General features: G+C 60.1%; 51 protein-coding genes (2 of these 51 cut by a window edge). 35 read left to right on the top strand and 16 right to left on the bottom strand.

Features of this window, described 5'->3' with window-relative positions:
- Positions 1 to 1,304 carry the 5' portion of a dolichyl-phosphate-mannose--protein mannosyltransferase gene (locus tag JMV54_RS05845; protein ID WP_201517985.1) on the bottom strand. The gene continues 409 nt to the left of window position 1, outside the view, so the window shows 1,304 of its 1,713 coding nt (coding positions 1–1,304); the start codon lies at positions 1,302 to 1,304; its stop codon lies beyond the left edge, outside the window.
- A 123-nt stretch (positions 1,305 to 1,427) separates the two neighbouring features.
- Between JMV54_RS05845 and JMV54_RS05840 the strand changes: the two genes are divergently transcribed.
- From JMV54_RS05840 to JMV54_RS05820, 4 genes are all read left to right on the top strand, one after another.
- Positions 1,428 to 2,276 (top strand): aldo/keto reductase, encoded by an 849-nt coding sequence (locus tag JMV54_RS05840; protein WP_201517984.1) that lies wholly within the window; start codon positions 1,428 to 1,430, stop codon positions 2,274 to 2,276.
- 169 nt (positions 2,277 to 2,445) lie between these two features.
- The gene (gene hrpA / locus JMV54_RS05830) at positions 2,446 to 6,759 is read left to right on the top strand and encodes an ATP-dependent RNA helicase HrpA (RefSeq protein WP_230972835.1); all 4,314 of its coding nucleotides are present in this window, start codon (positions 2,446 to 2,448) and stop codon (positions 6,757 to 6,759) included.
- On the top strand, positions 6,756 to 7,499 hold the full coding sequence (locus JMV54_RS05825) for an alpha/beta fold hydrolase (protein ID WP_201517983.1): 744 nt from the start codon (positions 6,756 to 6,758) through the stop codon (positions 7,497 to 7,499). The genes hrpA and JMV54_RS05825 overlap by 4 nt, the downstream gene beginning before the upstream one ends.
- 513 nt (positions 7,500 to 8,012) lie before the next feature.
- The gene (locus JMV54_RS05820; protein ID WP_201517982.1) at positions 8,013 to 8,957 is read left to right on the top strand and encodes a zinc-binding dehydrogenase; all 945 of its coding nucleotides are present in this window, start codon (positions 8,013 to 8,015) and stop codon (positions 8,955 to 8,957) included.
- A gap of 526 nt (positions 8,958 to 9,483) precedes the next feature.
- On the opposite strand, the gene JMV54_RS05815 is transcribed toward JMV54_RS05820, so the two are convergent.
- The 4 genes from JMV54_RS05815 to JMV54_RS05800 all read right to left on the bottom strand — a co-directional run bounded on the left by JMV54_RS05815 (position 9,484) and on the right by JMV54_RS05800 (position 15,059).
- Positions 9,484 to 10,305 (bottom strand): amino acid ABC transporter ATP-binding protein, encoded by an 822-nt coding sequence (locus JMV54_RS05815; protein ID WP_201517981.1) that lies wholly within the window; start codon positions 10,303 to 10,305, stop codon positions 9,484 to 9,486.
- A 10-nt stretch (positions 10,306 to 10,315) separates the two neighbouring features.
- On the bottom strand, positions 10,316 to 12,616 hold the full coding sequence (locus JMV54_RS05810) for an ABC transporter permease subunit (protein ID WP_201517980.1): 2,301 nt from the start codon (positions 12,614 to 12,616) through the stop codon (positions 10,316 to 10,318).
- A gap of 299 nt (positions 12,617 to 12,915) precedes the next feature.
- A complete protein-coding gene (locus JMV54_RS05805) occupies positions 12,916 to 14,313 on the bottom strand; it encodes an MBL fold metallo-hydrolase (protein WP_201517979.1) in 1,398 nt (465 codons plus the stop codon).
- Between the two features lie 275 nt (positions 14,314 to 14,588).
- Entirely contained in the window at positions 14,589 to 15,059 is a 471-nt protein-coding gene (locus tag JMV54_RS05800) for a GNAT family N-acetyltransferase (RefSeq protein WP_201517978.1), read from the bottom strand.
- Positions 15,060 to 16,045: 986 nt separating this feature from the next.
- Between JMV54_RS05800 and JMV54_RS05795 the strand changes: the two genes are divergently transcribed.
- Positions 16,046 to 20,041 (top strand): Cna B-type domain-containing protein, encoded by a 3,996-nt coding sequence (locus tag JMV54_RS05795; protein WP_201517977.1) that lies wholly within the window; start codon positions 16,046 to 16,048, stop codon positions 20,039 to 20,041.
- 330 nt (positions 20,042 to 20,371) lie between these two features.
- Here JMV54_RS05795 and JMV54_RS05790 read toward each other — a convergent pair whose 3' ends face one another.
- From JMV54_RS05790 to JMV54_RS05780, 3 genes are read right to left on the bottom strand one after another with little or no spacing between them, the layout of a single operon-like run.
- The gene (locus tag JMV54_RS05790) at positions 20,372 to 20,947 is read right to left on the bottom strand and encodes a PIN domain-containing protein (RefSeq protein WP_201517976.1); all 576 of its coding nucleotides are present in this window, start codon (positions 20,945 to 20,947) and stop codon (positions 20,372 to 20,374) included.
- An 11-nt stretch (positions 20,948 to 20,958) separates the two neighbouring features.
- On the bottom strand, positions 20,959 to 21,477 hold the full coding sequence (locus JMV54_RS05785; RefSeq protein ID WP_201517975.1) for a helix-turn-helix domain-containing protein: 519 nt from the start codon (positions 21,475 to 21,477) through the stop codon (positions 20,959 to 20,961).
- 27 nt (positions 21,478 to 21,504) lie between these two features.
- Positions 21,505 to 23,697: a DEAD/DEAH box helicase gene (locus JMV54_RS05780; RefSeq protein WP_201517974.1), complete on the bottom strand. Its 2,193-nt coding sequence runs from the start codon at positions 23,695 to 23,697 to the stop codon at positions 21,505 to 21,507.
- A 563-nt stretch (positions 23,698 to 24,260) separates the two neighbouring features.
- On the opposite strand from JMV54_RS05780, the gene JMV54_RS05775 reads away from it, so the two are divergent.
- Entirely contained in the window at positions 24,261 to 24,518 is a 258-nt protein-coding gene (locus JMV54_RS05775; RefSeq protein WP_041630930.1) for a helix-turn-helix domain-containing protein, read from the top strand.
- A 1-nt stretch (position 24,519) separates the two neighbouring features.
- Positions 24,520 to 25,728 (top strand): DNA-methyltransferase, encoded by a 1,209-nt coding sequence (locus JMV54_RS05770; protein WP_230972834.1) that lies wholly within the window; start codon positions 24,520 to 24,522, stop codon positions 25,726 to 25,728.
- Here JMV54_RS05770 and JMV54_RS05765 read toward each other — a convergent pair.
- Both JMV54_RS05765 and JMV54_RS05760 read right to left on the bottom strand, forming a co-directional pair.
- Positions 25,709 to 26,881 carry an McrC family protein gene (locus tag JMV54_RS05765; RefSeq protein WP_230972836.1) on the bottom strand — a complete coding sequence of 391 codons (1,173 nt, stop codon included), beginning with the start codon at positions 26,879 to 26,881 and terminating at the stop codon, positions 25,709 to 25,711. The two genes, JMV54_RS05770 and JMV54_RS05765, sit on opposite strands and share 20 nt — an antisense overlap.
- Positions 26,881 to 28,185: an AAA family ATPase gene (locus tag JMV54_RS05760; RefSeq protein ID WP_201517971.1), complete on the bottom strand. Its 1,305-nt coding sequence runs from the start codon at positions 28,183 to 28,185 to the stop codon at positions 26,881 to 26,883. The genes JMV54_RS05765 and JMV54_RS05760 overlap by 1 nt, the downstream gene beginning before the upstream one ends.
- Before the next feature lie 157 nt (positions 28,186 to 28,342).
- Here JMV54_RS05760 and JMV54_RS05755 point away from each other — a divergent pair, with 157 nt between their 5' ends.
- Both JMV54_RS05755 and JMV54_RS05750 read left to right on the top strand, forming a co-directional pair.
- The gene (locus JMV54_RS05755) at positions 28,343 to 29,842 is read left to right on the top strand and encodes an MFS transporter (protein WP_201517970.1); all 1,500 of its coding nucleotides are present in this window, start codon (positions 28,343 to 28,345) and stop codon (positions 29,840 to 29,842) included.
- A 17-nt stretch (positions 29,843 to 29,859) separates the two neighbouring features.
- Positions 29,860 to 30,432, top strand: a complete 573-nt coding sequence (locus JMV54_RS05750; RefSeq protein WP_021353195.1) for a TetR/AcrR family transcriptional regulator — start codon at positions 29,860 to 29,862, stop codon at positions 30,430 to 30,432.
- 530 nt (positions 30,433 to 30,962) lie between these two features.
- Here the strand turns inward: JMV54_RS05750 and JMV54_RS05745 are convergent.
- The 4 genes from JMV54_RS05745 to JMV54_RS05730 are packed head-to-tail and all read right to left on the bottom strand — an operon-like array spanning position 30,963 to position 34,213.
- The gene (locus JMV54_RS05745; protein ID WP_014320331.1) at positions 30,963 to 31,175 is read right to left on the bottom strand and encodes a helix-turn-helix domain-containing protein; all 213 of its coding nucleotides are present in this window, start codon (positions 31,173 to 31,175) and stop codon (positions 30,963 to 30,965) included.
- Positions 31,172 to 32,821, bottom strand: coding sequence for a DUF2326 domain-containing protein (locus JMV54_RS05740; protein WP_201517969.1), 1,650 nt, complete (start codon positions 32,819 to 32,821; stop codon positions 31,172 to 31,174). Before JMV54_RS05740 ends, JMV54_RS05745 begins: the two co-directional genes overlap by 4 nt.
- A complete protein-coding gene (locus tag JMV54_RS05735; protein WP_070454662.1) occupies positions 32,815 to 33,033 on the bottom strand; it encodes an ABC-three component system middle component 7 in 219 nt (72 codons plus the stop codon). The genes JMV54_RS05740 and JMV54_RS05735 overlap by 7 nt, the downstream gene beginning before the upstream one ends.
- Complete coding sequence (locus tag JMV54_RS05730) at positions 33,020 to 34,213, bottom strand: ABC-three component system protein (RefSeq protein WP_201517968.1); 1,194 nt, start codon at positions 34,211 to 34,213, stop codon at positions 33,020 to 33,022. The genes JMV54_RS05735 and JMV54_RS05730 overlap by 14 nt, the downstream gene beginning before the upstream one ends.
- 452 nt (positions 34,214 to 34,665) lie before the next feature.
- Between JMV54_RS05730 and JMV54_RS05725 the strand changes: the two genes are divergently transcribed.
- The 7 genes from JMV54_RS05725 (at position 34,666) to JMV54_RS05695 (ending at position 40,016) form a co-directional block, all read left to right on the top strand.
- Positions 34,666 to 35,310 (top strand): sigma-70 family RNA polymerase sigma factor, encoded by a 645-nt coding sequence (locus JMV54_RS05725; protein ID WP_201517967.1) that lies wholly within the window; start codon positions 34,666 to 34,668, stop codon positions 35,308 to 35,310.
- Between the two features lie 62 nt (positions 35,311 to 35,372).
- The gene (locus JMV54_RS05720; RefSeq protein ID WP_005295507.1) at positions 35,373 to 35,615 is read left to right on the top strand and encodes a hypothetical protein; all 243 of its coding nucleotides are present in this window, start codon (positions 35,373 to 35,375) and stop codon (positions 35,613 to 35,615) included.
- Positions 35,612 to 36,034 carry a hypothetical protein gene (locus JMV54_RS05715; protein WP_201517966.1) on the top strand — a complete coding sequence of 141 codons (423 nt, stop codon included), beginning with the start codon at positions 35,612 to 35,614 and terminating at the stop codon, positions 36,032 to 36,034. The genes JMV54_RS05720 and JMV54_RS05715 overlap by 4 nt, the downstream gene beginning before the upstream one ends.
- Positions 36,027 to 37,160 (top strand): DUF2800 domain-containing protein, encoded by a 1,134-nt coding sequence (locus JMV54_RS05710; protein ID WP_201517965.1) that lies wholly within the window; start codon positions 36,027 to 36,029, stop codon positions 37,158 to 37,160. The genes JMV54_RS05715 and JMV54_RS05710 overlap by 8 nt, the downstream gene beginning before the upstream one ends.
- A gap of 25 nt (positions 37,161 to 37,185) precedes the next feature.
- On the top strand, positions 37,186 to 37,740 hold the full coding sequence (locus JMV54_RS05705) for a DUF2815 family protein (RefSeq protein ID WP_013888887.1): 555 nt from the start codon (positions 37,186 to 37,188) through the stop codon (positions 37,738 to 37,740).
- Between the two features lie 17 nt (positions 37,741 to 37,757).
- Complete coding sequence (locus JMV54_RS05700) at positions 37,758 to 37,967, top strand: DUF1049 domain-containing protein (RefSeq protein ID WP_071345769.1); 210 nt, start codon at positions 37,758 to 37,760, stop codon at positions 37,965 to 37,967.
- Positions 37,968 to 38,054: 87 nt separating this feature from the next.
- Positions 38,055 to 40,016: a DNA polymerase gene (locus JMV54_RS05695; RefSeq protein ID WP_201517964.1), complete on the top strand. Its 1,962-nt coding sequence runs from the start codon at positions 38,055 to 38,057 to the stop codon at positions 40,014 to 40,016.
- Here JMV54_RS05695 and JMV54_RS05690 read toward each other — a convergent pair.
- On the bottom strand, positions 40,001 to 40,822 hold the full coding sequence (locus tag JMV54_RS05690) for a TIGR02391 family protein (protein WP_201518002.1): 822 nt from the start codon (positions 40,820 to 40,822) through the stop codon (positions 40,001 to 40,003). The two genes, JMV54_RS05695 and JMV54_RS05690, sit on opposite strands and share 16 nt — an antisense overlap.
- A 163-nt stretch (positions 40,823 to 40,985) precedes the next feature.
- Between JMV54_RS05690 and JMV54_RS05685 the strand changes: the two genes are divergently transcribed.
- The 8 genes from JMV54_RS05685 (at position 40,986) to JMV54_RS05650 (ending at position 48,009) form a co-directional block, all read left to right on the top strand.
- Positions 40,986 to 41,753: a phage antirepressor gene (locus JMV54_RS05685; RefSeq protein ID WP_201517963.1), complete on the top strand. Its 768-nt coding sequence runs from the start codon at positions 40,986 to 40,988 to the stop codon at positions 41,751 to 41,753.
- Positions 41,750 to 42,193, top strand: coding sequence for a DUF7768 domain-containing protein (locus tag JMV54_RS05680; RefSeq protein ID WP_005295525.1), 444 nt, complete (start codon positions 41,750 to 41,752; stop codon positions 42,191 to 42,193). The genes JMV54_RS05685 and JMV54_RS05680 overlap by 4 nt, the downstream gene beginning before the upstream one ends.
- Positions 42,190 to 44,454, top strand: coding sequence for a phage/plasmid primase, P4 family (locus JMV54_RS05675; RefSeq protein WP_201517962.1), 2,265 nt, complete (start codon positions 42,190 to 42,192; stop codon positions 44,452 to 44,454). Before JMV54_RS05680 ends, JMV54_RS05675 begins: the two co-directional genes overlap by 4 nt.
- Before the next feature lie 136 nt (positions 44,455 to 44,590).
- The gene (locus JMV54_RS05670) at positions 44,591 to 44,869 is read left to right on the top strand and encodes a VRR-NUC domain-containing protein (protein WP_013888891.1); all 279 of its coding nucleotides are present in this window, start codon (positions 44,591 to 44,593) and stop codon (positions 44,867 to 44,869) included.
- Entirely contained in the window at positions 44,850 to 46,211 is a 1,362-nt protein-coding gene (locus JMV54_RS05665; RefSeq protein ID WP_013888892.1) for a DEAD/DEAH box helicase, read from the top strand. Before JMV54_RS05670 ends, JMV54_RS05665 begins: the two co-directional genes overlap by 20 nt.
- Entirely contained in the window at positions 46,208 to 46,672 is a 465-nt protein-coding gene (locus JMV54_RS05660) for a hypothetical protein (RefSeq protein WP_005295537.1), read from the top strand. The genes JMV54_RS05665 and JMV54_RS05660 overlap by 4 nt, the downstream gene beginning before the upstream one ends.
- Positions 46,673 to 46,827: 155 nt before the next feature.
- Entirely contained in the window at positions 46,828 to 47,205 is a 378-nt protein-coding gene (locus JMV54_RS05655) for an HNH endonuclease (RefSeq protein ID WP_005295540.1), read from the top strand.
- A gap of 246 nt (positions 47,206 to 47,451) precedes the next feature.
- The gene (locus JMV54_RS05650) at positions 47,452 to 48,009 is read left to right on the top strand and encodes a P27 family phage terminase small subunit (RefSeq protein WP_042406079.1); all 558 of its coding nucleotides are present in this window, start codon (positions 47,452 to 47,454) and stop codon (positions 48,007 to 48,009) included.
- Here the strand turns inward: JMV54_RS05650 and JMV54_RS05645 are convergent, their stop codons facing one another.
- Positions 48,010 to 49,239 (bottom strand): MFS transporter, encoded by a 1,230-nt coding sequence (locus tag JMV54_RS05645; RefSeq protein WP_201517961.1) that lies wholly within the window; start codon positions 49,237 to 49,239, stop codon positions 48,010 to 48,012.
- A gap of 92 nt (positions 49,240 to 49,331) precedes the next feature.
- On the opposite strand from JMV54_RS05645, the gene JMV54_RS05640 reads away from it, so the two are divergent.
- The 11 genes from JMV54_RS05640 to JMV54_RS05590 all read left to right on the top strand — a co-directional run.
- Positions 49,332 to 50,009, top strand: coding sequence for a TetR/AcrR family transcriptional regulator (locus JMV54_RS05640; RefSeq protein WP_201517960.1), 678 nt, complete (start codon positions 49,332 to 49,334; stop codon positions 50,007 to 50,009).
- Positions 50,010 to 50,109: 100 nt separating this feature from the next.
- Positions 50,110 to 51,291, top strand: coding sequence for a methionine adenosyltransferase (gene metK / locus JMV54_RS05635; RefSeq protein WP_201517959.1), 1,182 nt, complete (start codon positions 50,110 to 50,112; stop codon positions 51,289 to 51,291).
- Positions 51,263 to 52,513 carry a site-specific DNA-methyltransferase gene (locus JMV54_RS05630; protein ID WP_201517958.1) on the top strand — a complete coding sequence of 417 codons (1,251 nt, stop codon included), beginning with the start codon at positions 51,263 to 51,265 and terminating at the stop codon, positions 52,511 to 52,513. The genes metK and JMV54_RS05630 overlap by 29 nt, the downstream gene beginning before the upstream one ends.
- A 147-nt stretch (positions 52,514 to 52,660) precedes the next feature.
- Positions 52,661 to 52,846 (top strand): hypothetical protein, encoded by a 186-nt coding sequence (locus JMV54_RS05625; protein ID WP_034375438.1) that lies wholly within the window; start codon positions 52,661 to 52,663, stop codon positions 52,844 to 52,846.
- The gene (locus JMV54_RS05620; protein WP_201517957.1) at positions 52,843 to 53,493 is read left to right on the top strand and encodes a hypothetical protein; all 651 of its coding nucleotides are present in this window, start codon (positions 52,843 to 52,845) and stop codon (positions 53,491 to 53,493) included. Before JMV54_RS05625 ends, JMV54_RS05620 begins: the two co-directional genes overlap by 4 nt.
- 2 nt (positions 53,494 to 53,495) lie before the next feature.
- Positions 53,496 to 53,693 (top strand): DUF4314 domain-containing protein, encoded by a 198-nt coding sequence (locus tag JMV54_RS05615; protein ID WP_201517956.1) that lies wholly within the window; start codon positions 53,496 to 53,498, stop codon positions 53,691 to 53,693.
- 95 nt (positions 53,694 to 53,788) lie between these two features.
- A complete protein-coding gene (locus JMV54_RS05610; RefSeq protein ID WP_013888257.1) occupies positions 53,789 to 54,094 on the top strand; it encodes an Nmad4 family putative nucleotide modification protein in 306 nt (101 codons plus the stop codon).
- A gap of 5 nt (positions 54,095 to 54,099) precedes the next feature.
- Complete coding sequence (locus JMV54_RS05605; protein ID WP_201517955.1) at positions 54,100 to 54,390, top strand: hypothetical protein; 291 nt, start codon at positions 54,100 to 54,102, stop codon at positions 54,388 to 54,390.
- A 111-nt stretch (positions 54,391 to 54,501) separates the two neighbouring features.
- The gene (locus tag JMV54_RS05600) at positions 54,502 to 56,100 is read left to right on the top strand and encodes a terminase large subunit (protein ID WP_201517954.1); all 1,599 of its coding nucleotides are present in this window, start codon (positions 54,502 to 54,504) and stop codon (positions 56,098 to 56,100) included.
- 28 nt (positions 56,101 to 56,128) lie between these two features.
- The gene (locus tag JMV54_RS05595) at positions 56,129 to 57,433 is read left to right on the top strand and encodes a phage portal protein (RefSeq protein WP_129288966.1); all 1,305 of its coding nucleotides are present in this window, start codon (positions 56,129 to 56,131) and stop codon (positions 57,431 to 57,433) included.
- Between the two features lie 71 nt (positions 57,434 to 57,504).
- Positions 57,505 to 57,671: the start of a head maturation protease, ClpP-related gene (locus JMV54_RS05590; protein ID WP_230972833.1), read on the top strand. It continues 592 nt past the right edge of the window; 167 of the gene's 759 nt are visible here — the first part of the coding sequence; its start codon is at positions 57,505 to 57,507; its stop codon lies beyond the right edge, outside the window.

Raw genomic sequence — 57,671 nt, 5'->3', positions numbered from 1 at the left:
ACGCATTCGTTGGCGCTGCATCCGGACTGGCCCTGACTGTAATAGTCGTAAGCAAAAGCGGTGGGGCGGAGCATGAACGGCCACTCATAGGCGGGCGAAATATACGGGTGATCGCCCTGCAGCCCCTCGTGAAATTTCAGGGCCTCGGAGTGGTAGTGCCACAGGCTCTGCAGCGGCAGCGGCACCCAGCCGAATGCACCGGTCCAGGCCCGATCGGCGGCTTCGCTCGCCCACTGGCGGTAGTAGCCGCCCTCGGTGCTTAACCAGCCCCACCAGGTGCACAGGTAGGTTGCCAGCGCCAACGGAATCGTGAGCACGAAGGCGATCGGTGCCTGTTTGAGCACCGCGCCCGAAAGCCAGAAGGTGACGCCCTCGCGCTTGCGCACCGCCGCATCCAAACCAACGGCAGCGAGGCAGAATGCCGCCAAAAACACCACGCCCGAGATTTTTACGGCGGTGGCGAGGGCGAGCGTTACCGCCATTGCTACGAGCCACGGCCGGTTCCAGACCACGGGGCCATAGTCGGGGCCGGTTGGTGGCTGCTGGCCTCGTTTGCCGACCGTCCAGCTCCATTTGCTGGGCACCGGCTCGAGCGGGATGCGGGGATCTTTGCGGTGCGCCTGCTTGCGCCACTGCGCCATCCGCGCCACCAGTTGCCGCTCGTGGTGCTCGCGGTCGAGCAGCAAAAAATAAAAACCGAGCAGCACAAAAAACATCAGCAACCCGTCGAGAATCGACACTCGGCTGGTGGTGATCGCGTGACCGTCAAGCGCGAGGAACCCAGCGCCGATTGCCGCGAGCCCGATCGACCCCAAAAGTTTCCGGCCCACCAGGTACATCAGCGGCACCGCGAGCGTGCCAAAAAACGCGACGGCAACGCGCCACGCCCAAATGTGCTCGGCACCAAAAATCTGCATGGCCCAGCCGATCAGCAACTTGCCGAACGGCGGATGCACCACATACGAGGGCGAATCAGGATCAAATCCGTTCACATTGCCGGATGCAAACTGATCGCGCGCATCATCGGCGGGATATTCCGACTCGTACCCCGCATTGACGAGCGACCAGCCGTCCATGACGTAGTACACCTCGTCGAACACGAGCCGCTGCGGTGTTCCGAGCCGAACGAATCGAATCAGCGCGGCAACCGCGGTGAGCACTCCGATAATCACCCACTCGGTGCGGCGAGCACGCACGGGATCGGCGGTGAGGCGAGTCCACAGATCGTCTACCCACGAGCCGGTGCGAGCAACCTGGGTCGAACCGGTGCGGTGGGAAGTGCGGGTGGAGCTGGCCAATGTCACCCGGCCATCGTAGGCAATGACGGTGAGTAGCGGGCACAAAATGGCGATATCGGGGCAGGATTCATTCTCGCAGGCGAGAGTTTCGGCACTCGCTGAGCCGCCATTCATCCGCAGCCGCGCACAATGGTGAACATGAACAGCATCCCCACGGTTTCGCTTCTTGACGGCAATTCAATCCCCCAGCTCGGCTACGGCGTGTTTCGTATCGATCCCGAAGACACCGAGCGCTGTGTGAGCGAAGCGCTCGAGGCCGGCTACCGCCACATTGACACCGCCCGCATCTACGGCAATGAAGAGGGTGTGGGTCGCGCAATCGCAGCCAGCGGCATCCCGCGCGATGAAATTTTTGTCACCACCAAACTTTGGACCGACGATCTCGGCGCCGGGAAGGCTGCCGCCGCGCTCGATGCCTCGCTTGAGCGACTGCAATTGGATGCGGTTGATCTGTACCTCATTCACTGGCCGGTGCCCGACACCGACGCCTATCTCGAGTCGTGGACCGAACTCATGCAGCTGCGTGATGCTGGCCGCACCCGCTCGATCGGGGTGTGCAATATGAACATCGAGCACCTTGAACGCCTGATTGATGCCGGCGAAACCCCGGTCGTGAACCAGGTGGAGCTGCATCCACTGATGTCACAGCCACAGCTGCGCCAGTTCTGCCGCGATAACGACATCGCAGTTGAAGCGTGGGGCCCGCTCGCGCAGGGACGCGCCGGACTGCTCGAAATGCCCACCGTCACCGACATTGCCCGCGCGCACGGTAAGACTCCCGCACAGGTGGTGCTGCGCTGGCATCTGCACCTGGGCAATATTGTGTTCCCCAAGACCACCAGCGCCGAGCGGATGCGCGAAAATCTCGATCTGTTCGATTTTGAACTGAACGTGGATGAAATGTCGGCGCTGGCCAATCTCGACCGTGGCGAGCGCGTTTCGGGTGCCGATCCCGAGACTTTTGGCATCAAGCAGTAGCTGCTGTCGCGGGTGTCAGCTGTGCCGCAAGCGGCGGCTGACCCCCGCATCCGGTGCTGAGCGCAAGCTACCGGCGCTGCGCGCATGCGCTCGATGCCGGCGCTGTGCTGGCCAACTAGAGCTGTACTGGCCAACTAGAGCCGTACTGGCCAACTAGACTTGAGTGGTTATGACCGCTGCGCCCATCCCCCACATCTCCTACCCCGATCTGCCGGTGAGCGCTCGCCGCGACGAGATCGCGGCGGCGATTCGCGATCACCAGGTCGTCATTGTCGCGGGCGAAACCGGTTCGGGGAAAACCACGCAGCTGCCAAAAATCTGTCTCGAGCTCGGCCGCACCTCCATTGCGCACACCCAGCCCCGCCGCATCGCCGCGCGCACTATCGCCGAGCGCATCGCCGAAGAACTCGATGTCGAACTCGGCACGCTCGTTGGCTACCAGGTGCGGTTTACCGACGAGTCGAGCGCGCAAACCCGCATCAAACTGATGACCGACGGCATCCTGCTCGCCCAGCTGAGCCACGACCGGATGCTTGAGCGCTACGACACGATCATCATCGATGAGGCGCACGAGCGCAGCCTCAATATTGATTTCATCCTCGGGTATCTCAAGCGGCTGCTGCCGAAACGTCCCGATCTGAAGGTGATTGTCACCTCGGCGACGATTGACCCCGAGTCGTTTGCGAACCATTTTGCGGATGCGGCCGGAGAGCCGGCCCCGATCATTGAGGTTTCGGGCCGCACCTATCCGGTGGAAATTCGCTATCGGCCGCTGCGGGCCGATGAGCTTGCAGCCGAGCTCGAGGATGCGGCCGAGACTGATCTCGACGACGAATACGATCTGGCCGAGCTGGAAGCGCTCACCGCGCCCGATCCTGCGCCCGCTCCTGAACCCGATCCTGCGCCCGCTGCTGATCCCGAGCCGGCCGCCGCTGCGGCGGTGCAGCTGCCGGCACCACCCAATACCGAGGGCATGACGCTTTCGGAGCGGGCGCGGGCGATGGCGAAATACCGCCGCGAGCGCACCGAAGCCGAAAAGGCGATGTTTGCGGCCGAGCGAGCGGCGCATCTTGCCGAACTGCGGGGCGAGAAGCCGCCGGCATCGTCAGCGGGATCTGCGGCGGCCCCTTCCGCTGCGCCGTCGGCCGCGGCGCCTGCTGCTGCAGCTGCCTCGGAGCCGGCTGCTGCGAAACAGCCGACCGCCACCAAACGGTCGTCAAAACCCCTGCCCGCCGAAGCGCCGCGCGAAGACCGCGATGTCAACGAGGCGATCATCGCGGCGCTGCGTGAACTTGAGGCAGAGTCACCCGGCGATGTGCTGGTGTTTTTGCCCGGTGAGCGCGAGATTCGCGACGCCGAAGAAGCCATCCAGGGTGCCTATAGCAGCGGCCGAAACGACACCGAGGTGTTACCGCTTTACGGCCGGCTCAGCGCGCGCGACCAGCACCGGGTGTTTGAAACCAAACGCGCCCCCGGCATCCGCCGCCGCGTGGTGCTCGCCACCAACGTGGCTGAAACCTCACTGACTGTGCCCGGTATCGCCTATGTGATCGACACCGGCACGGCACGCATCTCGCGCTATTCAACCCGCGCGAAGGTGCAGCGGCTGCCAACCGAGCCCGTCAGCCAAGCATCCGCCAATCAGCGCTCGGGCCGCAGTGGCCGTACCCGGCCGGGTGTGTGCATCCGCCTGTATTCGCGCGAAGATTTTCAATCGCGACCCGAATACACCGATCCCGAAATTCTGCGCACCAATCTCGCGAGCGTGCTGCTACAGATGCTCGGGCTGCGGCTCGGCGCGATCGAGGACTTTCCTTTTCTCACCCCGCCCGATCCGCGAGCCGTGCGCGACGGCACCGAGCTGCTGCGCGAACTCGGGGCACTTCGCGCCCGACCCGACCGGCGCGGACTGCCGCAGCTGACCAAAGTGGGCCGCGAGCTTGCTCGACTGCCGATTGAGCCGCGCTATGCCCGCATGGTGCTCGCCGCCCGCGACGCCGGTGTTGCCCGCGAGGTGATGATTATTGTCGCCGGGCTCACGGTGCAGGATCTGCGCGAGCGTCCCCTTGAACAGCGCCAGCGCGCGGATGAACTGCACTCGCGGTTCCGCGATCCGTCGAGCGATTTTCTCAGCCTGCTGAAGCTGTGGGACTACCTGTTCGAGCTGCGCGACGAGCTCTCGTCAAGCGCGCTGAAACGCCGCATGAAAGACGAATTTCTCAACTTCGTGCGGTGGCGCGAGTGGCAAGACCTGGTGCGGCAGCTGCGCGAAATTGCGCGGCCGCTGGGCATCGAGGTGCAATTGCGCCGCGAGGGCAATGCCGCCGACCCCGACCGCGTACACCAGGCACTATTGGCGGGGCTGCTCAGCCATATCGGGGTGCGGGATGAACTCAAACGCGACTACCGCGGTGCCCGGTCGACGCGATTCCGCATTTTCCCGGGTTCGGGGCTCGCAAAATCGCAACCGGATGCGGTGATGGCCGCCGAGCTTGTCGAAACCTCGCAGCTTTTTGCCCGCACGGTCGCCAAAATCGATCCGGCCTGGGCCGAAGAGCTCGGCGGGCCGCTCGTAAAAAAGCAGCTCGCCGACCCGCACTGGGAACGGAAGCAGGGCCAGGCGGTGGCGCTCGAATCGGTGACGCTCTACGGGGTGCCGCTCGTGCGCGGCCGCCGCGTATCGCTCGCGACAAGCGACCCCGTACACGCCCACGAACTATTTATTGAACACGCGCTGGTGCGGGGCGATTGGACCGGCCGCTACCCCTTCGAGCGGCGCAATAAGCAGCTGCTTGCCGAACTCGAACAGCTCGAACACCGCACCCGCCAGTATGGGCTTGTCAGTGAGCAGCAGCTGATTGATTTTTTTGCCGAACGTGTGCCCGAACGGGTGGTGTCGCAGGCGAGTTTTGACCGCTGGTGGCGCCAGGTGCGGCAGGAGCATCCAAACCTGCTCACGCTGCGCAAAAACGACCTGATTGATGCCGAAGTCGAAACCGATAGGGAAGATGATTTTCCGCGCGAGTGGAAGCAGGGCGACCAGCGGCTGAAACTCGGGTATCGATTTGATCCGGCATCGGGCGATGACGGTGTCACCGCCACCGTGCCGCTGGCGCTACTGGCCCGGTTGCGAGATGAGGGTTTTGATTGGGGCGTGCCGGGGATGCGTGCCGAACTCATCACCGCGCTATTGCGTTCGCTACCCAAGGCCACCCGCCGCAACTTTGTGCCCGCAAACGATTGGGCGCAGCGGATGCTCGCCACAATTGGCGAGGTGCGTCCCGACCGTGACGAACCGGTTCCGGGAACGCTAGTTGAGGTGCTGCACGAGCACCTGCAGCGCGCCGGCGGCATCCGGTTTTCGGTGTCAGAGTTTGACCTCGACCGGGTGCCCGAACACCTCCAGTTGCGATTCCGGGTGCTGAACGAGCACGGCCGCGAACTCGCCACCGGGCACGACCTCACCGCGCTCCAGCAGCGCCTCAAACGCGAGAGCGAAAAGGCGCTGGCAAGTATCACCGCCACCGCTGCCGCGATGCACGACGCCAAACGCGCCACCGAGCCGGTAACGCCAGCAGCCATCGGTAACACCGCGCCGGTAACCGAGCAGCAGGGGCTCACCGAATGGCCAGCCACGCCCATCCCCGAACATTTTGATCTCGGCCGTAAACACGGCGTGGTGCGCGCCTACCCGACCCTGCGGCTCGCCGACCCCGAGCATCCCGCTGCCTCACGGATCGATCTGGCGCTAGCGACCACCCCGCAAGATCAAGCCCGCGAGCATCCGCTGGCGGTGGCGGCGCTGCTGGCGCGCAGCGTGCCGTCGCCCGCGAGCTATGTGCAGGCGCATCTCACCTCGGCCGAAAAACTCTCGTTGGCGGCGAGCCCGTACCGCAGTGTGGATGCGCTGCTGGATGACACGCTGTTTGCGCTCGCCTATGCGGCGCTGCCCGAATCTCCCGTGCGGTCTGTCGAGTCGTTTGCGAAGCTGCGCGAGACGTTCAATGCGGGACTCGTCGACAGCATGTTTGCCGCCGCGAAACTCGTGGCCGAAGTGCTGCAGGCCCACCGCGAAGCCACGCTGGCGGTAAAAAACACGAACGCGCTCGCCCATTTGGCGTCGCTGCAGGATGTTCGTGAGCAGCTGGCGGCGCTGGTATTCGACGGTTTTGTGTCACGCACCGGTATGCAGCAGCTACGCCATCTGCCGCGGTATTTGCGCGCCGCCACGCACCGCGTGGAGCGGCTTGGCACCAGCGCCGCTATCGAGCGGGTGGGCATGACCGAATATTTGCAGGCCGCCGAACTGTATCGCCAGGCCGGCGGTGCCCTACCGGCGCCGCTGACCGCATCCCCGGGGCTGCTGCGGGTGCGCTGGCTGCTCGAAGAGCTGCGGGTGAGCCTTTTTGCCCAGCAGCTCGGCACCGCCGAGACCGTGTCGCTCAAACGCATCCGCAAAGCTCTAGCCGAGGTAGAACAATGACCGAAATGCAGTGGTTTCGCCATGATGAGCGGGCGATGGCGTATTGGCGGATGGGTGAGCCCGCCGAGGTGACATTTGTGCTCGTGCACGGCATCGGCATGGGACACCTCGTGTTTGCCGAGACCGCCGAGTTTTTGGCTCGCCACGGCGAGGTGGTGATGGTTGACATGCCGGGATTTGGTGAGTCGCCAGAGCCGGAAAAAGCGACCTCGATCAGTGAAACCGGCGAGTTGTTGGCGGCGTTTCTGGCCGAGCTGCAGCTGCCGGGCGTGGTGTTGGTGGGGCATTCGATGGGCACCCAGGTGGTGGCTGAGACGATGCGGCGCCGGCCCGATCTTGTGGCTGCGGGGGTGTTGATCTCGCCGACCGTGAATCCGAAGCGGCGCAGTGCCTGGCAGCAGGCGGGGCTGCTAATGGTTGATCTCGCGGATGAGTCGCCGCGCGTGCTGTGGATGGGGCTGCGGTATTACCTGCAGGCGGGGCCGCGGTGGATGATTGGCAAAATGCGGATGATGCTGCAACACCGGATGGCGGGGCTGCTGCCGCATGTGCCGCAGCCGACGCTGGTGATTCGCGGGCGACGCGACCGCGTGTGCTCACAGCGCTGGTGCCGGCTCGTTGCAGACCTGCTGCCGCAGGGGCGGTTCAGCGAGGTGCACGGCTGCGGCCACGAGGCGATGCTGCGCCGCCCCGAGGCGATCGCGCGGCTCATCCTCGTGCACGCGGGGGCGAATGCCTGATCGCCGGGTGCGTGCTGCGCGGCCCTGCTGCCCTGCTGCCCTGCGCGCCGCTTGCCTGCCGCCGCTGCAGCGTGCTGATTTTTGTTTCCTGACTGCATCCCCCGTGCGGAAATTTGTTTCCTGACTGCATCCCCGTGCGGAAATTTGTTTCCTGAAATCAGAAATCTGTTTTTTGGCTGCAAAACAGGTCATATCGCCGCAAAACAGCCCGAATCCTCCGATTTTGCAGCCAAAATTCTGAAGCCAGGAAACAAAAATCTGAGACCAGGAAACAAAAATCTGCAGGGCTAGGGCTAGGGCAGCAGGGCTGGGGATGCAGGGCTACGGATGCGGGGATGCGGGGATGCGAGGATGCGAGGATGCAGCGGCGCGCCGGCGCGCATCCAGGCAGGTGGTAGGCCAGGCGCCGAGGCCACTCAGCGGGCCAGCGCAATCGGCCGATAGACTGGTCTAACCGCAGCAAGTGCCCTCGGGGGTGACGCTCCGAGGCGTAAGCAAGAAGGAGTCCCCCTCATGAAAGCTTGGCACTTCCACGGCACCGGTAAACCGTTCGAACGCGTCGACATTGAAGAGCCCACCGCCGGACCCGGCGAAGTCGTTATCGATGTGAAGGCCGCTGGCCTGTGCCACTCGGATGTCGGCATCCTCGAAGACGAGGGCTGGATGGGCCTGTTCCCCAGCCTGCCGGTTGTGCCGGGCCACGAAACCGCCGGTGTGATCACCGAGATTGGCGAAGGCGTGACCGAGTGGAAGGTCGGCGACGCAGTTGCCGTCTACCCCATGGTTGGCCCGTTCGGCTACGGCAAAAACGGTGGCTGGGAAGAGCGCGTGGCAGCCTCGGCTGAGCAGCTCATCCGCATGCCCGAGGGCCTCGACTTCACCCTCGCCGCTGCCGCCACCGACGCCGGAATGACCTCCGCTGGCGCCGTGCTCGGCAAGGGTCAGGTGAAAGCCGGCATGAAGGTCGGCATCATCGGTTACGGTGGCCTCGGCCAGATCGGTGCCCGCCTCGCCCATCTCGAAGGCGCCGAGGTGTACGTCGCCGAGATCAAGGAAGATATCTGGGAGCACGCCAAGGCCGCTGGTGCAGTCAAGGTCGCCAAGGACATCAGCGAGTTCAAGGATGACCAGCTCGACGTCATCGTCGATTTCGCCGGTTTCGGCACCACCACCGCCGCCGCGGTCGAGACCGTGAAATTCCAGGGCCGCGTGGTGATCGTCGGTATGGGTCGACTTGAGGCCACCCTGAACACCAACACCATGATCCTCAACCAAGTTGAGGTTGTGGGATCGAACGGTGGTTCGATGGACGACATCGCTTCGGTTATGAAGTGGATGGCCTCGGGCGACCTCGCCCCCACTATCGAAACCATCGACTTCGAGCAGATCGCCGAGGGCATCGAGCGTCTCAAAGCACACCAGGTGAACGGGCGCCTGGTCGCCAAAATCGGCGAATAATTCGCAGGCGCGGGTTGAGCGCGGCTGCTGATTGCTGCGCGTCCCACACGGGCCGGTTGCGCTGCATCCATTCGGATGCGTGCAGCCGGCCCGCCGTCATTTCAGTCCAGTTTCCCTCGCGCATCCCTGTTGGTGTGCCGCATCCCGGTGCTGCGGTGCATCCGGTAGTGGTGCTGTTCTCCCGGGACACGGCATCCTCCTGTGCTGCTCCCCCCGGCGCTAGTTTTTGTTTCCTGACTGCATCCCCCGTGCGGAAATTTGTTTCCTGACTGCATCCCAGTGCGAAATTTTGTTTCCTGAAATCAGAAATCTGTTTTTTGACTGCAAAACAGGTCTTATCGCCGCAAAACAGCCCGAATCCTCCGATTTTGCAGCCAAAATTCTGAAGCCAGGAAACAAAAATCTGAGACCAGGAAACAAAATTCTGAGGTCAGGAAACAAAAATCTGCAGGGCCGGGGCTAGGTAGACAGGAAAGCAGCAAGGGGCCTCGCGTGGCGAGACCCCTGCTGGCGAAACCGGATGCGGTTAGAGCACCTTTGAGAGGAAGTCTTGGGTGCGCTCCTCTCGCGGCGAGTCGAAGATAACGTCGGGCGCATCCGTTTCAACGACGACGCCATCGGCCATAAACACGACCCGGTCGGCGACCTCGCGGGCAAAGCCCATCTCGTGTGTCACGAGCACCATGGTCATCCCCGAGTCGGCGAGGTCACGGATCACCTGCAGCACCTCACCCACCATTTCGGGGTCGAGGGCGCTGGTGGCCTCGTCGAAGAGCATGATGTCGGGCGCCATCGCCAGGGCACGCGCGATCGCCACGCGCTGTTTTTGGCCACCTGAAAGCTGTGCCGGGCGCGCATCCGCCTTATCGGCCAGCCCCACGCGGTCGAGCAGTCGCTTGGCGCGATCAACCGCTTCGGAGCGCGACATCTTTTTCAGTTCGCTCGGCGCCATGGCGACGTTTTCGAGCACGGTCATGTTCGGGAACAGGTTAAAGTGCTGGAACACCATGCCAACCTGCTGGCGAATTTTGTCGAGGTCTTTGCCCTTGGCTGCGGCAATGTTGTTGCCTTCGATGAGCACTTCGCCGCTGGTGACGTCCTCGAGCCGGTTCAGGCAGCGCAGCAGCGTCGATTTGCCCGATCCCGAGGGGCCGATGATGGCCACCACTTCGCCGTCGGCGACCTCCATGTTGATGCCCTTGAGCACCTCATTGCGACCGAAGCTTTTGTGCAGGTCGCGCACCACGATCGGCGGGGTGCCTTCGGGCACGGTGCGGACGGGGCGGGTGTAGAGCGCGTGTTTGGCTTCTGCGCTGCGCTCACTATTGGTGTCGTTGTGCGTGGTCATGTGTGCGCTCCTACTTGTTGAACTTCCGGTCGAACCAGTTCGACAGCATGGTCAGCAGCCAGATGACGATGAAGTACATCAGGCCAACGAGCAACCAGATCTCAAGCGATCGGAAGGTGCTCGCGATGACGATGCGGCCCTGGTAGGTGAGCTCGGCGAATCCGAGCACCGACAGCAGCGAGGTGTCTTTCAGGGTGATGATGAGCTGGTTGATGAGGTTGGGCGTCATAATCTTCAGCGCCTGCGGCATCACGACCTTCTGCATCGATTTGCCCCAGCCCAGGCCCAGCGAGCGTGCCGCCTCCATCTGCCCGGGATCGACCGATTGCACGGCACCGCGCACGATTTCGGTGATGTAGGCACCGGCGTTGAGCGCCAGGGTGATCACACCCGCGGTGAGCACGTCGATGTTGGTGCCGAGCGCGGTTGGCACACCGAAGTAGAAGAAGAATGCCTGCACGATCACCGGGGTGCCGCGGAAGATGTTCACGTATGCCGATGACAGCCCGCGCAGGAAAATATTCGACGAGAGCTTCAGCACACCGAAGATCGTTCCGACGATCAGTGCGAAAAAGATCGACAGCGCGGTGGCCAGCAGTGTGTAACCAAGACCCTTCATCAGGCCCGGCATTGCGCTTTGCAGCAGCCCGAGAAGGCCGCCGTCATCGGCGCCTTCGGCCTTGAGGTAGCGGTCGAGGATGAGCTGGTAGACGCCGGTGTCTTTGGCGTTCTGCAGCCCCTCGTTGAACATTTCGATCAGTTCTTGGTTTTTACCTTTGAGCACGGCGAAGCCATAGTCGCTGCCGGGTTCGGGGTCGTTGGCGATTTCGAGCGGCACGTTACCGCTGGCGATGCCGTACTGCAGCACCGGCGAGTCTTCGAAAGTGGCTGCCGAGTTGCCGGTGGCGACATCGTTGTACATGTCGGCCGAGTCTTGGAAGGCGTTGACCTTGAAGTTGTGTTTTTTCGACAGCTCGGTGGCGAATTCGTAACCGGTGGTGCCGGTTTTTACGGCCACCGATTTACCTTCGAGGTCTTCATAGGATTTGATGTCGCTGTCTTTGGCGACACCCATTTGGATGCCCGACTCGTAGTAGGGGTCGGAGTAGTCGAAGGTTTTTTGACGTTCTTCGGTGATACCCATCCCGGCCATCACCGCGTCTGCTTGCCCTGATTGCACGGCGCTGAGCGCACCGTCGAACCCGAGCTGACGGATTTCGACCTCAAAGCCTTGGTTGGCCGCGATGGCGCGCAGCAGGTCCATGTCAATACCGACAAGTTCGCCGTTTTCTACGAATTCAAACGGGGCGAAAGTGGTGTCGGTGGCGACCACGAACTTGCCGTTGGTTTTCGGTGTGTCGATGGCGAAATTGGGATGCTCGGGCAGGGTTCCGGGACCGTTGTCGACGATCTGCTGGTTACCGAGCGTGGTGGCACCGCCAGCGAGCTTGGTGGCATCGGGCGCGTTATCGCCGAGATATTCTTCGAGAATGGCCTGGTATTCACCCGATTCGGTGACATTTTTGAGGCCGAGGTTAAATGCCGCGATGAGCTCGGGATTCTGCCCCTTGAGCACTGCGAAACCGTAGTGGTCACCCGATTCGGGTTCGCTGGCAATTTTCAGCGGCACATTGCCCGATTCGATACCAAATTGCAGCACCGGCGAGTCTTCGAATGCCGCTGCCGAGTTGCCGGCGGCGACATCGTTATACATGTCGGCCGAGTCTTGGAACGAGTTGAGTTTGAAGTTGTATTTTTCGCTCAGTTTTTCGGCGAAGGCGTATCCGGTGGTGCCGGTTTTCACGGCTACCGATTTGCCTTCGAGGTCTTCATACGAGCTGATATCGCTGTTGGTTGCGACAGCCATTTGGATGCCCGACTCGTAGTAGGCATTTGAGAAGTCGAAGGTTTTTTGGCGTTCATCGGTGATGCCCATGCCGGCCATCACGGCATCGGCCTGGCCCGACTGCACGGCTTGCAGGGCACCGTCGAAGCCGAGCTGCTGAATTTCAACTTCAAAGCCCTGGTCTTCGGCGATTGCGCGCAGCAGGTCCATGTCGATACCGACAAACTTGCCGTCCTTCTGGAATTCGAAGGGCGCGAAAGTGGTGTCGGTGGCAACGGTGAAGGTTTTACCTTCGGCCGGTCGGTCACCAAAGTCCTGTTGCTGAGATTGGTGACCGGTGGCTGCTTGCGCGAGGCTTGCCGCACCTCCTACTGTGAGTAACAATACGAGTGCGACCGCAATATACGACAGCAGCGTGTTGCGATGCTGCCGCAGATTTTGCAACCGAGAGATAAAGGACGACATACGGGGCGTTCCTCTCCGGATCGGTGGCGCCGGAGCCTACTTTGGCTCCAGCCGAACATGCACACCGTAGCGAACATTGGTGCACACCGCTATTTATCTGGATGCATCCTAAGTATTTTGTGATTTAACTTGCGGTTGGCAAGATCAGCCGACATAATTCGCGCGCGCGTGGATTATCCGGTATCGATATTGTGTGCGGTCGCGATATTGCTCTGCAATAAAACCGCTCCGTGTGCATCCGATCAATTTGGATGCACCGGAGCGGTACCAGAATTCAATGCCAGCGGGCTGCCGGCTGGTTATTTTTCAATCGGCAGGTCGGCGGCAACCCAGGCGTTGTAGCTGCCGTCGACCTGCGCGACGTCGTAGCCGCGGGATCGCAGCGCGTTTGCGGCGACCGTGGCGCGCATCCCCGACTGGCAGTACAGCAGCACTTTGCCGTTTTGCGGCAGCTGGTTTTGGTTCCACAGCAGTCGGCCGGCGTGAAGCTGCACGGCCCCGGGCAGGTGCCCGGCGGCATATTCACTCTTGGCGCGCACGTCGAGCAGTTCGGCGCGTTCGAAGCCGTCGACTTTGGCCACGGGCACGATTTCTGGGGTGAAGGTGTCGAGGCCGTCGATCGAGCTGAGATAGCCGCGCACATCGTCGATGCCGACGCGCACGAGGTGATCGGCAATTAGCTGTGCAGCGTCGGAGTCAGCGGCGTACACCACGAGGCCGCGTTTGTCGGTTTCGGGGTCGAATGCCCATCCGCCCCAGGTGGCGATTTTGCCGGGGTTTGGTACGGCGACCGAGCCGCGCACGGTGCACGCGTTGACTTGGTCGGCGGCGCGGGTGTCAAAAAAGACGAGTTCGCCGGCGTCGATGCCCTGCTGCACCACGGTGGGGTCGAGTTCGGTGAGCGCGGGGCGCTGCCCCATTACCGCGGGGCCCTGGCGGTTTTGACGTTTCATGCGGCCGAAGTAGGCGGGCGCGTCGGGCTGGCCGGCGAGCAATTCGTCGACGAAGCCCTGTTCGTCGTTGGCGTCGAGGTATTTTGCCCACCAGGCGAAGCGGCGTTCGTAACCGACAGTGGTTGAGGGCAGCGCACCGAGTGCCTTGCCGCAGGCCGAGCCGGCACCGTGCCCCGGGTAGACCATGACATGGTCGGGCAGGGTGAGGAACTTTTCTTTGAGGCTTTGGAACTGCTGCTTGGCGCCCACGAATCGAGTGTCGACGCCGCCGGCTGCCTCATCGAGCAGGTCGGGACGGCCGAGGTCACCCGAGAAGACGAAGTCACCAGTGAGGAAGTATCCGGGCTCATCGGCGAAGGCGCCATCGGTGACGAGATATGAGAGGTGCTCGGGGGTGTGACCTGGAGTGTGGACGGCCTCGATGGTGATGTTGCCGATTTTGATGGTGTCGCCGTCGTGGAGACGTTCGGCGTCGAAGTCGTACTGCCAGTCGGTGCCACCCTCACCCGAGACATATGCGGTGGCGCCGGTGGCGGCGGCGATTTCGCGGGTGCCCGAGAGATAGTCGGCGTGGATGTGGGTTTCGGCGGCGGCGACCACCTTCATACCGTGGGATGCGGCGAGGTCGAGCAGTGGCGCGAGGTCGCGGCGACCGTCGATGATGATCGCCTCACCGGTTGTCTGACAGCCGATGAGGTAGGCGGCCTGGGCCAGGTCTTCGTCGTAGATCCGCTCGATCAGCATGACTGTCTCCGTTCGTTCTGCCGTGAACTGTTAGGGGCATTGTGGCCGGCCCCGTTAAACAAAATCTCAATATACCCTAGGGGGTATCAGGTGGGCAATGGCACTCACGCATCCGGCATTCGCCGATCCCCCGCGGCAGCAGCGCGGACCGGCGGGCGCCCCGAGCCCGCCAATCCGCTACTGCGCCAGCTCGGGCCGGCGGGCACCCCCAAGCTCCACCGATCCCCTACCGCGCCGGCTCAGGCCGGCGAATTTGCTGGATACTTGCCGCGGTATTACTCCCCGAGGTATTTGACGAGCACCTGACACGGGTTCCATTCATCCCACAGCGTGGGGAACACTTCTAGTTCCTTATAGCCCACTGATTTATAGAACTTGTTCGTGATGTCGTACTCTTCGTAGTGCCCCGACTGCACGGTCTTGACTTGCGAATATGAGTAGCCGAGACTTTTCGCCAGCTTTTCGTACTCTGTGTTCAGCTGCGTCGCCGCGCCTTTGCGGTGGAACTTCTTTTTTACACCCATGACAAATATGTCGGCACAGTCTGGGCTGGTTTCGTTGAGCACGATGAACCCGACCACTTCATCCTGATGGAAGCACGCCAGGAAGGGCTTGTCTTGCGAGTCGGTTATATATTCTGCGGTGCTATCAGGCAAACCGAACCACTCCGGCAGATCGTTCAGCACCTCACTAGAGATGCGTTCTTTTTCTGTTTTATCGTTTATTTCTTTTATGACAAAGTTCATGTTGTGCTCCTGCTATCAGGGTTTGTTTTCTAAGTCCGAAAGGAAGCGGGCGCCGTCACACCGCTTGTCACTGTCGCAACGCTTGCCGCTGTCACGTGCACGGCAGGCGGGGGCCGCAAACACGCTTTCCGTGAGCGACAGGGTCGCGTGCTGCGAGAACGAAGCGGAATGAGCATCCGCCCGCCATTTTTGCGCGCTGTTCAGAGATGCAGGCGAGCCGGGCTATCTACGGCGATAGTGACTGTTTGAAAGCGAGCTCCCGCACAGTGACAGCTCTGGCTGGCGTGCGCAAGTGGCTAGAGATTTTGCATACGTTCACCCTACCAGCAGTGTTCGACCCAGCGCTCGACCCAGCGCCCGGCCGGGAGCTCGGCCGAAGCCTCGGCAAATGACCCTGTAAGTGTCAAATGGCCCTCCTATAACAGGGTCATTTGACACTTACAGGGTCACTTGTGCGCGGAGTCGCGCCCGGAGGTGCATCTAGGCCCGGATTCAGGGGCATCTGTGCCCGGGGTCAGGGAGCCGCTAGGCGTACTCCTCGTCGCCGCGATGCACGCCACTCGAAACAGTTCGGACAGCAAGATGAAAAACATTTTCATCTACTGTGTTTTCGCGGATCGTTTTTGCCAGCTCATCTGACAGGCCTGCGCAGGAGAAGTTTGCGTCTTCGCCGTGCTCAATTAGTCAGCGAGTGACTCGAGGATGAACTGGTAGAACAGCATCCCTCAACCGTCGACTTTGACCTGCCGCCCGTCGACAGAAACGAGCAGATCGTTTGCCACTTTCCAGATCGCCTGATGCAGATTTGCACCACGCGAAGTTTATTCCCGTGATCCCTCAGCTACGACCTCGGCATGCAAAAAGGGCGCACTGTGGTGCGCACCTAAGCCGGTAGCTACAATTTGAGTATCCGTATCAAATCGCCGGCTGCCTTTTTTCTCCGGGCGCCTGCGTACCCTGAGAAAAAAAGAAAAGTGGCAAGCAAAATGCGTTCCAGATTTTTCTCGACCATGCTGGCAGCGTGTCTGTCCACGCTGCTGGTAGCAGCGGGAGGGATTGGCCTTCCTTCTGTTGCTCAGGCCGAACCGCAACCACCCGACCGGCAAGTTCTGAAGTGCTACGAAGAAGGACGCATCCTCTTCTGCGAACAGGATCATCTGCAGGATCTCATCAACCAAGCGGGCACAACACCCACGCGGATCGAGATCGGCAACGACCTTGAAACGCTCGTGACAAAGACTCTGGTTATTCCAGCAGGAGCCGACATCGAGCTGGTGGATACGGAAGTCTCCCCCTGGGGTTCCACCACCAACATCATTCGCGATGATGGCAACTTCACCGGAAGCCTCCTCCACGTTAAAAAGGGTGGCAAGCTCACCCTTTCTGACGGAACTGGTAAAGGTGAGGGTCTGATCATTGACTCGCGTGCCCAATACGACAATGTGGTGAAGGGAAGCTCGTTCGCTCCGACCATCACCGTGGAAGGCGAACTCGTCATGAATGCCGGCACCATCACAGGTGCCAGAAAGATGAGTGCCGGTGGCGAAGGTGCAGTCACCGTCAAGGGTAAGGACGCGAAGTTCACCCTCAACGACGGCAAAATCACCGACAACCAGCGCAAGGGCGGTCAGTTCGGTGCCGCGAACGTTGCATTGACCGACGGCGCGACCATGGTGATGAACGGCGGCGAAATCTCCAAGGGTATGTCCGACAACAGCCCTTACGCCTACGGCGAAGCAGGCGGCATCGGCGTTTTCAGCGGTGCGCACCTGACAGTCAACGGCGGCAAAATCACCGAAAACACGGGCTGGGCCGGAAATATCAACGTCAGCCACTGGCTGAACGAAAGCAATGTGAAGCCCGGCGACGACACCTCGGATACGCGTTCAACGCTCGTCTTCAATGATGGTGAAATCACGAAGGGTAGTGCAGCCTTCGCTGGCGGCGGTATCAACATCTTCGGCAACGCAGACGTCACCATGAACGGCGGGCTCCTTGACAGCAACCGTGCGCCTAACGGCGGCGGCGTGAACGCCATGGATATGTATATCAATGGCGATCCCCGCACGTACCGGGAAATCGATTCCGACGGCTCTCGCTGGACCAAGCAGCACTTCGGTGAGGGGAAGCCTGAGGAGTGGACCAAGATCTCCCCAGCCGGATTCACCATGAACGGCGGCAGCATCACTCGCAACAGCGCCACCCGCACCGGCGGTGGTGTCAATGTGATCTCCAACGCCGTGAAATTCAACGCTGGGCTGATCGAATCAAACAGCGCCGATGATCAGGGTGGCGGTATCTACGTTGCAACGAAGTCGTACACGGCGAACTTCATGGACACGCTCATCGCTGACAACAACGCGATCCGCGGCGACTATGTTGCCTACGGCGGCGGCATTTGGCTGTGCCCCACAGGCAGCATGATCACGCACGTCACGAACGGTGTGGCAGTGTTCGACAACTACAGCCCCAACAGTTCGTGGCGCTCGCACTGGGGCGACGACATCGCACACGACAACTACGGCTCTGTCAGCGAAGCGGGGCTCGTGATCGATTCGCGAATGCTCGGCGGCGGTGAACCGAGCTACTACAAGGACGGCTCGAAGTCCTCGAACGGTTCCCGTTTCAATCCAGAGAATCCTGGCAAAAAGCAGATCTTCGACGGTGAGGCACGGGAATCGGATGACGAGGCCGACTATCGCTCCGCAATTCAGGATGAGGGTCTGAAGACCATCGTCGATCCTGAAGCGAAAGAAACCGCGAAGTCGTGGGCAAAGCTGAAGATCCAGAAAAACACGGCGCCGCGTGGTGCCGGCATCGGTTCAAACGGTGGGCTCACTTTCGGAACCGAAGGGACCACCGAGGTGAAAGTCACCAAGGCGTGGAAGGACGCCGATGGTAACGACCTTGATGCTGACGCCACTGTTCCGGTCAAGGTTCAACTGGTTGGAAAAGCTGGCGACGACACGTCGTACATCGGTCAGCCGGTAGAGCTCAATGCAGACAACGATTGGACGCACACCTTCGAAAATCTTCCGAAGACAAGGACCGTCGACGGCAAGCAGGTCGAGGTCAAGTACACGGTTGAAGAACAGGGTGTTGAAGGTACCAAGGCCGTCAAGATGGAAGGCAACGCGAAAGAAGGCCTGACACTCAGCGCTCCAACGGCGACATCGCCCGTGACCGTGCAGCTGCTGGAATCGGCTGAAGGGCTCAAGAAGTCGCCCGTCGGTGAACCTGTTGTTCTGAACGCCGAGAACGACTGGACACACACCTTCGAGGGTCTCCCAGAGACGAAGGACGTTTACGGCAACGGCTACATGGCTCCGCTCATCTACTCCTTTAAGGAACTGGGTGTAGCTGGATTCAAAATCACCGTTGAGGGTGACACGAAGGATGGCATCACCGTTACGAACACGGAGCAGCCGGTCACTACTGAAGTTCCTGTTGAGAAGGTATGGAAGGACGCTGACGGTTCTGCACTTGATCCGACAGAGGCCACACCTGTAAAGGTGCAGCTGATCCGAACCATTGGTGAAGAACCCTCCAAGGTTGGCGATCCTGTTGAGCTGAACGCCGAGAACGAGTGGAAGCACACGTTCAAGGATCTTCCGCAGTACAACGTCAGTGACGGTAAGCGCACAAAGATCGAGTACTCGGTTGAAGAGCTGAGTGTTGACGGCTTCACCAGCAAGGTGACCGGTGACGCCGAAAAGGGCTTCACCATCACCAACACGGAAAACCCGCCGGCGACCACTGAAATACCCGTTGAAAAAGTCTGGAAGGACGCGGACGGTTCTGCATTGGATGCGTCTGAAACCCAGCCGGTGAAGGTGCAACTCACAAAGACAGTCGGCGGAACAACCACCAAGGTCGGCGACCCTGTCGAACTGAACACCGACAACAACTGGAAACACACCTTCACCAACCTGCCCGTCACCGAAACAGTCGACGGCACGAAGGTAGACATCCAGTACTCCGTCGAAGAGCTGAATGTTGACGGCTTCACCAGCGAAGTCACCGGTGACGCCGAAAAGGGCTTCACCATCACCAACACGGAAAACCCACCGGCCACGACCGAGGTTGACGTGACCAAGGTCTGGAAGAACGCCGACGGCGAACAGCTGGATGCTGCATCGACCACACCCGTGAAGGTGCAGCTCGTGAAGACGGTTGGTGACACAACCACCAAGGTCGGAGACCCAGTCGAATTGAACACCGACAACGGCTGGAAGCACACGTTCACGAACCTGCCAGTCACGGAAAAGATCGACGGCAAGAACGTTGACATCCAGTACTCGGTCGAAGAAATCGCAGTCACCGGATTCAAATCCGAACTGACCGGCGACCCTGGAAACGGTTTCGTGCTCACGAACACCCAGATTCCACCGGTTTCTGAAGTGCCCGTTGAAAAGGTCTGGAAGGCTGCCGACGGCACCGACCTGGATGCGTCAGAAACCCAGCCGGTGTATGTGCAGCTCGTGAAGACTGTCGGCGAGACAACCACCAAGGTCGGCGACCCAGTCGAACTGAACGCCAACAACGGTTGGCAGCACACCTTCACAAACCTGCCGGTCACCGAAACAGTCGACGGCACGAAGCTTGAGATTCAGTACTCGGTTGAAGAGCTGAGTGTTGAGGGCTTCAACTCGACGTTGGCGGGCAATGCGAAGGATGGATTCACCATCACGAACATGCAGGTCCCACCACCAACGCCGGAACCCACACCCACTCCGGAGCCCACGCCAACTCCGGAGCCCACGCCGGAACCGACGCCGACACCGGAACCGACTCCGGAACCGACCCCGGAGCCGACCCCAACACCCGGTGACGAACCAACTCCGGCGCCCACGCCGAAGCAACCGGAATCGCAGGGTCCTGGTTTGGTTCGAACCGGTGCTGAGGTTGCAGGGTTGCTCGCGATTGCTGCCGCTGTGCTGGCAGCCGGTTTGCTGCTCATCAGGCGGCCACGCAAACAGTAAGTCGCTGCGCTGACGCCGGGTAAATCCCCTGCGGCTAGCAACACGAAGGGGGGCTGGGTCTGGACCGTGAAATCGTCCAGACCCAGCCCCCCTTCGGTATAGACACAGACGCACCAGGCATTTCACACCAGTGACCCGCGTCGGCGGTGACAAGCAGGACCGGCAGATCAAGATTTACCCCACTGCGGCCGCGCACATCAGCGAGTGCATCGGATGCATGATTCAGTGTTCTACGGCCGATTCAAAGGACATCGACCGCATCGAAACTCTCGTCGCTGTCTGTGGCACCGCAGCAGCTCCTTGCAGCAACAACGAACCCGATCAGCACACTTAGTCACGCATCTGGCGCCGCGTCTCGAAAAGCTGCTCGCAAGCTTCGTCATGGCCGTAGCGCCGGCGCAGCTCCATAAGACATGCATCAAAGCTGAGTACAGGGCGCCGATACCTGGCAAGCATTCTCTCGATTGCTTGGACTGCTATTTCCGGGCCGAAGTCTACGGTGTCGGCAAAGAAGTCGATTGGATGCTTCACTTCAATATCAAGAGGCATTAGGGAAGCCGGAAAGTCCCGAAGGTTGTTCGTAACAATGACGCCGGCTCCACCAGACTCAGCTGCCGCCACTACGTGTTCGTCGTTAGGATCTGGCAATCCATAGACGTTCGAAACGTCACTATCCGCTGAGACGAGTGCATCGCTGAACATCTCGCGCATGGCGAGCACGAGCCGCGAAGTGCGTGCTCGAGCTTCGGCACTAGGCACACCTCGATCTTGCAGTTTAAGTTGCTCGCCGAAGCGCAGCTCTTCGAGAATCTGCTCGCTCCACAGCGGTCGATAGAGCCGAGCCACGGCAAAAGATAACAAAACGTCGCGTTGCAGACTCGGCCACAACACACACGTATCGAGCACTGCCCGAAACACTATGCCCCGTTTGCCCGTTCGGCTGCGACTTCGGCACGCACGCTCTTGAAAAACTCTGCAGGGGGAATTTCAGCGTCAAGGTCGCTCGTGGCTGCGATCGCATCGAATTGCCGAGTTTCGTGGCGCTTTTGATACTCGAGCACGTCGACCAGCAGGATTCGGCGATGTCTCCCGATCTTTGTGGCGGGCAGTTCACCGTTCTCGACCAGTCTGACAACGGTTGGCCGCGAGACTCCCAGTAGGTCGGCAGCCTGCTGCGTCGTTACTCGTTCGTGGTTGGGGCGAATGGTTACCGCCATACCCTGCTGCATCGCATCAACGACTGCGACAAGCAGCTCGTAGACGTCTTTCGGCAGCACCACCTGCTGGCCTGGCTCCGGCCCTGAAAGAAAGCATTCTGCTTCGGGAACCTGACCACGCTTTGTCTGAAGTGCCTCGTTAAAATCATGCAGCTTCGCATACTTCTCGAGGTTTTCAGAGGACGGTACGTACGTCTTAGATTCATGCAGCGCAGACACCGACACACCCACTTTCGTTTTGTTCGTTTAGCTCATTGTATGTGGGCCACCGACATTGTCGAGCACTTCGAAAGTGGGCAGTTCGCTGACGAGCCGCTGCGTTTCGAGCGAGAGCGTCACGAGTGAGCCCATGAGATCGGCAACGTAGCGCGGGTTGTGCTGTTCGCGCAGCCAGTCGTTGGGGTCGTTGACGATGCCCGAGGCTTTGTCGGTTTTGATGTAGTAGCGATCGATGATCCATTCGAGCGGGCTACGGCCACCGATTTGGTAATCGTTGGCTTCGGCGGGGATGCCGCTGATGGTGAGGTATTCGTTGTATTTCAGCGCGGTTTTCGCGGTGCGCTTGGTCCACGACATTTTTTTGTTGCCGATGCGGTAGCGCTCGTAGGCGTCATCGGGAGCGTCGGCGGTGAAGTCGTATTGCAGCGCCTCGTGCGCGGGCAGGTTTTCGTAGTGGATGTGCAGGTCGGCAAGCGCCCGCCCGATACGCGCGTAGTCAGCAAAACCGGCGCAGTGCGGGATGCGCGGCAGCATCTTTTTGAGGTCGGCCGCGTAGCACTCGCGATATTCGGGGTGGTGGAGCAGGGCGTAGACGTAGTAGAAAATGTCGTCTTTGCTGATGCTGTCGTCGACGTAGACGCGACGATAGCCGGCGAGGGTTTCGTCGGTGATGTTGTCGAGACGGCGGTAGCCATCGACGATTACATCGTTCTCGAATGCGGCGAGCGCGTCAAGATTAAACGCGCCGTCGGCCGATTCCAGCGGCTCCCATGTGTAGCGGGGGAACCACTGTGCCTTGGACACCGATTCGAGATCGGGCGGGAGCGTTGTTATGAAGACGCTGTAGTCGCGCCGGGTTTCTCGCTGAGAGCCGATCGCCAAGTTATCGTGCGAAGCCGTCGGCCACAGCTTTGGCAGCTGATACGTACAGTTATTCAATCGCTGCGACGGGTCGAAGTAAACCGACTGTTTCAGGAACGGGCGGTAGATGCCCAAACGAAAACCCTCTTGATACAGCTCGGTCGGGCGGTTTCGTTTCACGTCACTGATATTGATTCGGTCCCACGAAACACGCGTGCTATCGCGGCGAATAAGTTGTTCAGCAGACTTATCTGCACCGTTACTTATCGCGCGGTACACGCGTTCACGCTCAGCGTTGAGGTAGTCAACGTGGGCATGAATATTACGTCGAAGCTCGTCCTCGTCGAAGTTGTAGCACCAGGCATCGCGGTTGGTTTTCAATCCGTTCGAGCTGAGCCCGAACACTGCCTGCTCATGGGGGTCTTTACTCGCAATAGCTTGATAGGTGCCGAAGCGCTGATCACGCTGATTGATCCAGTCGCCCGCCTCGTTCGGCGTGATCTCGGTGAACTCAGTACCGGCAACACTCACATCGCGCTCAAGAATCTCGAATTTTTCTTCCCGAGTGAGATAGTCACCAATATCGCAATAGTGGATCTTCGCCGGCCCGTCACCTCCCTCGCCCGTTTTGACAAGGAATGTGATCGCGACACCGGTCATGATGTCGAATACGTTTTGCCCCTCTTTTTTCGCAGCGTCGCCCTGCTTACCACGAATCGCCCCACGGAGATCAAATACGAAGATCTCATCAAATTCATCCTGCCAGGTGAGCCGCACTCCGTCGGCGGTGTTCCCGTCAATGAAGGCGCTGTTCGAAATAAATCCGATAACACCGCGCTCACCAATGCGATCAGTCGCCCAGCGCAGTGCTCGATAGTACGAGTCGTAGAGACCGTTCTTAAGCGTGGCGGTAGAGCGCTTTGCATAAGTGTCAGCAATGCGCCCATCCACCAGCGGGTATTTCGCATTCTGGTTATTGTCGTTCGCGCTTTTCTGCCCCACCGAATACGGCGGGTTCATCAAAATCACGCTGATCGCCGCGGTTCGCTGCTGCTCAACGCGCGCCGTGTTTTCGGCAAACACGCCACCGCCAAGGTGGTTCTGGCGCTCATCCATCGCGAAAGTATCGGTGAGCGAGATCCCCGGAAAACCGGTGTCGCCCGCATCCAGCCCCGCCTCTTCGCAGAGCTCGCGGTACATTGCCTCGATATTCACCGCCGCAATGTAGTAGCTCAGCAGCACAATCTCGTTTGCGAAAATCTCGCGGTGGAACTTGCGCGACAGATCCTCGGGCTTGATGACCCCCGAGTGCAGCAGCCTCGTAATGAACGTTCCGGTACCCGCAAACGGGTCGCACAACTGGTCACGTTGGATACAAGACCCCAGTGCGGAGCAGGCCATCGAACAGCTTCGATACCGGCTATGAACTGGGATTTCCGGCTGCCGCGGACGTTTGGAGATTAGCCTGCTGAACCGCTGAGTATCTGGCACGTCGCTACCCGGCTGGCGTCCGGAGAGAGGTGAACCAGTCGGGATTTCGCGCGCAAGAATAGACGCGGGGTCTTGACAAATGATGTGGGTAGCACCTCTACCTGTAGGCGATACCGCTTGCTATTCGTTCTTGCAGGTGGTCCGACGACCATCTGCACTCCTAGTCAACTACAAAGCTTTTAGCTAGTTGGGGCCCTTGAGCTAGACGTTGTGCCTACGCAGAGACGCAGCTCGAGGAGTTTCTCGCGTTTTGAAAGGACGCAAAGTGACCGCTGAGGGTCGTCGGGCAGATCTGATCCGGGCTTCCGAGTCACCGCAGCACCCGAGGGTGTAAAAAATATCGGTAGGGCGTCATGCGATGCCCAAATGTACACCTTGATCAAAGCTGACTGTATCGCACGAATAATCATGCGATATGGTATTCTGGTCTCATGGTTGACACATCGAACGCGCCTCGCGAGGACTATAGAAACCTCTGGAAGTTGCTTATCGACAGAGGAATTCGGAAGGGCGAGCTTAGAGACCTTGCCGGTCTGAGCTCATCAACCATCACGAAGCTGGGTCGAAATCAGACGGTTACCACCGCGACACTTGGGCGGATTTGTAAAGCGTTGGATTGTTCACCCAACGACATTCTGGCTTTTGAAGACTGTTATGAGGAAGGAACCGGCGACGGGCGTAATGAGTGAGATGAAGCAGGCATATACCATCAAGCCTCAAACGGCGGTCGCCTCCCCCGACAGCAGTACTACCGACTTAGTGTTCCCCATTGAGCTTGTTGCCCCCGTTGTGGGCATGACTCACAGCTTCATTAGGCGTGCCCTTGGCAGGAAGTCAATCTTGTCCGAGGCCGACGTTCGGCAACTTCTAGATCAAGATGCATTCTCCGAGACGTTCGTTCCTCGCAGCAAAGTTCTTGAATATCTCCGTCGAGCCGTCACCGGAGCCGTGCTCGTTGCCGAGAGTCAAGAGGTCATTCAAAAGGACTCCTTCGTTGTCGGAGACGCTCTCCAGCTGATTGGAAGACTGAAAGATGGTTCGGTGAATACTGTTGTCACCTCAACGCCGTACTGGGCTATGCGGGTCTATGACGAGCCTGGTGAGCGCCTTTGGGCGGATGGCGAGAACTGCTCGTTTGGTCTCGAGCAGACACCTGAAGGGTTTATTCGCCATTCGGTCGAGGTCTTGCATGCATTGCTTCCGAAAATTGCTGCAGATGGCTCCGTGTGGTGGAACATCATGGATTCGTACAACACTCGCACTCAAATCCGTGGTAGTGCAGTTGAGACACTGCATGCGATGCAAGGCAAGGATGGTCGATCGTGGAAAGATCACGAGTACTTGCGGTATTCCGCCGGACACTCGTATCTGAAAGATGGTGAGCAGTGTTTGATCCCGCAACGGATTGCTCAGCGTGCTGCCCAAATCGGCTACTACGTAAAGAGCACGATCTCGTGGTGCAAGCAGGCCACAACTCCTGAACCCCAGCAGTCGCGAGTCAGCAGAAATGTTGAGTACATTCTGCATCTCACTCGGGAACGAACCCCCAAGTTCAACAAGGCCGCATACTTGGAGCTACCTTCAGACCTTGGTGGGCGACAGCTGCTTGAGTCGGACAAGCTTAGTGACTTCTGGTACTTGCCAACCTCTTCTGGCCGAGATGGGCATGGGGCTCAGTTCCCGGTTCAGCGTCCTGGGCGCTGCATCGCGATCTCAACGGACCCTGGTGATGTGGTTCTTGATCCATTCATGGGTGCTGGAACTACCGCCGTTGCAGCGAAGAAGCTCGAGAGGAGCTATATCGGTTTTGATGTAAGCGCAGAATACCTCGCCACTGCTGAGCGAGTGTTGGCTTCAACCACCGTGCAGCAACCCCTCTTTACCGCAGAGCTTCGATAACCCTCGAAGCAAGTGCGTCGACGTCTATCGCATAACTGCTATCCAAACCAAGACATTTGATTCGGTGACCGTCGAACGTCTCGACCACGTCTCCAGTTCGAACGGAAGGTGAGATGATATAAGCCTCGTTGAGACGCGCAAACTGCATGTATGTATAGATCTGATACAGATCCTTCGCATCGGGTACCTTATACTTTACGTCGAGGACAGCTTCTATAGATCCGCCGCGATAGATAGTCAGGTCTGGAATTAGCTCGATTTCGCCATTCGTAAGCAGAAAGCTACTGGAGGCAAAACCCTTTTGAACGCTTAGAGCAGTGGGCTCTGCAGCTCTCATAAGACTTGTTCGCACAAAGTCTTCGTAAAGTCCAGGCATATTGAACAAGTATCCGTCAGACTCCCAGCTTTCACCGTGGTCAATTCCGGATGCTTGGAGGATGACGAGGCTGAGACCGAGCGCATTGCTGTAGTAGGAATGCGAACCGCCAACATTCTTCGTTCGCATCATCTGGCTGACCTTGCGGATATCGTCATAACCAGCAAAGGTAGATGCCTGCCAGTTTGCCCAATCGTGAGTTACACGCGCCCCAGGAGCGTCACTAGACAAGAGTCCCAATACTCGTTTGGCAGCCGACTTGATAATTCTGTTCTCGGGGATATCAAATGTCGGCCTGTGTCGTCTCGTTACGATTGGAGCGGCATCTCCTCGCCGCGCTCGGAGGTTTGTCACAGGCCAGTTTATCTGTCCAACGGCAGATGACGTGGCCTCAAGCGTAGGCTTGCGGCGAAATAACTTTGGTTTTGCTGCAAAGGATAAGAGCTCCCGGGACAACATCTCTGCCAACGAACTCAAGCCGAAATCGTGCGACCCGCTTGAGTATCCGAACGGAGCATCGTTCACCAGTCGAGCCGACTGAGAATCGTGAAGATACAGCAGCATCGAAACTGGATTGAGCGATGCATGCTTCGGAGAAATGACAAGCTTATTTCCATTAAGAAGCGGGATATTCCCGGCAACATTTGACGCCAGAATCTGCAGAACTCCACCTTGAAGGAGAACGCGAATGTTGTCTGGCAAGCCAGTGGGGACATCAGCTGGGGTTAGGCCGGGTAACGCCGAAATCTCGTTCTCGACGGCATGCCAAGTCTGCATCACGCTGTTCCTGTGAAGAGTTCATCTACGCGGTTGTCGATTTGCGCTACCACTTCAGGCTCATAGGCAGAGAAATGATTCATCAAGACCGGTCGGATTCTCCACATGTAGTACATCCGGAAGTCATCACTCGGCTGAAGCCCGGCGAAGTAGCCATGACCCAGCGGATACTTGTCTTGAATAGCAGTGAAGACAGTCTTAATGGCTGCGGCTGTATCTGAAGGAATAGCTCTGTGCCTAAGTATCGCGTCAAGGTCTTCAACGCGTGGACCAAAGTAGACACTTGCCATACGTCCCATGAGTGCGTCGTCAATATCCTCCGTGTTCGTGTCGACGTTATTCATAGTGAAGTAGAAAACCACTTCTGGATCGATAAAGATCTGCGCACCATTCGGAAGCGTGATGCCGTTGGTCTCGCCCCGGTACGCTGGCTCGATAAGAGAGAATAACTCGCCCAAGGCCTGGCTAATTCGAGTGCGGTTGATCTCTTCTAGAACGATATGCCTCTTGCCGTTTCGAAGCGCGCGAAGGAGTGGACCTTCAGTCCATTCGAATTCTCCCGGTTTCTCACCGGGCGCGAGTCCTAGGATCAGGTTCTCATAACCCCACCCCTCATGGAGCTGAATAGTCTCACGATCCTCAGAATTACGCGGAATAAGTTTATCGATGGCACGGGTTTTCCCGGTTCGGGGCGGTCCAAACAGAAGAATTGCGCGCTCTCCCGCTTTGACTAGCGAGGCTAGCTGTTCACTTGGGGAAATCCTGGTCCATGCTGGTGCTGAATCGATTGTTGTCACTGACTGAATCCTATTTGTGTACTCAAGCCGATCTTCTTTGCGGATTTCGACTTCCAACTTGGCCTCAAATGCCGAATTGCAGATTGCCAACAACTCCGCATCGCTAAGCGGAGCGTCGCTGGTCTCGATATCGATTGGCTTGTTTACAAAAACTGCCTCGATCTCGCCGGGCTCAAGGTTCAGCTCGCGTATGAGGGCTTCGACGAGTTGCTGCGAGAGCTTGTTAGGGTCACTATCGCCAAAATACTGGTCCAACTCATCTTGACGGAAGAGCCAAACCGCCATTGCTTCAATAGGGATAGCGACTCGTGCGTCCTCTTCTAGGGCGAACCCGTCTCCACCGTGTCCCAGACCTTGGGGGTAGATCCTTCCGAGGGATACTCGAATCTTGTTTCCCTCATCGGAGAAATCAAGGTATGCAGTGGGAGATCCAGAAACTACTGAATCCGATGTTTTCCATCGCTGAATAGTGGTTTGAATAATTGAACGCGAAGCGTCGCCTTTCATGAAGGCGTAACGGACGGTGTACCCAAATGAGCGCCACGCTCGTAGTCACTGGCCTTAGGCGCCGTGAACAGGGAGTGACGCGGATCTCTCTCGCAGTAGACATAACTACACCATCCATCCGGTACACTTACGTTGTTCACAATTTAAGGAGACGCGCATGTCCACGATGACGAAACGGCGACGCTGGTCGCTGCTGGTGACTGTCGGAGCGGGGCTCCTACTGATCACCCTCGACAACTCGATCCTGTACACGGCATTGCCGACACTGACCGAGGACCTTGAGGCATCAAGCACCCAGAGCCTGTGGATCATCAACGCCTATCCCCTGGTGATGGCGGGCCTGCTGCTCGGTAGCGGGACCCTCGGTGATCGCATCGGCCACACGCGGATGTTCGTCGTCGGCCTGGTGATCTTCGGGTTGGCGTCCCTGCTCGCAGCGTTGGCGCCGTCGCCCGAGGTGCTGATCGGTGCACGCGCTGTGCTCGCTGTCGGTGCGGCAGCGATGATGCCGGCAACCCTGGCACTGATCCGCACGTACTTCACGGTCGAGCGCGAGCGGAATTTTGCGATCGCGATCTGGGGCAGCCTCTCGGTCGTCGGGTTCGCTCTCGGTCCGATTCTCGGCGGCACGCTGCTCGAGAACTTCTGGTGGGGCTCGGTGTTCCTGGTGAACGTGCCCGTAGTGGCGCTGGTGCTGGTTGCTACCTGGTTGATCCGCCCGGCCAATGACCCGGATCCTTCGAAGCGCTGGGATGCCGTGTCTTCGATACTGGTGATGATCGGGCTCGTCGGAACGGTGGTGGCCATCAAGGAGATCGGCCACGCGCCCCCGTCTGTCGCGACCATTGTTGTTGCGCTGCTCGTTGCTGCCATCGGGTTCTGGCTCTTCGTGCGCCGTCAGCGGCGCCTGGAGAATCCGCTGCTGGAGTTCTCCATCTTCCTCAACCCGGCGTTCAGTGCTGGCGTGCTCGCCGCGGCGTTCGCGATGTTCGCCATCGGTGGCATCGAGCTTGTCACCACGCAACGGTTCCAGCAGGTCGTCGGCTTCAGTCCGCTGGAGGCTGGGCTTTTGGTTGCCGTGATTGCCGTGGGCTCGTTGCCGACAGCGCTCCTGGGTGGTGCCTTCTTGCACCGTGTCGGGCTGCTCGCGCTGATCACCGGTGGTCTCGCCGTCGCCACCGGCGGCGTCGTGGTGACGGTAGTCGGGTTCCAATCATCCTTCGGCGTGCTGGTTCTCGGCCTTCTGGTGACGGGTGCCGGTCTCGGAGCTGCCTTGTCGGTCGCCTCCACCGCCATCATCGGGAACGTGCCGGTGCGCCGTGCAGGCATGGCCGCTTCCCTCGAAGAGGTCTCCTACGAGTTCGGCAGCCTCATCGCCGTGTCCGTGCTCGGAAGCCTGCTCACGGCCATCTATACCGCCAGTGTTGTCCTCCCCAACGGCGCACCGGCGGCGGCTGGTGACGGTATCGCTGAGGCACTGGAGGCGGCGCAGGGAGACGCCGCCATCATTCAGGCGGCCTCCACGGCCTTCGACTCCGCGTACCTCGTCGTGATGCTAGTCGTTGCCGGCGTCCTGGCAGCGGCCACTGTCATCACGGGAGTGCTGCTGCGTCGGTACCTGCCTGGCACGCAGTCGCAGCTGCACTCCGAGCACTGACCACGAAAGGACCGCTCATGCGGACCAGCAAACGAGACTCCATCCTCCAAGCCGCCCTCCACGTTGTCGAAACCGACGGCGTCACGGCCGTCACGTACGAATCGGTGGCCGCCGCCTCCGGACTCACCAAAGGTGGGCTGCTCTACCACTTCCCCTCGAAGGACGCCCTGGTGCTCGCGCTGCACGAGCATCTTGCCGAGCGCTGGGACCACGAGATGATCAACGTCCTGGGCAAGGACCCAGACGAGGCAACACAGGACGAGCGCGTCGCCGCCTACGCCCGCGTGAGCGCTCGCAGCGCCACTGGCCCCGAGCTGCTGTTCATGCTCGAGGCGAGCACCGACAGCGAGCTCAACAAGCCGTGGAGAAGGGTCATCTCCCGATGGATACCCGACCCTGCCGAGATTGACCCGACTGACCCTCGGGCGCTGCAGAAGATGGTCGCGTACCTTGCCGCCGACGGACTCTGGCTTAGCGAATCCGTCGGAGCCGCCCCCCTTCCGCCCGAACTGCGCGCCGCGCTGGCAGAGCACCTCGCCCACTCCGTTGCGGACGCAGCCGGAACCTCGAGCAACGCGGCGAACCGATGAGCGCATCCATCTCGCAGATCTGAACCGATCCAGGTTCGCTGCCGCTGCCTTTCGCCTTCTCAAGAGGCTGCTCGTTCGCGGCCTCGTCGAGTCAGTGCCATACAGGGGCACCCCAGCGGGACAGTTACGGCGCAGTAGTTTGCTGTTGCCAATAGGCTCGGTCTCGCCATTTTTGCGACACATCTGTCGCACTGGGTGTGCGCAAAGGGAACAAAAAGTTTTCCCTCAGGACTGCCGCAGGAGAACAGCCTCTGCAGGGTGGGAGTTGAATTCTGCGTATCGATCAATATGGACGTGTCTCGGCTCAAACCCATGTGCTTTAATACAAGCCAGATTTTGAGCAGGTGGGAAGCTGTCCCTTGGAGCTGATCGAGTGCCGCGCTGATCGTCTTAGCGGAAAGATACATCTTGCCTCCTTGCACGCGGACTTGCGGTTAGACTCGGGAGCAGTATTCGGAGACCGATCATTTCCATCAAGCCCTTACGTCGAAGCGTGGTCCAACTGGTCCTAGTTTCTGGCAGCATTGGCATCATCTCTCTGAGTCAGTTTGGGTCTCGAAAAGGTCTTCAACTCTGCAGTCGAGGGCGGTCGCTATCTTCATGAGGACGTCCATGTGTACTGGTTCGTTCTTGCCGAGTTTGGCTAGTGAGTTGCTGCTGATGCGCGCCTTGTCTCGGAGCTGGACTTTGTTCATGTTCTTGTCGATGAGGAGTTTCCAGAGCTTGTTGTATTGGATCTTCATGGACGTTCCTTCCGGCTCCACTTCTCTCCAAAGAGCGCCTTCTCGTTGTTGTCCAGTTTCAGGACGGTGGTTTCTTGCAGGATGGATTGGGCTTCGGGGGTGCATTCGCTGGTCTTGTCCACAGCGATGAAGATTTGCTTCTCCACTTGATCGGCGTAGACGCGGATCAGGTTGCTGAGGTCTGGGCGGGGCATGGAGTCGAACACGATCGAGTCGTGTGCCAGTGCTGGGAGCACAGTGTTCTGCAGCACGGCGAGGTCGTAGATGATCATGCTGCGATGGTTTGTGCCTGTGCCTTTGTCCTTCGGCGTTTCGAAGTCGTAGGAGTTGAAGGCCTTGATCGTCAGTCGGGGCGCGTTGTACTCCCCGCCGGTGACCTCGTCGTTGATGGCGTCCATCTGCGTGTTTATGGCGATTTCGATTTGTGCCAGCACGCTTTCGAGTTGGTTTTGGTAGCGCGTGTTGGCTTCTCGTTTCGCGGTCTGGAGCTTGTGGTTTTGGTCGAACGCTTCGTTCTGCTCTTTAAGCTTGGTGATCCGCCGATCCAAGGTCGTGTAGGCGTCGAGGAATTCTGGCGTGAACGCTTTGGATGTGGGGATCGCATCCATCTGGGAAAGGATGCGGTCGTGGTGTTCTTGAAGCTCGGTTACCTCGCGTTGGACGCGCTCGCGGGCTTGGGTGAGTTCTTCCGCGAGGATCGTCTGGATCTTGGTGTGGAACTTCTCGACCTCGACAAGCTTGGCCAGATTCGCTTCGGGGAAGAATTCTTGCAGGCTCTTGAGGTCGGCCTCGGTGGGGTACGCGCCGTGGCGTAGGTTCAAATCGAGCAGGTGTAGCTCGTCGTGCCTTTCTTTGATGAGGCGTCGAACGTCGCCGAGTTGGCGGTTGAGTTCGTTGCGTGCGTTAGCGTGTTCGACCTCGCTCGGATCGACTGTCGCTTCATCTGATTCGGCCAGTTGCGCACGTTCCTGCTCCAGGTAGGCGATCTCGACGACATTCTGCTTGTACTTAGTCAACCCGTCAACTGCCGATGGGATGAACTCGTAGCGTCTGGCAGCTTTGAACGCTGCAATCATGTCCTCAGCGCTCTGCAGTTGCTGTTTGAAGTCCTCGATCGAGCTGTAGTACTGGAACAAGGAGATCAGGATCGCGATGGCATCCTTCTGGGATTCCTCACCACCACGGGTCTGGAGTGGTTTGAGTTCGTTGTGGTTGTTTTTGCCGTAGATCCGGAAGAACCTGCTGAGCATCTGTCGGAACGACGCGCCCGGCAACTGCATGCCGTACTGGACGGCCAACCAGTCTGTGAACTCCTTGAGCTCAAGGGTTTTCAGCACGCTGCCGTCGGCATCGATGTTGACCACAACTTTGGGTTCATGGGGGCGTCGCACGAAGTTGTAAGAGGCACCGTCAAATTCGAAGGTGAAGCTGATGGCGTGCTCAGGCAGTTCCCGGACGGCATCGCTGTCGACGTAGGTGTTGCCACCAAAGACGAAGTCGATGATGAGCATCATCGTGGACTTGCCGATTGACCCGGCCTCTCCTCGGACTGCGCCGAGGATCGTGTTCAGTCCTTGATGGAACTGGATCGGCGGGCGTGGTGTGTCGCCTTCTTTGAACAAGGCACAACTGATCTGCTTCAGCATCGCTCCAGTGCTCCTTCCTCACTGAGCGTGACCTTGCCGAGGGCGTAGAGACAGTCGAGCGCATCAATCAGCCGGATTGGATCCGTCGTGACGGGGGCAAGGGTGACGGCAAGCTCATTCGGGGTCTTCGGGGTGTCCAGGAGCCTTAGGATCGTCGGAAGCAGCGGCAGCACCGTGTCCTGGTAGGCAAACAACTTGTTAGGAAGCAGCATCGAACACCTCACAGGACTGGACGAAGTAGGAGGTCACGTAAGCGCAGTAGCGGGCATCCTGTTTTGTGATCTGACTGAGCCGAATGGTCAGGGCTTCATGGATCCGCTGTTTCGCGTACCCCTTGTCAGCGAGCTTCGTGTACGAGGCTCTGATCTCGGCTCGCAACAACCCATCATCAAACGTCTTGAGCCGAGCCTGGTCCTGCAGCTCTTTCTCGATAAACCTGAAGTATCGCGTGACGTGCATGAATACTTCGTCGAACACGAACACGTCGACTGACTGGTCAATCTTGTCCTTGACTGCGACTGGGTCGAAGTTCAGCGGCTCGAATTCTTTGGGGTTGGCGTTGCCGAGCTTCTCGACGACCTTGCTGATGCCACGTTCAATATCGACCGTGGTCAGTGTCTTGCGTGCCTGGGCTGCGTCGACTTGTGCCTTCTTATTACGCCCCAGGTCTTTTGCGTCGGATTTCTTGTGGTTGAGCGTGTAGGCGTGGAAGCAGTCCGGACACAGCGCGACCAGATTCTCGTAAGTACGACCTTCGCCTTCAATTCGTCCAATCGCATAGAGCGGAGCTGTCGCGCCGTCGTCGGTGACGGGCTGGAGGTGCTTGCCGCAGCCAGTGCGCGAGCAGGTGTACTTGCACTCCTCCAACAGGCGAGAACCGAGCTTGCCCTTGACGGCATCCGACACCGCCGTAGCTCGCTGGAGCTTACGGTCATTCTCCAATTCCGGATTAACAACGAACTCCAACGCTTGCTGGATTAAGTCGAACAACACGTCGCCAACATTGAACTCGTCGACATCTTCGCCGGTAAACGGCTGGATACTGCGAGCCAGCGCCGCCTTGACCTCCTCGACTGACTGCGTTTCGATGTCATCGACGTAGTTGAGGGAATCGACGAAGTTGTCGCGGGTGGGATTAGCGAGCATGGCGCGCGCCAGCTTTTTCGTGATCCCGCGACTATAGAACTTCCGCAGGGATTCATCCTTGTAGTCCTGATCCGGTGTCCTACCTCGGGGCGTGAACCAGTGTTCCTCAGGGACGGCGCATAGCCGTTCGATCATGTTGCGCATGAAGTCTGCTGTGTTCCGGGTGCCGCGCAGGTGCGGGTAGACGGCCTTCATCACATCGTTGAAGAGCAACTTCGCCATCACCTCCACCGGAGTTTGTCCCAACTGTCCCAGGCTGTCCCAAAGCGTCTAAATGGCCGAGGTGCCATTTTCTACCGTGGACATAGTTCACGAGAGATGGGCAAAAGTCTATCACGGCTGTGCATTTGCAACGAGAAGTTGGCGATTGCGTATCTCGCGTGGGTTATGCGGGGCAGGTGGCGTGGCCTCGCGCTCAGGACACGACCGGGATGTGCACGATCCGGGCGAGTCCATGGAGACACCTCACGCAACGTGAGGCGCATCCACCGGATCGACCGTGATCACGCCGATCCGTAGCCAACAACTGAGCTCAGGTTTCTATTCGTCCCAAGTCGGAACGATCTGCAGGAGCCGCTGGGGCGGGCATCCATCCGGATGTCCGCCCATAGCCATGCCAACGCAGACCAGTTCATCGACATCGCACGAGTAGCAGCGTCTCTTGTGGGTCTTTCCGCATCAAGCGGAAGGAGCCCGCTGTGGCTACTCCTACTTTTTCAACCACCCAGGCACCTGGCAGTAAGTACCAGCCCTACGCCGTCCGTACCAAGAAGGTCGGCGGCAAGGTCTACACCCAGATCTACGTGCCTTCGACCATCTCGAAGGACGGCGCTCAAAACTATGCGTGGATCGAGCTCGTCGACCCACCCGTTGGAGACGAAGAACTTGGCCTGAGCGCCGATGAGGTTCTCGGCTTGCTCTACGACCCGACGTACGTGCCGGAGTGGAAGGTCGCATATCTGCGCGCTGCCTACCACAGTTTTCGTGCCGCTGAAAACGCTCGAAACCGTGGCGACCTCTCCTATAACGACTGGGAAGTCGAGGTCCACGACGGACCCCAGTATCTGAACGTCTCGGTTCACGAAGACCAGATCGACAGTGAGCTGGTTGTCGATTGGCTGCTGTCTCAGGTCAGCACCAAGCAAGCCGAACACATCCGCCTGCACGTGTTTGAGCGGCTCTCCTTCGTCGAGATCGCGCGTGATGAGCTGCCCCGTGCCGACGAAGCCGACGTGGCCAAGCGCGCGAACAGCATCGGGCGCTCGGTCAAGCGGGCTCTGAAAAAGCTTCGCGAATTCATCGAGCAGGAATGTCCGGATCTAGCTCCCGTCGGGGGCGTATGAGTGCCCGGCCCACATGAAGGCCAGCACAAACCGACGCTCATCTGATTCACAAGGAGGAAACGATGTCCAATCATCGCCTCAAGGTCACGTTGACTGACCAGCCCGAACCTGACGCTGCGGTCTCTACCCGCAAGGTCAGCATCCGAAGCAGGATCGCCCGCAAGCTGCTCGGCAACCCCCAGCAGCTCACCGTTCTCGTGCCGGGCAACCAGGTCCGCTCAGTAGAAATCATCCGCCCAGACGACGATCTCATGGCGCTGGCCCGTGCCGTCGGCGTTACCCAGAGTGGTGGTGATGCCGCGTGAACGTCACCGAAGCGAACCGCTACATCCCGGCGCTGAACCGGATCGCGGAGGGGGTCACGATGCTGGCCTCTGCGATCGAAGAGGCCGCGTGGGAATCGTTCGAGGATCACCCTGGTATGTCGGGGGCTCGCCCGATCGCCGCAGCCCAGCTCGCCCAGCCAGCACTGGAAGCTGCAGCCGAAGAGTACGTAGCGGCTCACCAGCCGCCAGCCCCGGAACCTGCCCCGGCCCCGGTCCCGGAGGTTGTGCAGGTGACGTTGGAGCAGGTCCGCACGGTGCTAGCGCGCCTGTCACAGGCAGGCCACACCGCGCAGGTGCGCGAGCTCATCCAGACAGCTGGTGCAAACAAGCTCTCCGAGGTTGACCCGTCCAACTTTGGGCAGCTGCTGGAGCAGGCGGAGGCGATTGCTGATGCCTGACCAGCACGCACTGCTCAGCGCCTCGGGAGCGCACCGGTGGTTGGCGTGCCCGCCGTCGGCAACGCTGGAGGCTGGGCTACCCGAGTCCTCCTCGTCTGCTGCCGAGCAAGGAACCGCCGCGCATGCTCTGGCGGAGTGGAAGCTGCGCCGAGCACTCCATGACGCTCCGACCACGAAGCCGGTCTCAAGCTGGCATGACGAGGAGATGGATGCCCTGACGGATGACTACGTGGCCTTCGTTCAGGAACGGCTGCGTGATGTGCGGCAGGTGTGTGCTGATCCGCAGGTGCTCATCGAGCAGCGCCTGGATTTCTCCCATGTGGTGCCGGGTGGGTTCGGTACCGGCGACTGCGTGATCATCGCCGAGCCCACGCTTCAGATCATCGATTTGAAGTACGGCCAGGGTGTCATGGTCGAGGCCGAGCACAATCCGCAGCTCATGCTCTATGCCCTCGGAGCGTTGAACGCGTTCGGGTCGCTGTACGACATCAACGAAGTGGCGGTGACGATCTTCCAGCCGAGACGCTCGAACGTCTCAACCTGGAGGGCTCCGGTGGCCGAGCTAGAGGCGTGGGCGGAACAGGTCGTCAAGCCTCGTGCCGCGCTGGCTGCCAGCGGGGATGGCGAGTTCGCTCCTGGTGAGTGGTGCCGGTTCTGCAAGCTCGCACCCACTTGCCGGACGCGCGCCGAGGCGAACCTTGCGCTTGCCAAGTACGAGTTCGCACCCCCTGCCGAGCTCAGCGATGCCGAGATCGCACAGGTGTTGGCCCAGCTTCCGGACCTGAAGGCGTGGGCTGCCGATGTGGAAGCGCACGCGCTGTCGCTGGCGGTGAACCAGGGCAAGACCTGGCCGGGGTTCAAGCTCGTCGAGGGCCGCTCGATCCGCAAATACTCCGACGAGGCCGCTGTCGCCCAGACAGCTGAGGCAGCCGGTGTCGACGTGTGGGATCGCAAGCTCAAGACCATCACCGCGCTGGAGAAGCAGCTGGGCAAGAAGCGCTTTTCCGATCTCCTCGGGGACCTCGTGGTCAAACCCGCTGGTAAGCCCACGCTGGTGCCCGAGTCCGATAAGAGGCCCGCACTGGAGATCCAGTCGGCAACAGATGAATTCACTGCAATCAAGTAACGAACAAGAAAGTAGGTAAGACAAGATGTCTGCAACAAATCCGACCCGTGTGGTCACCGGCGAAGTTCGCCTGTCCTACGCCAACATTTTCGAGGCAAAGTCCATCCAGGGCGGCAAGCCCAAGTACTCCGTGTCCCTGATCATCCCGAAGTCTGACACCGAGACCCTGGCCAAGATCGAGCGCGCCATCGACGCGGCGATCGACGCTGGGATTGGCAAGTTCGGTGGCAAGCGCCCGAACAAGGCCGCCTTGAAGCTCCCGCTGCGTGATGGTGATATCGAGCGCGATGATGAGGCTTATGCGAACGCGATGTTCGTCAACGCCAACTCGACCACCCCACCCCAGGTCGTGGGTACGGACCTGCAGCCGATCCTGGACGCCAACGAGGTCTACTCGGGCTGCTACGCGCGAGTGAGCATCAGCTTCTACGCGTTCAACACGAACGGCAACCGGGGTATCGCCTGCGGGCTGGGCAACATCCAGAAGCTGCGTGATGGCGAACCGCTCGGCGGCAACCGGATCAGCGCAGAGGCCGACTTCGGAGGCTTCGCAGCAGCCTCGGACGACTTCCTCAACTAGAAGAGCGGAGAAGCATCATGAACGAGTGTTATTCAGCAGCGCTGTCAGCAAACACCACCACAGTCGTGGAACTGATCGTTGGCGCTGTCCTCGGTCTCATCGTCATAAAGGTCGCCTCTGTGATTGCCGAACGGTGGACGATCCACCGCGATCGCAAGCGCATCGACAAGCTCATGGCTGATACCGAGGCTGAGCTCGAGAAGTATCACGCTGACCACGACCGCTAACCCTTCACCCGTGCTGGGAGGACACCACGCCCGCTTCAGGGTTGCGGTGTCCTCCCAGCACCCATTGTTTTCTAGGAGCTGTCGCGCATGCGTGAACTCTTCATTGACATCGAGACCTTCTCGCCGGTGAACCTGGCGAATTCCGGGGTGTACCCCTACGCCGACCACGACGGCTTCGAGCTCCTGCTGTTCGGTTACTCGATCGACGGCGGCCCGGTCGAGGTCGTCGATCTCGCCAACGGAGACCAACTGCCCGAGAAGGTGCTGGCCGCACTGGTTGACCCGCTCGTAGTGAAGTGGGCATTCAACGCCACGTTCGAGCGCATCTGCCTTTCAAGCTGGCTCGCCCGACAGTACCCGGAGCTCATGGCGGGCCGCAGATTTCTCAATCCTGCGCAGTGGCGCTGCACCATGGTCTGGAGCGCGTACCTCGGCCTGCCGATGAGCCTGGAGCAGGTCGCCACCGCCCTTGACCTTCCGGTACGAAAAGACGGTGCAGGTAAGAAACTCATCCGTCAGTTCTGTACCCCGGCCAAGCCCAGCGTGTTCAACCAAGGCGGGATGCGCAATCCACCCGCATCCGACCCGGACGGGTGGGAGCAGTTCATCTCCTACAACCGGCGCGACGTCGAGGTGGAGCTCGCGATCCACGACAGGCTGGCTGACTTCCCGATGCCCGAAGCCGAGTGGGACACCTACGCCCTGGACCAGAACGTCAACGACACCGGCATCCGGCTCGACCGGGTGCTCGTGGACAACGCTGTGGCGTGCGACCGGCAGCACCGCGCCACCACGCTTGCCCGGGCACAAGAGCTCACTGGACTGGAGAACCCGAACTCGCCGATCCAGCTCAAGGAGTGGCTTGCCGATCACGGCGCGCCCTTGCAGTCACTGACGAAAGACGAAGTCGCCGCCGCGCTCGACACCGCTACCGGCCAGGTGCGTGAGGTCCTCTTGCTGCGCGGTGAGCTTGCGAAGTCGTCGGTGAAGAAGTACGAGGCGATGCAGCACGTGGCAGGTCGTGATGGGCGCGGACGGGGGTTCCTCCAGTTCTACGGGGCAGGACGCACCGGGCGTTTCGCTGGCCGCCTCGTCCAAGTCCAAAACCTGCCCCGCAACTACCTACCAGACCTCAGTGAGGCCAGAAGCCTCGTGAGGACCGGAGACTTTGAAGCCGTCGAGCTGCTCTACGACTCCGTGCCCGACACGCTTAGCCAGCTGATCCGCACGGCGTTCATCCCCGCCGACGGTCACAGGTTCGTGGTGGCCGACTTCTCCGCGATCGAGGCGCGGGTCATCGCGTGGCTTGCAGGCGAGGCCACCACGCTTGAGGCCTTCCGTGACGGGAAGGATTTGTACTGCGAGACCGCGAGCCGCATGTTCGGTGTCCCCGTCGACAAGCACGGAGCCAACGCCGAGCTGCGTCAGAAGGGCAAGATCGCTGTGCTCGCCTGTGGCTATCAAGGCGGCGTCGGAGCTCTGAAAGCCATGGGGGCGCTGCGGATGGGGCTCGCCGAGTCCGAGCTCCAGCCGCTGGTCGATGCGTGGCGGGCAGCCAACCCCAGCGTTGTGCAACTGTGGGCCGACATCAACGCCGCCGCCATCGAGACGATCAGCACCCGCCAGCCGACAAGTGTTGGTGCGCTGACCTTCACCGTGGACTCCGGGATCATGTTCATCCGCCTGCCCTCCGGACGTCGCCTGGCCTACGTGAAACCCAAGCTGGGTGAGAACAGGTTCGGTGGCACTGCCATCACCCACGAGGGCATCACAACGGGACGCAAGTGGGGCCAGTTGGAAACCTACGGTGGGAAACTCACCGAGAACATCGTCCAAGCCGTCGCCCGAGACCTGCTCACGTACGCCATGCACCAGGTCGCTGAGGCTGGGCACAGGATCGTCATGCACGTCCATGACGAGATCGTCGTGGAGACCGCCACGGCCACCGTGGACGAGATCTGCAAGCTGATGTCCACCGCGCCCGACTGGGCAGCAGGGTTGCCGCTAGAGGCAGACGGGTACGCGTGTGATTTCTACATGAAGGACTGATATTGCTGGGCGGAATCGAGGCGACGATGGACATAGGAGAACAAGCTGAAGGCATCGAGGAAGTCATGTTTACCTTCCTCACTACCTAGTCGGGTTTTGTGAGCGCGGGGATTGCGATAGTGCCCGTGGATCCCTATAAGCAGGTTCTTAAAACCCTTGTGCTCTGATTTTTCCGACTCCGTGGAAAAGCTATTAATCACGAGCTTAGGGGCAGAATTGTTTGTTCCCAAAGCTGCGTCGAACAACTCCTGACCATCGTCTGTCAAGCTAGTAAGGATGCGGATGCGGTCAGGGATCGACTTGGCTGCCTCGGATATCGCGTGGAACAGAGACTCCGCGATCAGTTCTTGGCTGCAATACTCCATTAGGCGTTCGTGGGTACCGCGCCGCTGAAGTTCCTCCACGAGAGAGCTGGTAAGACGCTCGATATCATCGAATGTGCGTGCCGCCTCAGCGAGTTGGGTCAACTCGCCAGCATCGTCGATATGCCATCCTTCGGTCGCCAGCACCTTGTTGAGCAAGCGGCGCGAATCATTCCAACGCTGACGATCGGTGGTATGCCGTGCCGGGCTCATCGCAGTCGTTATGAACTCACGAGTGAGTTGACCTGCTTGCGCTGCGGACATTCCTTCCGTAAGCGCGCCAAACAGTCCTTCTCGCTTACTCCCGGCAACACGCGGTGGCGCACCAATGTCGAGGAGAAGCTCGTCGATTTGGCTTCCGCTTAGGCCCGGCAAATCGGTACTTGCCAGGACATTCGCAATACTGCGGATAGTCGAGCGTTGGGAGAAAGAATCGGACTGCATCACCGCTCCAGCTTCTCATGTGAGCGAGTGGCCTGAGTATTTCAGCAAGACCCGGGTGTCCGGATTCTTGCGCGCTCAGGGGCGTATGCGTGAGAGCCCGACGCGGCCGCACCCGTGGCTTGCTGGAATTCACGTCAATCCTGGCTCTTAGAAGGAGCCAGTCATGGCTACGAGAGATCTTCAGGTATTCACCAACGATGCCTTTGGAACGATCCGAACTGTCGAGCATGAGGACAAGGTGTATTTCTGTGGCCGTGATGTGGTCACGGCGCTTGGATACACCAATACCAGCAAGGCGATTCAGGATCATTGCCGTGGGGTTCCGTTTCGTTACCCCATCGTCGATGCGCTCGGGCGCACTCAAGAAGCCAGGTTCATCACCGAAGGTGACCTGTACCGGCTCATCTTCTCCTCCAAGCTCCCCGCAGCCCAGGACTTCGAAGCCTGGGTTGTCAACGAGGTCCTCCCCACGATCCGCCGCCATGGCGTCTACGCCATCGACGAACTCTTAGACAACGACGAGTTCCTCGAGCACGCCATCATCCAACTGCGCTCCGAGCGGGCCAAGCGGCTGGCAGCCGAACAAGCCCTGCTCGAGGCCGCCCCGAAGGTCTCCTACTACGACGTGGTGCTCCAGTCGGATTCCCTGCTGAGCATCACAGAAATCGCCAAAGACTACGGCCTGTCAGCCAAGAAGCTGAACACGCTGCTGCACGAGGCTGGGGTGCAGTTCAAGCAGTCCGGCCGCTGGTTCCTCTACGCCCGCTTCGCCGAGCAGGGCTACACGCAGTCCAAGACCCACGAATACGACGAGGGCAAGACCCGCACGCACATGTACTGGACCCAAAAGGGCCGTTTGTTCGTCTACGACTTGTTGAAGAACCAGTTCGGCCTGCTGCCGGTCATCGAACAGGACGGCGGTGCGGCATGACGACGACTGCTCTCACCACCGACCTGGGTTTCTCGCCCCACAACACGGAGGGCTACCCAGATCCCACCGCGTTCACAGCGCTGAAGAATCTCCAGCGCGCCGAGTACGGCTACCGGCCCTTGGTCTACATCTGCTCGCCGTACTCCGGTGACACAGAGAACAACGTGGGGCTGGCTCGCGCGTTGTGTGCTCACGCGGTGGCCCAGAACAAAATCCCACTAGCCCCGCACCTGCTGTTCCCGCAGTTCATGGACGACACCGACGCGAGCGACCGCGAGCTGGCGATGTTTTTCAACCGAATTCTTTTGAGCAAGTGCGAGGCGATCTGGGTCTACACGGCCCGTGTCTCGGCAGGGATGCGCGCCGAGATCGAATGGGCCCACCACCTCGAGCTGCCGATCACCTATTTCGACGCCGACTTTGAGGAGGTCACCCTATGAAGGCGATGACGATGTTCACCGCGCAGGTGGCAAGCCAGCAAAATAACGCCCACTACCCGAACCCGCACATCGTGACCACGGCAGCCGACCTGGAGGCGGTTACGCGGTTGGATCATGTGGTTGCCGAGTACGTGGGTGGCAGGCGCTCGGCTGGCAGTTTCGTGACCTCGAACTGCCTGGTCATGGACGTCGACAACTCCCACACCGAGAACCAGGCCACATGGGTCACCCCGGAGTCGCTGACGCAGCGGCTGCCGGGTGTGGCGTTGATGACCGCCACCAGCAGGAACCACCAAAAGGCGAAAGGTGCCCAGTCGGCAAGACCCCGCTTCCACGTCTACTTCCCAATTAACCCCGTGGCTGATGCTGACGCCTATGCGGGGCTGAAAAAGCAGCTCGCCGCCCGGTTTGAGTTCTTCGACCCTAACGCGATCGACGCAGGCCGGTTCATCTACGGCCATGATGATCCGAGTGTCACCGTGGTCGAGGGTGAACGCACCATCGACGCCTGGCTTGCCGACGCGGTCGATGAGGACGTGTTCGCCCAGTGGGATGACGCCACCCAGTCCATCGAGGAAGGCTCCCGGAATGCGACGTTGTCGAGGTTTGCTGGCAGGCTGCTGATTCGCCTCGGCACGACTGATGAGGCGCGCGACTTGTTTGACCGTAAGGCCGCCCGCTGCAACCCGCCGCTGCCCGAGGCGGAGGTGGAGGCGATCTGGCGGTCGGCCACCCGGTTCGCCAAGACGGTCGAGAACCAGCCCGGGTATGTGCCACCAGAGGATTTTGAGGCGAGCCTGGATTCTGTACGACCCGCCGATTACAGCGACGTCGGCCAAGCCCACGCCCTAGCCAAGGCGTACCCGGACTCGCTGCGCTACTCGGAGGCCACCGACTGGCTCGTCTATTACGACGGTGTCTGGTACGAATCCGCTCCCGCAGCCCAAGCCGTCGCCCAGGAGCTCACCGAACGCCAACTGGCCGAGGCCCACGAGCTGCTCGAAGACGCCAAAGACCAGCTCGCCGCCACGGGGGCTGCCATGTTGTTGGCGTCGATGTCGAAGGCGAAAGCCCAGGCCATGTTCAACGCCGCCCAGCAGAAGGCGTTCGCCGCGTTCGAGGACGCGAAAACCTATGCGGCCTACGCTCTCAAACGCCGCGAATCGCGCGGGATCACCAACTGCCTGAAAGAAGCCCGCCCCATGCTGCTGACCACCCCTGAGCAGCTGGATGCAGACCCGTATCTGCTCAACACCCCATCAGGTACCTACGATCTGCGCCACGGAGCCGCATCGCGCCGCGATCATGACCCGGCGGATCTGGTGACTAAGCAGACCAGCCTCGACCCTGGCACCGACGGGGCGCACCTGTGGCAGGAAGCCCTCGAGGTGTTCTTCCAGGGCGATGCTGAGCTCATCGCCTACGTGCAGCGCATCGTCGGTTTGGCTGCGATCGGGCAAGTGTTCGTCGAGGCCCTCGTTATCGCTTACGGGGATGGTCGTAACGGCAAATCGACGTTCTGGAACACGATCGCGAGGGTGCTGGGCACCTACGCGGGCAACATGAGTGCTGATGTGCTCACGATCGGTGGGATGCGCAACGTTAAACCGGAGCTGGCTGAGGCCAAAGGCAAACGCCTCATCATTTCCGCCGAGTCCGAAGAGGGCGTGCGCATGTCCACCTCCGTGGTCAAGCAGCTGGCCTCCACCGATCAGATCTACGCGGAGAAGAAGTACAAGGCACCGTTTGCCTTCACCCCATCGCACACCTTGATTCTCTACACGAACCATCTGCCCAGGGTGGGTGCGATGGATGCGGGCATCTGGCGCAGGCTCATCGTCATCCCCTTCGAGGCGAAGATCGAAGGCGCATCCGACATCAAGAACTATGCCGACTACCTCTACACGCAGGCAGGCGGGGCGATCCTGGCCTGGATTATGGAGGGCGCGCGCCTCATCCACGCCGAGGACTACCACCTCAAGGCTCCCGCCCGCGTGGTGGAGGCATCAGCGGCGTATCGGGAAGAGAACAACTGGTTCGCTCAGTTCCTTGACGCCAACTGCGACCTTGACCCGGGGCTGTCGGAACGGGCCGGGGATTTGTATCAGGCCTATCGGGCGTGGGCGATGTCGACCTCCGGGTGGGCGCGTCCCATGGTCGATTTCAACGCCACCGTCGAACACCACGGCTTCACACGTAAAAGGACGATGCACGGCATGTTCGTCCACGGTTTGGCCTTGAAGAACGAGTTCGACAACTAAGACAGACGGGCCTTATGACGACCTATGACGACCCATATGTGAGTTTGCTATAGGGCAGAAAATATAGCCCTTAGGAAAAGTCCATATCGCATCGTCATAGGTCGTCATGGGCCTCTCACACGAGAGGACATGAACCATGAACGAGCACGCAATCGAACAACACTTGAAGCAAGCCGTTGAGGCGATCGGCGGGATCTGCTGGAAATTCACCAGCCCCGGCACCGCAGGGGTTCCAGACCGCATCTGCATCCACCGTGGACGCGTCATCTTCGTCGAACTCAAAGCACCCGGACGCCTCCCACGCCCCATCCAACGCCGCCGCATCCAGCAACTCACAGACCACGGCATGGACGTAGTCGTCGTCGACAGCGTCGAAGGCACAAAGGAGGTGGCTGATGCGCTACGAGCCGCATGACTACCAACGACAGGCCACCCAGTTTGTGGAAGACCACCCGCAGGCCGTGATCCTCCTCGGGATGGGCCTAGGCAAGACGGTGATCACCTTGACGGCCATCTGGAATCTGCTGCTGGACTCCTTCCAGGCCCGCCGGGTCCTCATCGTCGCACCCCTGCGGGTCGCCCGCGACACCTGGCCTGCCGAAGCTACCAAGTGGGACCACCTGGCAGGACTCACCATCGCGGTCGCCGTCGGGTCGAAATCCCAGCGGGTGGATGCGCTTGCCGCCGAGGCGATGGTGACCGTCATCAACCGAGAGAACGTGCCTTGGCTGGTGAAACATCTCGGCAACACGTGGCCGTTCGACATGGTCGTCATCGACGAGCTGAGCTCGTTTAAGAACCACCGGGCGCAGAGGTTCAAAGCACTCGCAGCCGTGCGGCCACGTCTCACCCGGATCGTGGGGCTGACCGGCACACCAGCAGCCAACGGGCTGATGGACCTGTGGGCGCAGTTCCGTCTGCTGGATGAGGGCCAGCGCCTCGGCAGGTTCATCACCCACTACCGCAACCGCTGGTTCGTGCCCGATCGGCGAAACGGCCAGCAGATCTTCACCTACAAGCCCGCACCCGGTGCTGAGGACGAGATCTACGAGGCGATCAGCGACATCACCTTGTCGATGCGCACCACCGACTACCTGCGCCTGCCTGAGCTGACGGTCACCACGACGCTCGTCGACCTCGAACCGAAGGAGCGCAAAGCCTACGAGCGGTTGCGAGATGAGATGGTGCTCGACCTCGACGGGCAGGTCATCGACGCCGCGAACGCCGCAGCCCTGTCAGGCAAGCTGCTACAGCTGGCCTCCGGTGCGATCTACGACGAGGACGGCAACACCGTAGTGGTGCACGACCGCAAACTCGACGCGCTCGAAGACCTCGTGGAGGCCGCCAACGGGCAGCCGCTGCTCGTGGCCTACTGGTTCAAACACGACCGTGAGCGCATCACCACGCGGTTCCCCGGGGCCCGCGAGCTGACAACCAGCGCCGACATTACCCAGTGGAACGCCCGTGAGGTCCCGCTGGCACTGATCCACCCGGCCTCAGCCGGGCACGGGCTCAACCTCCAGCAAGGCGGCAACCTCCTGGTCTGGTTCTCCCTGACCTGGTCCCTGGAGCTCTACCAGCAGACCAACGCGAGGCTCTACCGCCAGGGACAAGACCAGCCGGTGACGATCACCCACCTGGCCGCAGACCACACCCTCGATGAGGCGGTACTGGCCGCGCTGGACAACAAAGACATGACACAGGCTGCGTTGATCAATGCGGTCGCCGACACTCTGGGAAAGCAGGCACACTCATGAACGACCACCCCATCTGGGACTACTTCGACTACCGCAAAGCCGCCATCGGCGTCCTCCAGGACTACGCAACCCAAGCTGTCATTCTCCAGCAAGGCGACGGGTACGCCAACGAGCTCAAAGCCTCACTGACCTCAATCGGCTCACCCCGATTCGACGGCCTGCCACGGGGCAACAACCCGCACGCCGGTGAAGCGAGAGTCTGCTCGATCCTCGACAACCTCGACGCGCTCAAAGCCCGCAACCAAAAAGCGCAGGCCTACATGGATTGGTTCAACCCGGCCTGGGAAAGCCTCAGCGACGATGACCGGCTGGTCCTCGAGGTCTTCTTCCTCGACGACCTCTCCGCCGAGGACGCCGCCGTCAAAGTCGCCGAACACTTCTACGTCGAACGCAAGACTGCCTTCGCCAAGAAGCAGCGCGCCCTTGCCCGCTTCGCGCGTCTCTTGTTCGGCAGAGACTGAAGCATTGGCGCGCATGAGTGTCGCAAAGAGGGGATGACTCTCAGGGTGTGCCTGTCGCATGCTGTAAGTGGTTGAAAAGTAGGTCCCGACCCCCAGACGAATCATCACGGTTCGTCTGGGGGTCGTTGCCATGAACGACAAGGGTGGTGAGACGGATGCCTTTCAAACCCAAGCGCCCGTGCTCCCAGCCCGGCTGCCCCGAGCTGACCGGCACCCGGTTCTGCCCGGCCCACGCTAAGGAAGAGGACGCCCGTTACCGCAACTACCAGCGCGACCCGAAGATCAACCGACGCTACGACCACCGGTGGCGAAAGATCCGCGCGGCCTACGTCGAAGCCCACCCGTTGTGCGAGGACTGCCTGGCCCGTGGCCGGTACACGCCCGTGGCTGAGGTCCACCACGTGATCCCGCTCGACCACGGCGGCACCCACGACGAGTCGAACCTGCGCAGTCTGTGCAAGCCGTGCCACTCGCGCCAGTCCGCGCTCGATGGCGACCGGTGGCGGCAAGCCCCTCGGGTCTACAGCTACTAAAAAGCGCTGTGTGCCCGCCTGTCGCGGCCTCCCTGCCGACCCTCACCTGTGCCAACCTCGACCCCGTTCGCCCGGCACGAGGCGACGTGGCGCGCTTGCCGAGGGGGTGGGGGCGAGCGGATCTCCACAGCTGGGCTGCTCCTCAGCGGGCGGGGCCAACCGTACACAAAAAGACCGAATCAAACAGGGTATTAACCCCCAAGCCCTCCATCACCGGGCTAACCGCCTGGAAGGAGGCGAGATTTCATGGCGAAAGACGGAACACTGCGCGGCGGACGCAGAGCAGGCTCAGGTGCGAAGCCCACACCTGCGTTTGAGAAGATCACCGAAGGCAAAGACGCACGCGTCCTCCACATCGCGTCGCTCGACCCACCAGATCTGGAAGCGGGCGGGGATCTTGAAGGTAGCGTAATGCCAGAACCTTCGGCTTATTTGGCGGCTGTGCAGCGTGATGGTAACCCTTTGGGTGCTGACGTAATCTACCGCGATACCTGGAACTGGCTCAAGGAGCGCGGCTGCGAAAAACTCGTAGCTCCACGGTTGATTGAGGCTTATGCGCAGAATTTTGCTCGGTTCATTCAATGCGAAGAAGCAATCTCCGATTTTGGCCTGTTGGGTAAGCATCCGACCACGGGGGCGGCTATCGCGTCCCCATTCGTGGCTATGTCTCAGTCGTTTAGCAAGCAGGCGAATACGCTCTGGTACGAGATTTTCGATGTGGTCAAAGCCAACTCGCTGGTGGACTACTCGGGGCCGACTCCTGCGGATAACGTGATGGAACGGCTACTTCAGGCACGCTCATAGTTATTGGCGTAGTGCGGGTGCGGTGTGGGCGTAGATGACGACCACTGCAATCAAGGCGATACAGACGGCGAAGGGTGCCAGCGGGTTCCACCCGTAAAGGGCGGTCGAAGCCAGCGGGGCAATCGCGTACGCCAACCCATTATTAGCGTTAATGATGCCAGCCACTGCGCCTTGCTCATCTGCACTCATCTTCAAGGTTGGGCCAGTGTTGTACCCGGGCATCGCCAGTCCCATACCTACCCCCAGCACGATACACCCGACAACCAGTAAAGCGTGCGAGGAGGTAGGCCAAATGAGCACAGTTGCAACTAGTGTAATGGTCAGACCAGTACGTAAAAGCTTCGCTGCTCCCCACCCTGTCTTTGGAGCAATCACCGCTTGGGCAATGATCATGGTCACGCCCATGATGGTCAGGTAAATCGCGGAAATACCTGCGGTCGCAGTTGCCGACAGGGCGAAGCGGTCTTGGACAGTGAATCCAAAAATCGTAGCAACAGAAGAAAACACAAAAAACATCACCAGACCAGTTGCTAGCCAGGGAGCTACACGCGGATCAGTGAAGCGAATCCGTTGAGGCTTTGCAAAAAGTTGCCCTTGGCTTTGAGGTGCGAAACTCACCAAGAGAACAACCAGACCAATCACCATCACAACGGGCATGACCACCAAGGGCAAGAGCAGGCCACCAGCAGCGGCTAACACGCCTCCAGTAACACCTCCAACAATGGAGGCCATCCCTTGAGCCGCTCCAATCATGCCCAGTGCTTTTACCCGCCCGTTCTCGCTGGCAGCATGCGTGACCAGGTGGGCTTGCGCGGTCGGGGCGATCGCTGAAATCCCTCCGCCATAGAGCAAACCACGAGTGATCACAACACCAAAAACTAGTCCGACACCGCCAACTACCTGGTTCATCCCCAGGTAGGAGACAATACCGAAGGCGCTCAAAGCGATGATCGCGATCACAAGCCCGGCAGCGAGTACACGTTTAGCGCCGACACGTTGGGAAGCTCGCCCCCAATAAGCACTCAAGCTCGCTAGTACAATCGCTGCCAAAGAGATAGTGGCGCCAATATGCCATTCCCGCAATCCCATCTGTCGTGACAGTGGCGCGATGATCGGATTGAGAATCATTTGCCCCATAAAGGCGAGAAAAACGATTCCCACTACCAGGTTCGCTTGCGCTCCTGGCTCAATAGAACTCTGTGTCGGCTTATTGCTACGAGGGTCAGGCATCACTACACTCCATTACTAGAACACTGTTTCACTTAGGGATATTGTAGAATGGTGTTCTAGTAAGGGTCAAGGAATAAGTTAAGGGTCACCTTATGAACACTGTGCTAACGGGGCGAAGGGCTGGGCTATCACGCGAGCTGATTGTCAAACAAGCTGTACAGTTAAGCGCGATCAGTGGCGTTGAGGGATGGTCAGTACGGGACATTGCCCGTGAACTGGGCGTGGTTCCCTCAGTGATTTATCATTATTTTCCAAACAAGGAAGCCATTTGTGATGCTGTTGTAGACCGGGTATGTGTCGGGATTGAAGTTCCCGACCCGGACCTTGAATGGAAAGCCTGGTTTCGAGCTATGGCTCACAATCTACGCCCCGCATTGTTAGCATATCCAGGGATTACCGACAGGTTCGCGCGGGGCAAGTTCACTGAACAGTTTTTGCCGATGATCGATGGAGCCTGGGCCAAACTACAAGAAGCTGGGTTTGGTGACAATTCGCCTGTGGCCTACACAATTATCGCGAACTCGATCATCCACACGATCGGAGCGAGAAACCTGCGCGCATCCAATCAAATCCAACCTCACCACAACCTGCACGAAACGCTTGTCAGGCTTGAGCCTATGATGGCTCAATCTGTTGGACTGACCAGTATTGTCAACTCTTACCTGGAGCCTCTCTCACACCTTGATGAAGAAGAAGCGATGTCCGAGGAATACTACGACCTCGTCATCGATGTGATCCTAGACGGCATCGAACACACCCTGCTGCCTTAACTCTGACCCACTTCTCAATCATCGTCTTAGTGAGCGCCCGCACAGCTGGCGCTCACTTTTTTATTCCCACCCCATATCAATTTATGAAAGCGAGTTGTATATGTCGTTGAAAACCGCTGAAAGCGTGCGCGCCGGGCACCCGGACAAGCTGTGCGACTACATCGCCGACTGCATTTTGGATCGTGCCCTCTACGAAGACCCTGCCGCCAGAGTGGCTGTCGAAGTGATGGCAACCAAAGCACGCATCTATGTCGCTGGCGAGATCACCTGCAAGGCAAAGCTTGAGATTCCGATACTGGTACGCGCAGCGCTTGAGCATGTGGGTTATGATCCGCGCCGGTTCCGCATCCGCGCCAAAATTCACTGCCAATCGAGCGATATTGCTGGCGGGGTCGATAAATCTTTAGAAGCACGCCACGGTGATACGAGTTCTCACGTAATGGTTGGTGCTGGCGATCAAGGCACCGTCTACGGCTACGCCACAGCCGAGAGCGAAGAACGACTCCCGTTGCCACTGGTTTATGCTCACCGGATCTGCAAGCGTCTCGATCAAGCATTCACAGACGGCAAGATTCCAGAGCTCGGCCCGGACGGGAAAGCCCAGGTCACTGTTGAGTATGACGGCGAAACCCCTAAACGTATCGCCACGATTGTGGTCTCGGTCCAGCACAAGCCAGGCATTAACGTGGAGGATTTCAACCAGCGTCTGATTTCGCTGGTTATCTCGGCGGCGTGTCGCGAGATCGAAATCGACGAACACACCGAAATCCTGATCAACCCTTCAGGGCGTTTCGTCGAGGGTGGCCCCACCGCTGATACCGGGCTGACCGGGCGCAAGCTCATGGTCGACACCTACGGTGGGCTCGGCCCGCACGGCGGTGGCGCGTTCTCGGGTAAGGACCCCTCCAAGGTCGACCGGACGGGTGCGTACATGGCGCGCCTGATCGCGAAGACCTTGGTGGATGCGCGCCTGGCCGAAGAATGCCACGTCGCTATCTCCTATGCGATTGGTAAGGCTGACCCGGTCGCGTTCCACATCGACACCTTCGGCACGGGCCAGCACCCGGACTGGCTGCTCACCGACGCCGCCCTGGCGGTCTTCCCGCTGCGACCGGCCGCGATCATCGAACGCCTCGGCCTTAGAGCCCCCATCTACGCGAAGCTTGCCACCTGCGGGCACATGGGCCATGGCCTGAGCGAGTGGGAATGGACACTGCCATATGCCGACAAGCTCAGAGAAGAGGTGACCCGCCGTGCTCATCAAGCAGCTACCCATCAGTGAGCTCAAGCCCGCCGACTACAACCCGCGTAAGGACCTGAAGCCCGGGGACGCGGACTACGAGAAACTCAAGCGGTCGCTGACCGAGTTCGGTTACGTCGAGCCGGTGATCTACAACCACACCACCGGCCACGTCGTCGGCGGCCACCAGCGCCTGAAAGTACTCGCTGACCTTGGCCACACCGATGTTGACTGCGTGGTCGTCGAGCTGGACGAGACCCGCGAAAAGGCCCTGAACGTCGCGCTGAACAAGATCAGCGGCGACTGGGATGAATCCAAGCTGGCCCTGCTCATCGCCGACCTGGACGCGGCTGACTTTGATGCCGAGCTCACCGGCTTCGACGATGACGAAATCCAGGCGATGATTGGTTCCCTCGACGATGACGAGGTCACCGATGACGGCTTCGATCTCACCGCCGCGCTCGAGGCCGCATCGTTCGTCCAGCGCGGCGACATTTGGACTGTCGGCAGGCACCGGCTGGTCTGCGGGGATGCCACCAACGCAGACGATGTCGCGGTGCTCATGGATGGCAAGAGCGCGAACCTGGTGCTTACCGACCCGCCCTACAACGTGGCCTTCGAGTCCTCCGACGGGCTCACGATCAAGAACGATGCGATGAGGGCCGACTCGTTCTACGAGTTCCTACTCGTCGCGTTTACCAACATGGCGGGTGTTCTCGACAAGGGTGGGTCGGCGTATGTGTTTCACGCCGACACCGAAGGGCTGAACTTCCGCAAAGCGTTCATCGACGCTGGGTTCAAGCTCTCCGGCTGCTGCATCTGGGTCAAAGACTCCCTTGTCCTGGGACGCTCGCCGTACCAGTGGCAGCACGAACCAGTGCTCTACGGGTGGAAGCAAGGTGCCAAGCACAAGTGGTTCGCTGACCGGAAACAGACCACGATCTGGAACTTCGCCAAGCCGCGAAGGAACTCCGACCACCCGACGAGCAAGCCGCTGGACCTGTTGGCTTATCCGATCCGCAACTCCACCCAGGCCAACGCGATCATCCTCGACACCTTCGCTGGCAGCGGTTCGACCCTGATGGCCGCCGAGCAGACCGACCGCATCGCCTACCTCATGGAGTTGGACGAGAAGTACGCCTCGGTGATCCTGCGCCGCTACGCCGAGGCGACCGGGGACGCGGCCGGGATCACCTGCCAGCGAGGCAACACCCAGTACACGTATCTGGATCTGGTCAAACAGGTCGACCGCGACCGCGAATAAAACCCCGCAATATGCAGGGAAAACAGGGGCGTGAAACTGAGCCGTTGATGAGGGCAAAAACGACTGGATAAGCGGAAAAACGTATGGCTGTATGTACATGACCGAAAGCACCCCCAGCCCCGGGGAATCGAGCGAAAAGGACTGGTCATGAGTGAATTACACATCGAAATCAGCGAACTCATCGCAGCCGGAGTCAACGTCTACGACCCCGAGGAAACCCTGCGGGTTGCCAGAGCTCGCGGCTACCAGCTGGTGGTGCGCGTGATCGAATACGACCCGACGCGTTTCCTCAGCATGGTGGCCGCCTGGTTCGAGAAGGAGGTCGTGGCATGAGCATCCTCGCCTTCACCCCGCACAAAACGGGCAGGAAAAAGCTCGCCCAGCTTCTCGCCGATCACCTTGGCACCGAGGCCACCTATCTGGGCACGCCCTCGTTTGCCTACCAAATCGCAGACGCCACGCTGGATCGGGACTGGACCCTCTACCTGCCAGATGGTATCGAGGCGCAGGCCGTGCTCGAGTCCGCACACAAGGCGGGCTTTGAAACCGCCGACCCGGGCGAGGTGGCGTTGACGGTCACGATGCCCACCACCGGGTGGAGTGAGCGCACTCGCGCCAACCTCGAAGCGCTCCTAGCGGCCAAAGGGCCACTGATCGCCAAGGCCTTGGGCATCCCGGCCACACCCGTGCAGTTCAACGATGACGAGACCGTCTCGTTCCCGTGGTGTGAGTCGATTACGCCGGAGACGGCACGCGAGGCGGTGATCCCGCTTGTGGCCAGGCTCTGCCAACGCGCCCAGGAGGCAACCCGGATCCGATCCACACCGCCTGCACCGGGCAATGACAAGTACACGATGCGCTGCTTCCTGCTCTCCCTGGGCTTCATCGGCCCCGAACACAAGCAGGCACGCCGCATCCTGCTGGCAGGCCTGGAAGGCGACGCCGCCTGGCGCACCCCTGCAAGTAGGAAAGAGGACTGACCATGACTCCTGGCCAGCGGGTGCGCCTGATCGCCACCAGCGACCCGTACACGACGCTGCGCCCTGGTGTGCTTGGCACCGTGGCGTTCGTCGACGACCTCGGCACCGTCCACGTCGACTGGGACACCGGATCGAATCTGGGGCTGATCCCGGGCGAGGACTCCTGGGAAACCCTACCCACCAAAAAGCCCGAAAAATAGCGGCTCATCAGGGCAAATAATGACTGGATAAGTGCCCGCACCTATGGCTGTATGTACATGAAAAAAGAACACCACCTGAGGAAAGGACAACAGCCATGAACACCACCGAGAAGCTCACCACCGAAGCCCTGCAGATGCGCGTCGACTCCTACGGGGCGATCCTCGCACACGGCGACTACACGCTGGCTTCTTTCGTGACCTGGACCAAGAAAGACGGCTACGGCAACAGCGCCCAGGTCTACCGCCTGACCGAAGCCCCGATCGACGGCTTCGGCCCGAACTCGCGCGGCCGCAGCGAATGCGCCCTGGAGCTCATCGCCGAGGCTGACCAGCTTTTCGACGATGCCGGGCATGCTATCGCTTGGGCCCTCGCCCAGATCCCCGCCACAACCCAGGAGTAACAAGCATGGAGGCCACTGGGCACCTGATCACAAGCCACCTTCAGATCCCCGCCGACGCGGTGGCGCACGGTGACATCCAGGCTGTCGCTGAGATCCCCTTCAGCGTGCTGGAGGAGCTCGCTGAGGAGGTCGGGGCCGAGAAGATCCCCGTCCACACGCTCAGCTGCATCGGCTGGTACTACACCAAAGCCGATCAGATCATCGCCCTGGCCAGGCAGCGCAGCCTGTCCGATTGGAGCTACGGCGGTTTCGACACCGGCCAGGTGGTCGCCAACTTCCGCCACACCTACTGCTAACCCCTCGCGCCGCCCCGACCACGCAAACGGGCCGAGCCTGGCCCGAGGTGATCCGTTTCGCCCCACATGGTTGGGGCTTTTCTTATGCCCCGAGGAAGGAGCTGCTGCCCGATGACGAGCACGTATCAGCCGACCAGGTTCATGGCCGCAGGCTCTACCTACAACCAGCGCAAAGCCGACTTCGCCGTCGCGTTCATTCAGGCGCTGCGCCACACGAAAGGCCGCTGGGCAGGCACACCGTTTACGCTGCTGGAGTGGCAAGAACAGATCGTGCGCGACCTGTTCGGCACCATCAAACCCGATGGCTACCGCCAGTTCACCACCGCGTATGTGGAGATCCCCAAGAAGCAGGGTAAGTCCGAGTTGGCTGCCGCGATCGCACTGCTGCTGACCTGCGGGGACGGGGAGCAAGCCGCCGAGGTATACGGGTGCGCGGCCGACCGGCAGCAAGCCAGCATCGTCTTCGAGGTCGCCGCCGACATGATCCGCCAATCACCGGCTCTATCGAAGCGGGTGAAAATCCTCAGCAGTCAGAAGCGGATCATCTACAAGCCGACCAACAGCTTCTACCAGGTGCTCTCGGCGGAGGCGTACTCCAAGCATGGGTTCAACATCTCCGGTGTCGTCTTTGATGAGCTGCACACTCAACCCAACCGGGCCCTGTTCGACGTCATGACGAAAGGCTCCGGTGACGCGCGTACCCAGCCTCTGTACTTCCTCATCACCACCGCAGGTACTGACACCCACAGTATCTGCTACGAGCAGCACCAAAAAGCGCGTGACATTCTCGCGGGTAAGAAACACGACCCTACCTTCTACCCGGTGATCTACGGCGCTGATGTGGATGATGACTGGACGAGCGAAGATGTCTGGCACAAGGCCAACCCCTCCCTTGGGGTCACGGTGCCGGTGGAGAAGGTGCGGGCCGCGTGCAACTCGGCTCGCCAGAACCCGGCCGAGGAGAACTCGTTTCGCCAGCTGCGGCTGAACCAGTGGGTGAAGCAGTCGGTGCGGTGGATGCCCATGCACATTTGGAACCAGAACAGCGACCGCGTTGATCTAGCTGATCTTGAAGGAAGGCCGTGCTATGGCGGACTTGACCTCGCCTCAACAACAGATATCACTGCGTTCGTCCTCGTCTTCCCACCCTACGGGGACGACGAGAAGTACCGGATCGTCCCGTGGTTCTGGATCCCCGAGGACAACCTGGCGCTGCGGGTGGCGCGCGATCACGTGCCCTACGACCTGTGGCAAGCCCAGGGCTTCTTGGAGACCACGGAGGGCAACGTGGTCCACTACGCCCACATCGAGAACCTCATCGAGCAGCTCGGCACACGCTTCGATATCCGCGAGATCGCCTTCGACAGGTGGGGCGCAGTCCAGATGAGCCAGAACCTGCAAGACATGGGCTTCACCGTCGTCCCGTTCGGGCAGGGCTTCAAAGACATGAGCCCGCCGAGCAAGGAGCTGATGAAGCTCGCACTCGAGGGCAGGCTCGCCCATGGCGGGCACCCGGTGCTGGCCTGGATGGTCGACAACATTCACGTGCGTACCGACCCGGCGGGCAACATCAAACCCGACAAGCAAAAGTCCACCGAGAAGATCGACGGGGTGGTGGCCACCATCATGGCCTTGGACCGCGCCATCCGAGGCGGCAGTAGCGATACGGGCACGTCGGTGTACGACTCGCGGGGGCTGCTCGTCCTCTAACGCTCACGACAACGCAAAGGAGGCCCCTGTGGGACTTTTCGACTGGCTCAGACCCACCGCCCGACAGGTGTCGAACCATCAGCTGTCTTCGAGCTACAGTTTCCTGTTCGGGCCCACCAGCTCCGGGCGGACGGTCACCGAGCGCTCAGCGATGCAGATGACTGCGGTGTATTCGTGTGTGCGGATTTTGGCGGAGGCGATCGCGGGCCTGCCTCTGCACGTCTATCGCACCGAGAAGGACGGGTCGAAGGTCAAAGCCACCGACCACACGCTCTACCGGCTGCTGCACGATGAGCCCAACCCGGAGATGACCAGCTTCGTCTTCCGCGAGACGCTGATGACGCATCTGCTGTTGTGGGGCAACGCCTACGCGCAGGTCATCCGCAACGGTCTCGACGAGGTCATCGGCCTGTATCCGCTGATGCCCAACCGGATGAGTGTGGGCAGGGATGAAAATGGCAGGCTCTACTACGAGTACCAGACCACCAGCGACGAACCCGCTGGCCAGTGGTCTCGCATCCGGCTGTCGCCTGCTGACGTGCTGCACATCCCAGGGCTCGGGTTTGATGGGCTGGTGGGCTATAGCCCGATTGCGATGGCGAAGAACGCGATCGGCATGGCACAGGCCTGCGAGGACTACGGGGCGTCGTTCTTCGCTAACGGGGCCGCCCCTGGCGGGGTGCTGGAGCATCCGGGCACGATCAAAGACCCCTCGAGGGTGCGTGAGTCCTGGCAGCAAACTTTTGGTGGGGCCCGCAACGCTAACAAGGTCGCGGTGCTTGAGGAAGGCATGAAGTACACGCCCATCTCCGTCTCCCCGGAGCAGGCGCAGTTTCTGGAGACCCGTAAGTTCCAGATCAACGAGATCGCCCGGATCTTCCGCATCCCACCGCACATGGTGGGAGACCTGGAAAAATCAAGCTTCTCCAATATTGAGCAGCAATCGCTCGAGTTCGTGAAATACACGCTCGACCCGTGGGTCATCCGCTGGGAGCAAGCCCTGACCAAGACGCTGCTCGCAGCGCGCGAGAAGCCTGGTGTGTTCGTGAAGTTCAACCTCGAGGGCCTGCTGCGCGGCGACTACGTCTCGCGCATGAACGGCTACGCCGTGGCCAGGCAGAACGGGTGGATGAGCGCCAACGACATCCGCGCCCTGGAAAACCTCGACCGCATCGCTGCCGCCGATGGCGGCGACTTGTACCTGGTCAACGGCAACATGCTGCCGCTCTCCATGGCCGGGGCCTACGCCACCACCCAGCACACGCAGCAGGACGCACCGCCTGGAGAAGAGCAGCCTTCGGTGGAACAACGAGTTGAAAGGAGGAGCCGGTGAGACGGTTCTGGAACTGGGAGCCACCCGCTCCCGACATTGATAGCCCGGCAGGTAGTGATACCAGCCGGGTTTTGCGTATCAACGGGGTGATTGCTGAGGAGTCATGGTTTGACGACGACATCACCCCGGCCCTGTTCGCCTCCGAGCTGGCGGCAGGTTCCGGTGATGTGACGGTGTGGATCAACAGTCCCGGCGGCGACGTCGTCGCGGCAGCCCAGATCTACAACATGCTCATCGA

The organism is Gulosibacter hominis (genome assembly GCF_904842695.1).
Taxonomy (GTDB): domain Bacteria; phylum Actinomycetota; class Actinomycetes; order Actinomycetales; family Microbacteriaceae; genus Gulosibacter; species Gulosibacter hominis.
This window is presented reverse-complemented; position numbering and strand designations above follow the sequence as displayed.

Coding starts and splice junctions, on each gene's coding strand:
- JMV54_RS05840 (WP_201517984.1), top strand. CDS start 1,428: ATGGTGAACATGAACAGCATCCCCACGGTTTCGCTTCTTGACGGCAAT.
- hrpA (WP_230972835.1), top strand. CDS start 2,446: ATGACCGCTGCGCCCATCCCCCACATCTCCTACCCCGATCTGCCGGTG.
- JMV54_RS05825 (WP_201517983.1), top strand. CDS start 6,756: ATGACCGAAATGCAGTGGTTTCGCCATGATGAGCGGGCGATGGCGTAT.
- JMV54_RS05820 (WP_201517982.1), top strand. CDS start 8,013: ATGAAAGCTTGGCACTTCCACGGCACCGGTAAACCGTTCGAACGCGTC.
- JMV54_RS05815 (WP_201517981.1), bottom strand. CDS start 10,305: ATGACCACGCACAACGACACCAATAGTGAGCGCAGCGCAGAAGCCAAA.
- JMV54_RS05810 (WP_201517980.1), bottom strand. CDS start 12,616: ATGTCGTCCTTTATCTCTCGGTTGCAAAATCTGCGGCAGCATCGCAAC.
- JMV54_RS05805 (WP_201517979.1), bottom strand. CDS start 14,313: ATGCTGATCGAGCGGATCTACGACGAAGACCTGGCCCAGGCCGCCTAC.
- JMV54_RS05800 (WP_201517978.1), bottom strand. CDS start 15,059: ATGAACTTTGTCATAAAAGAAATAAACGATAAAACAGAAAAAGAACGC.
- JMV54_RS05795 (WP_201517977.1), top strand. CDS start 16,046: ATGCGTTCCAGATTTTTCTCGACCATGCTGGCAGCGTGTCTGTCCACG.
- JMV54_RS05775 (WP_041630930.1), top strand. CDS start 24,261: ATGGTTGACACATCGAACGCGCCTCGCGAGGACTATAGAAACCTCTGG.
- JMV54_RS05770 (WP_230972834.1), top strand. CDS start 24,520: ATGAAGCAGGCATATACCATCAAGCCTCAAACGGCGGTCGCCTCCCCC.
- JMV54_RS05765 (WP_230972836.1), bottom strand. CDS start 26,881: ATGCAGACTTGGCATGCCGTCGAGAACGAGATTTCGGCGTTACCCGGC.
- JMV54_RS05760 (WP_201517971.1), bottom strand. CDS start 28,185: ATGAAAGGCGACGCTTCGCGTTCAATTATTCAAACCACTATTCAGCGA.
- JMV54_RS05755 (WP_201517970.1), top strand. CDS start 28,343: ATGTCCACGATGACGAAACGGCGACGCTGGTCGCTGCTGGTGACTGTC.
- JMV54_RS05750 (WP_021353195.1), top strand. CDS start 29,860: ATGCGGACCAGCAAACGAGACTCCATCCTCCAAGCCGCCCTCCACGTT.
- JMV54_RS05745 (WP_014320331.1), bottom strand. CDS start 31,175: ATGAAGATCCAATACAACAAGCTCTGGAAACTCCTCATCGACAAGAAC.
- JMV54_RS05740 (WP_201517969.1), bottom strand. CDS start 32,821: ATGCTGAAGCAGATCAGTTGTGCCTTGTTCAAAGAAGGCGACACACCA.
- JMV54_RS05735 (WP_070454662.1), bottom strand. CDS start 33,033: ATGCTGCTTCCTAACAAGTTGTTTGCCTACCAGGACACGGTGCTGCCG.
- JMV54_RS05720 (WP_005295507.1), top strand. CDS start 35,373: ATGTCCAATCATCGCCTCAAGGTCACGTTGACTGACCAGCCCGAACCT.
- JMV54_RS05710 (WP_201517965.1), top strand. CDS start 36,027: ATGCCTGACCAGCACGCACTGCTCAGCGCCTCGGGAGCGCACCGGTGG.
- JMV54_RS05705 (WP_013888887.1), top strand. CDS start 37,186: ATGTCTGCAACAAATCCGACCCGTGTGGTCACCGGCGAAGTTCGCCTG.
- JMV54_RS05700 (WP_071345769.1), top strand. CDS start 37,758: ATGAACGAGTGTTATTCAGCAGCGCTGTCAGCAAACACCACCACAGTC.
- JMV54_RS05695 (WP_201517964.1), top strand. CDS start 38,055: ATGCGTGAACTCTTCATTGACATCGAGACCTTCTCGCCGGTGAACCTG.
- JMV54_RS05690 (WP_201518002.1), bottom strand. CDS start 40,822: ATGCAGTCCGATTCTTTCTCCCAACGCTCGACTATCCGCAGTATTGCG.
- JMV54_RS05685 (WP_201517963.1), top strand. CDS start 40,986: ATGGCTACGAGAGATCTTCAGGTATTCACCAACGATGCCTTTGGAACG.
- JMV54_RS05680 (WP_005295525.1), top strand. CDS start 41,750: ATGACGACGACTGCTCTCACCACCGACCTGGGTTTCTCGCCCCACAAC.
- JMV54_RS05675 (WP_201517962.1), top strand. CDS start 42,190: ATGAAGGCGATGACGATGTTCACCGCGCAGGTGGCAAGCCAGCAAAAT.
- JMV54_RS05670 (WP_013888891.1), top strand. CDS start 44,591: ATGAACGAGCACGCAATCGAACAACACTTGAAGCAAGCCGTTGAGGCG.
- JMV54_RS05665 (WP_013888892.1), top strand. CDS start 44,850: ATGCGCTACGAGCCGCATGACTACCAACGACAGGCCACCCAGTTTGTG.
- JMV54_RS05660 (WP_005295537.1), top strand. CDS start 46,208: ATGAACGACCACCCCATCTGGGACTACTTCGACTACCGCAAAGCCGCC.
- JMV54_RS05655 (WP_005295540.1), top strand. CDS start 46,828: ATGCCTTTCAAACCCAAGCGCCCGTGCTCCCAGCCCGGCTGCCCCGAG.
- JMV54_RS05650 (WP_042406079.1), top strand. CDS start 47,452: ATGGCGAAAGACGGAACACTGCGCGGCGGACGCAGAGCAGGCTCAGGT.
- JMV54_RS05645 (WP_201517961.1), bottom strand. CDS start 49,239: ATGCCTGACCCTCGTAGCAATAAGCCGACACAGAGTTCTATTGAGCCA.
- JMV54_RS05640 (WP_201517960.1), top strand. CDS start 49,332: ATGAACACTGTGCTAACGGGGCGAAGGGCTGGGCTATCACGCGAGCTG.
- metK (WP_201517959.1), top strand. CDS start 50,110: ATGTCGTTGAAAACCGCTGAAAGCGTGCGCGCCGGGCACCCGGACAAG.
- JMV54_RS05625 (WP_034375438.1), top strand. CDS start 52,661: ATGAGTGAATTACACATCGAAATCAGCGAACTCATCGCAGCCGGAGTC.
- JMV54_RS05620 (WP_201517957.1), top strand. CDS start 52,843: ATGAGCATCCTCGCCTTCACCCCGCACAAAACGGGCAGGAAAAAGCTC.
- JMV54_RS05615 (WP_201517956.1), top strand. CDS start 53,496: ATGACTCCTGGCCAGCGGGTGCGCCTGATCGCCACCAGCGACCCGTAC.
- JMV54_RS05610 (WP_013888257.1), top strand. CDS start 53,789: ATGAACACCACCGAGAAGCTCACCACCGAAGCCCTGCAGATGCGCGTC.
- JMV54_RS05605 (WP_201517955.1), top strand. CDS start 54,100: ATGGAGGCCACTGGGCACCTGATCACAAGCCACCTTCAGATCCCCGCC.
- JMV54_RS05600 (WP_201517954.1), top strand. CDS start 54,502: ATGACGAGCACGTATCAGCCGACCAGGTTCATGGCCGCAGGCTCTACC.